The organism is Pseudomonas sp. FP1154 (genome assembly GCF_030687245.1).
GTDB classification, from domain to species: domain Bacteria; phylum Pseudomonadota; class Gammaproteobacteria; order Pseudomonadales; family Pseudomonadaceae; genus Aquipseudomonas; species Aquipseudomonas rhizophila.
Genome location: NZ_CP117465.1, coordinates 3,903,488 through 3,960,559, shown reverse-complemented (window position 1 = coordinate 3,960,559; position 57,072 = coordinate 3,903,488). Strand labels below are relative to the sequence as shown.

Here is a 57,072-nt window from a genome sequence, read left to right as displayed (position 1 = left end):
ATTGTCAACCAGCAATCTGTTCAGTTGTTCAGTCAGGTTGTTCATTTTCGTTCATCAACGAACGTTCTTTTCTGAAGGATAAGAGAAAAAATCAACAGGATCATGAGCTTGTGATTTCTGGCACGGCTTTCGCTTTTAGACTCGGGTCGCTTGACTCCAAATAATAAAAAGGCCGAGCCATGTCATTAACGCTTGAGCACATTTGTCGCACCGTCGAAGGCCAGACCTGGATCGACGATGCCAACCTGAGTTTCGAACCCGGATCGTTCAACGTTCTGCTGGGCCGCACGCTGTCCGGCAAGACCAGCCTCATGCGCCTGATGGCCGGTCTGGACAAGCCCGACAGCGGTCGCATCCTGATGAACGGCGTCGATGTCACCCAGCGCCCGGTGCGCCTGCGCAACGTGTCGATGGTCTATCAACAGTTCATCAACTACCCGACCATGACGGTGTTCGAAAACATCGCCTCGCCGCTGCGCCAGGCCGGTGTGTCCAACGAGGTGATCCAGAGCAAGGTGCTGGAAACCGCGAAGATGCTGCGCATTGAGAAGTTCCTGCAGCGTCACCCGCTGGAGCTGTCCGGTGGCCAACAGCAGCGCACCGCCATGGCCCGGGCGCTGGTCAAGGACGCCGAACTGATCCTGTTCGACGAGCCTCTGGTGAACCTGGACTACAAGCTGCGTGAGGAACTTCGCCAGGAAATGCGCGAACTGTTCCAGGCCCGCCACACCATCGCCGTCTACGCCACCACCGAACCCAACGAAGCCCTGGCTTTGGGCGGCACCACGACGATTCTGCATGAGGGCCGGGTGATCCAGAGCGGCAAGTCGGCCTCGGTGTATCACCAGCCGCAAACCGTACTGGCCGCCGAGCTGTTCTCCGAGCCACCGATCAATCTCATGCCGGGCCGCATCGCCGGCAATGAAGTAAGTTTCGCCAATTTCGTGCACTTTCCGCTGAACGTCGATCTGCGGCCGGTGGGCGAGGGTGAGTTCCGCTTCGGTGTGCGGCCCAGTCATATTTCCCTGGTGCCGAGCAACGACGACGACCTGGAACTGGCGGTGACCGTCGAGGTGGCCGAGATCAGCGGTTCGGAGACATTCCTGCACGTGCGCAACGAGCATTTCCTGCTGGTGCTGCACTTGTCCGGCGTCCATGAATACGACGTGGATGAGCCGATCCGCATCTACATTCCGACCCACAAACTGTTTGTCTTCGATGCCCAGGGCAAGCTGGTCCAAGCCCCAGGCCAGCGTATTGCGAGGGTTGCCTGATGGCTGAAATTCGTTTGCAGAACCTCGCCCACAGCTACACCAGCACCCCGGCGGGCCCAGAGGATTACGCGATCCGCGAGATGAACCACATCTGGGAGCAGGGCGGCGCCTATGCGTTGCTCGGGCCATCGGGCTGCGGCAAATCCACCTTGCTCAATATCATTTCCGGACTGCTGAGTCCCTCCGAAGGCCAGGTGATGTTCGACAGCAAAGTCGTCAACGACCTGACCCCGGAGCGTCGCAACATTGCCCAGGTGTTCCAGTTCCCGGTGGTGTACGACACCATGACGGTGTTCGACAACCTGGCCTTCCCGCTGCGTAACCAGGGCATGGCCGAGGCGAAAATCCACACCAAGGTGCAGGAAATCGCCGAGGTCCTGGACCTGCAGAACCTGCTGGACAAAAAGGCCCGTAACCTCACCGCCGACGAAAAACAGAAGGTCTCCATGGGGCGCGGGCTGGTGCGCGACGATGTGTCGGCGATCCTCTTCGATGAACCGCTGACGGTGATCGACCCGCACCTGAAATGGAAACTGCGGCGCAAGCTCAAGCAGATCCACGAGCAGTTCAATATCACCATGGTCTACGTCACTCACGACCAGTTGGAAGCTTCTACCTTCGCCGACAAGATCGCGGTGATGTATGGCGGTCAGATCGTGCAGTTCGGTACGCCTCGGGAGTTGTTCGAGCGTCCGAGCCACACCTTTGTCGGCTATTTCATCGGCAGCCCGGGGATGAACCTGATCGAGGTCACGGCACAACCCGGCGGCGTCGGTTTCGCTTCCACCCACTTTCCGCTGTCCGAAACGTTGCAACGCGGTATTGCCCAGGCCGAAGGCAAAAGCCTGAAGGTCGGTATTCGTCCTGAATTTGTCCATGTCTGGGACGGGCCTTACGACGATGCGATGCGGGCCGATGTGGTCCACGTCGAGGACCTGGGCACCTACAAGATCCTCACCCTCAACCTCGATGGCGCGCCGATCAAGGTGCGCCTGGCCGAAGACAAACCGGTGCCCGAAGGCACTGCGTACATCAGTTTTCCGGGCCAATGGCTGATGGTGTATGCCGATGAATACTTGCTGGAACCGTTGAGCGAGGTGCAGCCATGAACAAGGTGCAGAACAACAAGGCCTGGTGGCTGGTGTTGCCGGTGTTCCTGCTGGTGGCGTTCAGTGCGGTGATCCCGATGATGACCGTGGTCAACTATTCGGTGCAGGACATCTTCGACCAGTCCAGCCGCTATTTCGTCGGTGCCGATTGGTACAGGCAGGTGCTGCTCGATCCACGGCTGCACGACTCGTTACTACGCCAGTTCATCTATTCGGCGTGCGTACTGCTGATCGAGATTCCGTTGGGCATCGCCATCGCCCTGACCATGCCGACCAAGGGCAAATGGTCGTCCCTGGTGTTGATCATCCTGGCGATTCCGCTGCTGATTCCATGGAACGTGGTGGGCACCATCTGGCAGATTTTCGGCCGCGCCGACATCGGCCTGATGGGCTCCACGCTCAACGCCATGGGCATCAACTACAACTATGCGGCCAACACCATGGACGCCTGGGTCACGGTATTGGTGATGGACGTCTGGCATTGGACGTCCCTGGTGGCGCTGCTCTGCTATTCCGGGTTGCGGGCGATTCCGGACGTGTATTACCAGGCCGCGCGAATTGACCGGGCCTCCAACTGGGCGGTGTTCCGGCATATTCAGTTGCCGAAAATGAAGAGCGTGCTGCTGATCGCGGTGATGCTCCGCTTCATGGACAGCTTCATGATCTATACCGAGCCGTTCGTGCTCACCGGCGGCGGGCCGGGTAACGCCACCACGTTCCTGAGCCAGACCCTGACTCAGATGGCCATCGGTCAATTCGACCTGGGCCCGGCGGCTGCGTTTTCCCTGGTGTACTTCCTGATCATTCTGTTGGTGTCGTGGCTGTTCTATACCGCCATGACTCATTCCGACGCCAACCGTTGAGGCCCGCGCCATGAGCAAGAGAAAGCTGATTCCGTTGCTGATCTACATCCTGTTCCTGCTGGTGCCCATCTACTGGCTGCTGAACATGTCGTTCAAGAGCAACACCGAGATCCTCGGCACCCTGACGCTGTGGCCCCAGGATTTCACCTTCCAGAACTACAAGGTGATCTTCACCGACCCGAGCTGGTACACCGGTTACCTGAACTCGTTGTACTACGTCAGCCTGAACACGGTGATTTCCCTGGCTGTGGCGTTGCCGGCGGCCTATGCGTTTTCCCGCTACCGGTTCCTGGGGGACAAACACCTGTTCTTCTGGCTGCTGACCAACCGCATGGCGCCGCCAGCGGTGTTCCTGCTGCCGTTCTTCCAGCTGTACTCGTCCATCGGGCTGTTCGACACTCATATCGCTGTGGCCTTGGCCCATTGCCTGTTCAACGTGCCGCTGGCGGTGTGGATCCTCGAAGGGTTCATGTCTGGGGTGCCGAAAGAAATTGACGAGACTGCCTACATTGACGGCTACAGTTTCCCCAAGTTCTTCGCGAAGATCTTCATCCCGTTGATCGGCTCCGGCATCGGCGTCACGGCGTTTTTCTGCTTCATGTTTTCCTGGGTCGAACTGTTGCTGGCGCGCACCCTCACCTCGGTGAATGCCAAGCCGATCGCGGCGGTCATGACCCGTACGGTCTCGGCATCGGGTATCGACTGGGGCGTGCTGGCGGCGGCGGGGGTGTTGACTATCCTGCCAGGCATGCTGGTGATCTGGTTCGTACGCAACCATGTGGCCAAGGGCTTTGCCCTGGGCCGGGTCTGAGGAGACGATGATGGAATGGATGAACTGGACCGGCCCGACGGCGGCCTTCTTTGGTGTCATCGCCTTGCTGCTGGCAGGCATGACTACGTGGGAACTGCGTTCGCCGAGTATCCCTCGGCGCGGTTTCCTGCCGATTGCCACCACCCGTGGCGATCGGTTGTTTATCGGTCTTCTCGGTAGCGCCTACCTGCATCTGCTGGTGATCGGCGCCACCGACTGGAGCATCTGGATAGCGTTCGCGTTGTCTTTGGTGTGGCTGTTGGCAGTGATGCGGTGGGGCTAGTCGAAGGTTCGACGATCAGGCTCTTAAACCCAAACAGGAGGTCTCTATGTTCGATAAAAACAATAAGCTGCGACATAGCGTTTCATTGGCAGCCGTGCTGGCACTCAGCGGGTTGAGCGCTGCGGCCTGGGCCGACGCCTATGAAGACGCGGCGAAAAAATGGATTGGCAGTGAATTCAAGCCGTCTACCCTGACAGCCGAACAGCAGCTCGAAGAGCTCAAGTGGTTCATCAAAGCGTCCGAGCCATTTCGCGGCATGAAAATCAACGTGGTGTCGGAAACCATCGCCACCCACGAATATGAATCCAAGGTGCTGGCCAAGGCCTTCAGGGACATTACCGGGATCGAGCTGACCCACGACCTGTTGCAGGAAGGCGACGTGGTGGAGAAGCTGCAGACCCAGATGCAGTCGGACAAGAATATCTACGACGGTTGGGTCAATGACTCGGACCTGATCGGCACGCACTTTCGCTACGGCAAGACCGCATCAATCACCGATATGATGGCCAACGAAGGCAAGGCCTACACCTCGCCGACCCTGGATCTCAAGGACTTCATCGGCACTTCGTTCACCACCGCGCCGGACGGCAAGCTCTATCAACTGCCGGACCAGCAGTTCGCCAACCTGTACTGGTTCCGCGCCGACTGGTTCGAGCGGGCCGACCTGAAGGCCAAGTTCAAGGAAAAGTACGGCTACGAGCTGGGTGTACCGGTGAACTGGTCGGCTTATGAAGACATTGCCAAGTTCTTCACTGAAGACGTCAAGGAAATCGACGGTAAGCGCGTCTACGGTCACATGGATTACGGCAAGAAGGATCCGTCCCTGGGTTGGCGCTTTACCGATGCCTGGTTCTCCATGGCCGGTGGCGGCGACAAGGGCCTGCCCAACGGCTTGCCGGTGGACGAGTGGGGGATTCGCGTCGAGAACTGCCATCCGGTCGGCTCCAGCGTGACCCGTGGCGGCGACACCAACGGCCCCGCGGCTGTGTTCGCCACCACCAAATACGTGGACTGGATGAAGAAGTACGCGCCACCGGAAGCGGCGGGCATGACCTTCTCCGAATCCGGCCCGGTGCCGTCGCAAGGCAACATCGCCCAGCAGATCTTCTGGTACACCGCTTTTACGGCCGACATGACCAAACCGGGCCTGCCGGTGATGAACGCCGATGGCACGCCGAAATGGCGCATGGCGCCGTCGCCGCGCGGACCGTATTGGGAAGAGGGCATGAAGCTGGGCTATCAGGACGTGGGCTCCTGGACGTTCCTCAAGTCCACGCCTGAGAAGCAGAGGCTGGCCGCCTGGCTCTATGCGCAGTTCGTGACGTCCAAGACCGTATCGCTGAAGAAAACCATTGTAGGTTTGACGCCGATTCGTGAGTCGGACATCAACTCTCAGGCCTTGACCGATCTGGCGCCGAAACTCGGTGGGCTGGTTGAGTTCTATCGCAGCCCGGCCCGTGTGCAATGGACCCCGACCGGGACCAACGTGCCGGACTATCCACGCCTGGCTCAGCTGTGGTGGAGCCACATCGCCGAAGCCGCCAGCGGCGAGAAGACTCCGCAACAGGCACTCGACGGGTTGGCCAAGGATCAGGACGCAATCATGACCCGCCTGGAACGCTCCAAGGCCCAGGCCACCTGCGCCCCGAAAATGAACCCTGAGCGCGACGCGCAATACTGGTTCGACCAACCGGGCGCACCGAAGCCGAAACTGGCCAACGAGAAGCCTAAGGGTGAAACCGTGAGCTACGCCGAGCTGCTGAAATCATGGGAGGCGGCGCGTAAATAAGCTGGACCTGCAATGAATGAACGGCACCGCAAGGTGCCGTTTTTTTTTGCGGCCGGCCCCTCGACGCGCAAAACGGTGGGAGCAAGGCTTGCCCGCGATGGCGGTGGCACATCCCGCATTAATGCCAACTGACCCGCCGCCATCGCAAGCAGGCTCGCTCCCACAGGGGGATTGGGTGGCGGAGTTGAATCAGCCCGCCTTGGCCGGGCTGGTAGGAGGGTGTCCGGCCACTGGCGATGGCCCGGCTTTCATCAGGGCCTCCAATGCTTGGCGGTAGGTGCTGCCCGCCAGGTTCATACTGTTGTTGTGGGTTGCGCCTGGCACCAGCAACAGACGCTTTGGCTCCAGGGCGGCGTTGAATAATTGTTCGCTCAAGCGTGGCGGGACGTAGCGGTCGGCGGCGCCGTGCACCACCAGCAAGGGCATGTTGATCTCGCGGATCTTGTCGATGGAGTCGAACTTCTGCGACAGCAGCCAGCGCACCGGCAGGGAGGTGTTCGCCATGGCGGTGGCGACATCGCCCAGGGAGGTGAACGTGGATTCGATGACCAGACCTCGGGCGGGCACGAGGCTGCCGTCTTTCGCCGCCTTCTGGCCAAGCTCCGCGGCGAGGTCTACCGCGACGGCGCCACCCAGTGAATGGCCGTAGATCAGCCGCAGGGCCGGGTCCGGTTGCAGCACTTCAAGACGCTGCCAGGCAATGCGCGCATCTTCATAGACGCTGGCTTCCGACGGCAGATCGCCCAGGCTTTTGCCGAAACCACGGTAATCGATGGCCAGCACCGAAAAGCCCAGGGCCCTTAACTGCCGAATACGAAACAACTGACCGGTCAGGTTCCAGCGCACCCCGTGCAGGTACAGAATCGCCGGCGCGTTCTTGCGTTCGGCCGGCCACCACCAGCCGTGGATATTTTCCCCGGCCTTGAAGCTCTTGGGCTTGAGGTCGAACTCCTGCACGTCGCCCGGCAAGCCGCTGAACCAGGTTGCCGTACCTGGCTCGATCCGAAACACCAGTTCACGTTCCTTGTGCTGCAACACGCCACAGCCCACCGGCAGCCCGACCACCATCGCGCTCATGCACAGCAAAGCCAGCCAGCGTCGCCCAAGGCGGGAGAGTAAAGATGAAGGCATCGACGGGATTCGCTACTCAAGGCATGAAGGTGCTTTTTATCAGATTCGCTGGAAGGGTGGAGGGATTTCGGATGGCTTGTTGTCGCGTATCCTAAATCACTGCACATCCCCATATTGGGTCAATATCAAAGCCTTCACCGCCGCGCCGTACGCCACCCTAGGTACGCCCGCCAGGCGTTTATGCAACACTTGGGTCAGTGAGTCCCCTGGCATCAGGCTCGCGTCGCCAAAGTCTTCATCCAGGTGCAGTGGATGAACGATTACCTCAAGCGAGCCGTGGCCTGGCGGCGCGGCGTGGTGCAGGTCGGCGGGTGTGCAGACGTAGTCGGCTGTCGCGCCGCACAGGCTGCGCAGGCGACGGTTGAGCATGGTCTTGAACAGGCGCTTGGGCAGGTTGAGATTCGCCCCCAGGTTACGCGCCAACCGAATCGGCACGCCGTGTCGGGCGGCAAAGCGGGCCACCAGCTCTCCAATGGGCCAGATGTTATGTACGTGTTGATGAGAATCGAGGTGGCTGGGCCGCAGGCCGTGGTCCAGGCAGCGTTGCCATTGGGCATCAAGCTCTTCCTGTACCGCGCGGAGGTCCTTTGAACCAAGGCGCAGGCAGTAGCGCGAGAGGTTCAGGTCGAACTCGCCGTTCGTGTCGCAAAACGCCGGTCGCGAAGCAATGGTCTGGCTCAGCGGGCGGCCGAAGCTGAGATTGAAATGCAGGCCGATTCGGCCGTCGAGTAGCGGTTTGCGGGCCATTTCACAAGCGTGCTCGAAAGCCGGCATGTTGGCCATGGCCGTGGCCGAACTGATCACGCCAGCCTCGAAGGCCCGCAGAATCAGGGAGTTTTCGTTGAGATCGAGTCCGAAGTCGTCAGCGTTGACGATCACTTGGCGTGGCATTCACATTCTCCTGGCGCTTGGGGGTAGATGACGAAGTCGCTGTCGCGCTTTGGCCGGTCGGGCGCTTGCGCAGTAACGGTTTCAGGCTTTTCCATAACCGCAAGGCGAGCCCCAGTACCAGGCCATCGGGCTGCCATGAATAAAAACTCCAACGCCAGTGCTCCAGTTGTCCGGTCATGCGTTCATGCAGTTGATGGCTCGAGTTCTCCAGGCTGACCCGCGAGGCATCGATCCAGCGCCAGTTGTCATCCAGCCCCCAGCGAATCCACTCCTCGAGCAGAACCCGACCACTGCCCAGGTCGGCATGCTGTGGCAGGAACGCCAGGTTGTAGTCGTACAGTCGTCCCTGATCCAGCAGGCCGAGGCGATAACTGATGCAGCGACCGTCCAGTTCCAGTATCACCACCCGCACCATGCCCTCGGCGGCGAGCGCAGTGAAGGCGTGATTCATCCATTGCCGACGGCTGGGGTCGGCGAAAATGCCGACACCTTCTTCTCCTTTCCAACTGGCTGCCTCGACTTCGGCAAGGTCGTGCAGCAGCAGCCCCATGCTGATGGCATCGGGTGTCACCCGGCGGATTTGGGCACCGCATGCGGCGATCCGCTTGCGCGCCCGGCGTAACTTGTAGCGCGGATCACCGGATATCTCCTGGCGGTCGCTGTCGCTGATCAAATGCACCGGCACCCGGCAACTGAGTCGCCGTTCCCCGGTCGAGCTCAGGGCCATCCAGGCACTGAGGACGCTTCCTTCACCCACCGGTTCGGTCACTTCATTCAACTGTAGTAACGCATGGGGCAGATGTTGGCGGATCTGCATCAGCGCCTCTGCCATACCCTCGGCGTCCAGACGTATCAGCGGCGCGATGCGGTCAGCCAATGGATAGCCCAAGTGACGCAATACCCGGAAACGCAGCCCACAGATACGTTCGCGCCCCGAAATGAGCGGCAGACACAGGCACAGTGTCTGATCCTGCCAGCCAAGCAGTATGTTGAGCTGCTGATCTGGCAGCAGCGCAAATTCCGCCGCTTGCAGCCAGGCCAATGTGTTGAACGGTGTAGTGTCGGGCACCAGGGTTCGCAGCTGTTCATAAGCTGTTGCAGGGAACTGCGCCGCGCCCAAGGAACGGCACCATTGGAACCTGATCGCCATGGACATCAGGCCGCCGCAGTGGTGGCGGACGGCTGGGCCGGTTTGCGAAACGGGTCCAGTAGTGAGCCGCTATAGAACGTGTCGCGGAAAAAACGCCAGCGGCCAAACAGGCAATACACGTGGGTGATTTGTCCGCGCTCCTGATAGTCCATGCGCAGGTGCAGTTTTACGGCTGGAATGTTCTCCAGATCGCAGACGTCGACTACTTTGTCGCTGCCTTTGTCGGCCATGGTCTTCCAGAGATCCAATTGCACATCCACCGACAGCTGACTGCCCCAATAGGCGCGGATCATTTCACCGCCGAACTCGAAGAACTCGCCCGGCTTGACCGGGAACCAGCAACCATAGAAATGGCGGTCGAAATAGTCGCGTTGACTGCCCCAGATGAAACCGACGGTGTCGCCCTTGTCGTCCAGGTACATCAGCCCGGTGTGGCCTTCGGCAGCCAATTCGCGCATGGTCTCGACACGGTCGCCGAAGTGAGTGGCGAAAGCGTCGGCGTTGCTGGTAGTGATGACTTCCCTGCGCAAAGGTGGATAAGGCTTAAGTTTGCAAGGCCGCACAGGACTGACCAGATCCCGCTCCATCCATATCAGTTGGGAGTGAAAAAACACGTAGCGTCTGCACAGCTTTTTGAGCACGGTGCGCAGGCCTTTCTTCTGAATGCGATCACGCAATTTTTGCAGAACGTTCATAGTGCCTCCTGACGGGTGGCGGGTTGGGAAATGGCCCCCATCGCGAGCTTGCTCGCGATGGGGTTTGGCTGACGAGCGCACTCATGCTGATGTCCCCATCAGCCTCCGGCGCATCGGCAGCCAGTCGCTGGGCAGGATGATCTGTGTCTGCCACGGCGCCACACCGCTGGGACGGCAAGGAGCGACACCATTTGAGCCGGATCGCCATGGACATCAGGCCGCCGCAGTCGATGCAACCGGCTGATCCGGTTTTTGAAAAGCGCCCAGTGCCGAGCCGCGGTAAAACGTGTCGCGGAAAAACCGCCAGTGACCGAACAGGCGATACACGTGGGTGATCTTGCCGCGCTCCTGGAAGCCCATGCGCAGGTGCATCTTGATCGCCGGGATGTTTTGCAAGTCGCAGACATCGACCATCGTGTCGCAACCTTTGTCAGCCATGATCTTCCAAATTTCCAACTGCATGTCCGCCGACATCCTGGAACCCCAGTAGGCACGGATCATCTCGCCACCGAACTGAAAGTACTCGCCAGGCTGGATCGGGAAGTTGCAGCGATAGAAATGGCGGTCGAAATAGTCTCGCGTACTGCCCCAGGCGAAACCCACGGTGTCGCCTTGAGCATCCAGGTACATCAAGCCTGTGTAGCCCTCCGCCGCCAGCTCGCGCATGGTTTTGACGCGGTCGCCGAAGTGCCGGGCAAACGCGTCGGCATTGCTGACCGTGATGAACTCCAGGCGCATTGGTGGGTAGGGTTTGAGGTTATGCGGGGGAAGCGGGGTCCGCACATCGTGCTCCAGCCACACCAGTCGGGAGTGGAAATACACGTAGCGCCTGAACAGCTGTTTGAGCACAGCGCGCAGGCCTTTCTTCTGGATGCGATCACGCAATTTTTGCAGGGACTTCATGGTGCCTCCTGACGGGTGGCGTGGTGGGAGAAACGAGGTGTGTTCCAGTCCATGGCAAAACAGGGTGTCCCCGGGCAGGAGATACCCGATCTGAGGGGTTTGCATAAGCTCCGGGCCGACCCCATCGCGAGCAGGCTCGCTCCCACATTGGAGGTGTAGCGGCCGCAGCTCTTGTGTTCGGCGGCGAGCCACTGTGGGAGCGAGCCTGCTCGCGATGACGATCTGCCTGACGACGGCGTTCATGCGGATTTCCCCATCAGCATCTGCCGCATCGGCAGCAGGTCACTGGGCAGGATGATCAGCGTCTGCCATAGCGCCACGCCACTGAGGCGGCAGTACATCGTCAGTAGCGCGACGGTCACGGCCATATAGGCGATCGAAGACGCCGCGGCGGCCCCGACGATGCCGTAACGCGGAATCAGGATCAGGTTCAATGCCAGGTTCAATAACGCTCCCACACCCATCAGCAGTGAAACCGTGCCGGGCCGGTTCTTGCCCAGCAAATCCAGGCGCAGGATGCTCGCGTAGCACAATCCGAACAGCCCCGGCAGCAGCGCCAGCAAGGCGGGATACGCTGGTTGGTAGGCCGCGCCGAACAGCGTGACGATCAGCCATTCACCAATCAGTGCCATGCCCAGGCAGGCGCCGAGCATGACCGTGGCGGTCAGGCGCAGGGCCAGAGGCGTCAGGCGTTTCATGTCGGAGTCCTGCTGCAGCAAACGCTTCATCAGCGGCGTGGTGACCGCCTCAGGCACAATCAGCAGCAGTTCGGCGGCGGCGCTGGCCATGGCGTAATGGCCCAGGGCAGTGCTGCCCAGCAGGGCGCCGATGAACAGGTAGTCCGAGCGCAGTACCACTTGCTGGAACAGTAAATCGGGGTGGCTGCGGGCACCGTAGCGCAACAGCTCCTTCTGGTTGGAGCGATCCCATTGCAGGGTGAACCTGTGGTCCCGCCGCAGCCAGACCCAACCGGCCAATACCACCAGGCTCAGACCCGCCAGCCAACTGATCAGTGCGGCCTCCAGGGCGGTGTCTTTCCACATCCAGAACAGCGCCAGAAACAGCAACAGCGGCGCCAGGGATTCCATCAGCCGCAGGGCATTGAAGGCGCCAACGCCGCCGGACGCATTGTGCAGTGTCAGCAGGCCGCTCTTGAGCACGGTCAACGGCACGGCCAACAGCAGCAGCCACGCCAACAGTCCCAACTGTGTGGTGATGTCCAGTTCGCCGCCGAATTCGCGCACCAGTGCCACCACCAGCACCGTCAATAACCCGGCCAACAGGCAGCCGAAGACCAGCACCTGGCTGAGCAGCAGGCCCATCGAGCGTTGTTGAGCCGCTTGATAGCCCACGGCCGAATTCAAGCCGCCACTGGTGACGGCGCTGATCAGGTCCGGCAGGGTGCTTAGCAGGGCGAACAGCCCGCGTTCACTGGGCCCCAGGATCGCCAGCAGCACATTGCGCAGTAGGCGCAGGCCGATCATCGCCAGGCGCGTGCCCATGCTCAGCGCCAAGTGCTTGAGGTAGTGGCCGCGGCTCATGGGCGTGTCCCCCCGGCGAATGCGCCAGGCCAGCAATTCAGGGTGCTGGGCATTGCGTTGGCTGACGCCGAAGCGTGGCAGGTTCAATGGATCGCCGTCGGTGCGATACAAGCCGGTTTCGGTGCCCAGGGCAAATGGGAAACCGTGGGCTGCCACCTGTTGACGCACGCGCTCATCGTGATCGCCGTTGGGGTAGCAATACACCGGCAGCGGCTGGGCGCAACCGTTCTCCAGGGCCGCCCGACTGCGGCTCAGCTCTTCGTGCAGACGCTGATCATCCAGCGCGGTGAGAATCGCGTGGCTGGCACCATGGGGGCCGAAGCGGATGAGCCCGGAATCTTCCAGCATTCGTACCTGGAACCAGTCCAGGGCCTGGGGCTGGGCGCCCGTGGGACAGGCGTCGGTGAGGTCGTTCAAGACCTGCGGGTCAAGGCTCTTGAGGCTCTGCAGATAGTGCATCAGCGACAGGCTGCGGCGCTGCTCATCCAAGTCATCGAGCATCACCGGCAATGGCCGGCCGGCGTGCTGCAAATGCTCGATCAACGAGTGTCGCGCCACTTGGCCATGGCTGCCCCACAGGGTTTCGCCGATGCTTTCCCACCAGAAGTGCTGGCGGCTGCCGATGAAGTCGGTGGACAGGAAAATACTCGCCGGCACCTGGTATTGGCGCAGCAAAGGAAAGGCATTCATCGCGTTGTCGCGCCAGCCGTCGTCGAAGGTCAGCGCCACTCGCGGGCGATTCGGGACGCTTTCAGGATCGGCCAGCAGCAGGCTCATCAAGGGCACGCACTCGAAATAGCGTTGCAGCCAGATCAGCAAGCGCTCGAAAGCCTCAGGTCCCACGCACAATTCGTTGCGATGGGGCAGCTCGGCGGCGCGGTCATTGTTAAGGACCCGGTGCAGCATCAGAATCACGCCGGCGCCACGCAACGGACCACGGCCCAGGGACGTGTTCAGGTACAGCCAGCCGCCGGTGCGCTTGCAGACTTGTTTGATGGACATGGGCCGTCTCCTTAGCGGTTCTGCTCGGGGTTCCATTGGCTATAACGATGACCTCGCAGAAACTGCCACAGCCCGATGCTCATGCCCGCCAGCGTCACCAGCACGAACGCCGCCAGGCGAAAGGGCCTGGGCAATCGGTGGCCTACGTCCAGTAAGCCGATCATTGCAATGGCGTAGCCGAGCAGTTGCGCCACCAGGCTCAGGCGATAGAACAGATGTTCATTCCACAGCCAGGCGTTGCTCAGCAGCAGCGGCAATAGCAACACCGGCGCCAGACGGCGGATCAGTTTGTGACTGATCAGGCCGATGGCGTAGAGCCCGTGACGAAGAGGGTTGAGCAACTGCCGGCGCTGGGCCAGGCTTTGCAGGCCGCCAACGGTGACCCGCTGGCGACGGCGAAACTGTTTGTCGGCTTCGTCCACGCCTTGGTCGGTGACCCGGGCCAGTGGCGCATACACGATGGACTTGCCCGCCGCCGGCGCACAGGTGCTGAGGAAGAAGTCGTCGTTGACCTGCGCCGGTATGGGTTCAAACAGTTCGCGCCGCAGGGCCAGCAAGGCGCCGTCGGCCGAGACCATGCAACCTGTGCGGCTCTCTACCTGACGCAGCCAGCCTTCGTAGTGCCGATACAGGCTATCGCCCAGGCTCAGGCCTTTGCCCGGCACGGGGATTTCCATGTGCCCGGCACAGGCGCCGACTTGCGGATCGCCCAGCGGGGCCAACAGGTGGCCAAGGGTATCGGCGGCCCATTGGTTGTCGGCGTCGGTGAACACCAGGATCTCTCCAGTGCTGTGGGCCACGCCGGTATTCAGGGCGGCGGCCTTGCCCTGGCGCGGCAGGTCGAGCACGGTGATGCGCGGGTCGATGACCCGCCGAGCGCAGGCCACTGTGTCGTCGGTGGAGCCGTCGCTGGCCAGGATGATTTGCAGCGAGCGCGCCGGGTAGTCCTGGGCCAGCAAGGTGCGCAGTTTCTCTTCGATGTGCCGTGCCTCGTTGTGGGCGGCAATGACAATGCTGACGTCCATCGGCAACGCCGGCCCGTAGCGCCGGAGCGGAAAAAGTGGCGCCAGCAGGCTCAGCATCAACGGATAACCGAGGTAGGCGTACACCGGCAGCAACAGGCACGACCAGTAAAGAAATTCAGCCACGGGCAGGTCTCCTGACGTTCCAATGACATAGGTTGAGAAGCAATGCGGCGCCGGTCAGGTGCAAGCGCACCCCGTGCAAGGCCCACAGTTGCAGCGTCAGGCGCAGGTCACGCCCGCTTTGACGCAGACTGAGGAACAACGCGGGCAGAGAGGTCAGCAACAGCAGCATCAGCGCGATGCGCGGCTGGCCCTGGAACAGAGCGACCAACGCCAGAAAGTCCAGGCCCCAGGCACCGATGGACAGTGCCGGAAAACGCAGCAGGCGCAGACTCGGCCCATGGCTGCGCAGCAACTGCAAATGGCTGCCCTGGCGCCACAGTTCCTTGCTCATCCACTCCCGCCAACTGCCTTCGTAACCCCAATGCAGGGCCACGTTTTCATTGACCAGCAGCAACTGCGCCCCGGCGTTGCGCAGGCGCAGGGAAAAATCCTTGTCTTCGCCCGTGCGCAGGGTTTCGTCGAACCCCCCGACCTGCTCAAACCACTGGCGACGCAACAACAGGTTGGCGCTGGGCAGCCACTGCACCCGGTGCAAGGGACGCGAGCCTGGGCGTTGGCTGCGGCGTTGCCAGGCTTGAGCGAACCAAGGCGCCTGAGCGGGGGTGTCCAGGTCCAGGCCCAGCACATCGCCCTGGCCTTGGAGTTCCAGCAGCAGCTTGAGCCAGTTGGCCGGCATCTCGATGTCGGCGTCGATGAACGCCAGCCATTCCCCATGGGCGATGGCCGCACCGCGGTTGCGCAGGGCGCCGATGTGCACGCCGGGCACGATCAGCACGCGCGCCCCCAGTTCGTTGGCAATGCGCGGCCCATGATCGTCCGAGCCGTTGTCCACCACGATCAACTCACAGTCCAGTTGCGCCTGGCGAGCGGCTTCCTGCGCCGCCAGCAACGTACGGCCAATGTGTCGGGCCTCGTTGAACATCGGGATCACAATGCTGATGCGGCTCATGGACGGGCCTCCTGCGGTGTTGCCTGTTCGGCGTCGTAGCGCAACACGCTGGTGATGGCGAGCATGATCCACAGCAACTTATGGTTGGGGGCGCTGAGGAACATCAAAAACAGCGCCAGCGACAGGAAACTCATGCCCAGGTGCGTCAGCAGGTCCGCCTGCACCCAGTCCCGACGTTGCAACCAGAGCTGGCGGGCGCGCCACAGGTTGTAGAGGCCCAGGCCGATCATGCCGACGAACATCAGCCCGCCAGGGATGCCGATCTCGCTGAAGATTTCCAGGTAAGTGTTGTGGGCCCGGCGATACAGATCCCCCAGCTTGCGATTGGCCGAGAACGCCTTGGCGTAGCCCGTGGGGGCGTAGTGCAGCGGGAACGTGCCCGGGCCGCTGCCCAGCACCGGGTTCTCGCGGATCATTTTGCTGCCGACCACGATGTACGAGGCACGACGGCCCAGGGATTCGTCTTTGTGGGCACTGGCGCCGGCGCTGAGGATGCTCAGCGACTGGATGCGCGCCACGTAGCCGGCCGGCATCACCGCAATCACCAAGGGAATCAGGATCGCCAGCCCGAGCATGGCGAAGCCCAGGTGTCGCGGGCGGATGCGCGGCATTTGGGCACGATAGTGATAGAGACCAATCACCAGGCTAAGCAACAGCACCACCAGCCCCGAGCGCGATTCGGTCTTGGTCATGCCGCCCAGCAGCAGGATGAAACAGCCACCCCAGAACAATCGGTGCAGCAGGTTCGGGCTGCGCAACACCAGCAACAACGCCATCGGCACGGTAAAGGCGATCAACAGGGCAAAGGCGTTCGGGTCTTCCAGCAGGCCGGATGCGCGGCCCTGGTCCTGGTATTTGACCGAAAACATTGCCAGCACGCAGGTGGTGGTCACGCTCAGGGTCATCAGTCGGCAGAACAGGTCCAGGTTCAGCTCGCGCCCGATCAGCAGGGTAATCACGAACAGAATCAGCCCTACCATCAGTTCGCGCAGATGGGTCATGGACAGGCCCAGGTTCTGCGACAGCATCAGGCTCAGGCCATAGAGCATCATGAAGGCGATCAGCGGCCGCCAGATATTGCTGCGCAAGCGTGATGAGGGAATCTGGCGCAGGGCCAGTTGCAGCATCAGGATCAGAATCAGCGCCACGCCGAAGAATTTGCTGCCCGAAAAAGCATTCTCCTTGAACAGACCTTCGAACGGCACCAGCGCCGCAATGCCCAGCAAGCCCCAGCCGGGTTTGCGGTACAGCACGGCGACGCCCACCAAGCCGAGCACCGCTCCCGGCGCCAGGAAGGGATAGGGGCTGGCCAGCAACGCCAGGCAAACCAGGCCCAGCAGACTGACGATCGAGAGCGGGACAATCATGGACGAGCCTCCCGTGCCGTGCGGATATAGAGCTGCGACCAGCGTTCGGCCAGGGTGCGCAGGTCATAACGGTCCCGTTGGGTGCGGCGCGCGTTATCGGCCAGAATCCGCGCCAGGGGCGGTTCGCCAAACAGTGTTTCGATCTGCCGGGCCAGTTCGGCGCTGTCGGCCGGCGTCGCGAGCAGGCCGTTGTGGCGATCCTGCAGCACATCGGGAATGCCCCCCACTCCGAACGCCACCACCGGCACTCCGGCCTGCATCGCTTCGAGCAGAATCATCGGCGTGCCTTCGGTGCGCGAACTGATGACCAGCGCGTCGAGCTGACTCCACCAGGGGTTCATGTCGGTCTGATAGCCGGGCAGCTCGATGCGAGTAGCTAGGCCCGCGTCGGCAATGCGCTTGAGCAAGGCCTGACGTTCCGGGCCGTCGCCGAGCATCATCGCGTGCAGCGATGCATGCCGCTGGCACAGGGGGATCATGGCGTCGAGGAACAGGTCCGGGCCTTTCTCGTGGCTCAAGCGACCGACGTAGCCGACCCGCCAGCGCAGCCGGTCGTCACGATGAGGCAGCGGTGCTGTGATCGACGGCAGGCCGTTGGGGATCACGTCGAGTTTTTCCGCGCGCACGCTGGCCTGGCGGTGCAGCACGGCAATGCTTTCGGCCACGCAGACCACGCGCTTGACCGAGGCGGTGCGGCACAGTTGCAGGCTCAGCCACGTGTAGAACCGTTGCTTGGTGCTGCGAGGCGTAAAGCCGTGCTGAGTGATGACCAGGGGCAAGCGCAGCAGCGTGGCCGCAGCCCAGCCGAACAGCAGGCCCTTGAAGTTATGGGTGTTGATCAGCGGCTGCTCGTCCCGTCGCTGGCGCAGGTGCTGCAACAGCTCGGCCCAACTGGCGCAGTGGCGGCAATCGACCCCGGCCTGGCGAAAGCGCGTGATCAAGGTCGGCGGCGCCGCCAGGAACAGCACCTGGTGCTGCCCTGGCGTGGCCAGGCAATGATCGAGCAACATCCGCTCGGCCCCGTAGAAGCCGCCGCTGTCGAGCAAATGAATGATCGGCAGGGCGCTGCTGCGGCAGGTCGGGCCAATCGGCGCGTTCAATTGCGCACCCAATGGACAAGGCTGGGCAGGCTCCAATTGCGGTGCGGGTTGACCTGTTCGGGGTTCTGCTCGTTGATCACCAGCAACACCGGTACATCCAGTTGCTGGGTAATCTGGGCAGGGTGCTTGAAGCGATGGTCGAAGAACTCACGCACATAGACCAGGGCGATCGCCAGGAGCAAGCCGCTGAACAGACCGAACGCAATAATCAGCATCGGCTTGGGAAACGCCGGGGCGGTCGGTTCGAACGGCGGGCTGAGGACGCGAGCATTGGACAGGTCGTTGTCCAGCGCGCGGGCGGTGCTGCTCTCGGCGAACCGCTGGGCGTAGGTGGAAAATGCCGCATGCAGGGCATTGATCTCGGTGTCCATCTGCCGCAGCTTGCTCTGGGTTTGCTGCAACTGATGGATACGCTCCTTGAACTCGGCGATGCGCGCGGTTTTCTGGTCGATCACCGAGCTGACGACTGCCAGGTCGTTAGTGCGTTCCTGGATGCGGTTGCTCACCACTTTGAGAAACTGCTGGCGGGTGCGCGCGATCTGCTCCCGAGTCAACAGCATCGGCTCGCTGCCGGGCTGGAAGATCGCCAGATCATTCATGTAGCGGCTGACCTGAGTGGTCAGTTGCTCGCCCAGTTGTTTGATTTCCCGGTCTTCGAAGGCGATGTTGTCCATGGTGGTGGTGAAGGTGAACGGGAAGGTGTAGTCGTTGAACCGTGAGTTGTTCGCCGCTGCCAGGCTGGTCTTGAGGTAATCCAGCCAGCGTTGGCTTTGCAGCAGACGATCGCGGTACAGGTTCAAGGCCTGTTCTTCGGTGTTGATGGCGTTCAGGCGGAAGGTGATCTCCTCTTTGGGATCGGAGGAGCTGACGTCTTCAAGCAGCGCCAGGCGGGTGCCCTCCAGTCCGTCGAGGCGTGTCTGGTACTGGGTTTTCTTCTGCTCATAGAAGGCTTGCGGCAGCTCGATCGATTGCAGGTCCTGGCGACCGGAGAGGTAGTTCTCCAGCAGTTGCGCCACGAACCGGGTGCCCTGGGCCGGGTCGCCGAAGCTGTAGACGATGGAGATGACGTTGGAGCCTGGCAGGGTTTCGATTTTCAGGTTGGCGATGGCTTCGTCGGTCAGCATGTCGAGCGTGGTATCTCGCACCGGATCGACTTCCAGCCCCAGGCCGTCGCGCAGCGGGTTGACGACGTACTCGCGCAGCGGCGTGGTGACATAGTGCTTGAGCGGCTCGCTCACCCATTTGTTGAAGATGCCGGGGCTAGGGGTGTACTCGCCCTGATCGCGCAGGGTGCTGATGGTCTGCCGGATCAGGGCCGGCGAGCGCAGGATATTGCTCTCGGTTTCCATGTCCGCCAGGGACGGTGGAATGAAGGTGGCGTCTTCCTGGTTCAGCGACGTGGTGGCGTCGCCCTGGGAGAGTTTTTTCGACTGGACGATGACCTGGGCGGTGATGTCGAAGCTCTGTTTGAGCATCAACGGCAGCGCCAGGGCGATCACGGCGAAGATCAGGAAGACGCGCTTCACCCACTGCTTGTTGGCGAAGAAAATCCTGAAGAACTCATGCAGATAGTTTTCCTTGGGATTCATGATCAATTACCTGCTGCAGAAGTGTTGGACCTGCCGTTGTCGCCTTTGCTGTCAAGGCGGTAGCCGAAGCTGACTCCCATGCCCTGGAACAGCACCACGTCGGCCAGTTGCCGAGCCATTTCACCGGCTTTGGCCAGCCCGGTCTTGGGCACGAAAAGCATGTCTTCGGGCTGCAGGTAGGCGATCTGCGAGGCGTCACCGCTCAGGGCTTTTTCCACGTCATAGTGGCGGGCTTCGACCTGATTGCCGTTGCGGCGCATGATCACCACCGAGTCGAGTCGGGCCTTGACGTTGGTGCCACGGGCCAGGGTCAGGGCCTCGAGGACCGAGATCGGCCGGCGGATCGGGTAGGAACCGGGCTGGGCCACTTCCCCGAGGACATAGATCTCGTTGCCAGCGGTGGATTTGAGCAGCACATCGACGGACATGCGCCCCGGCAATTGGGCGTAGCGCTCGTTAAGGTAGGTTTCCAGTTGATTGACGGTCATGCCTTGCAGCGGCACGGCACCGATTTCGGGGAAGCTTGCGTAACCATCCCGGCCCACGGTGATCTCCCGACTCATGCCGGTGCCCGGGTGGGTCAGGGTGTTGCGCAGTTTTGTCTCGTTGCTCAACGGGCTGGTGACATGCACCGTCAATTGATTGCGGTTGGGCTGGAACAGCATTTTGCGGTCATAGGCACGCTGTACCTCCAGGCGTGCTTCATCCGTGGTCAGCCCGGCGATTTTTACCGAGGTGTTGGCCCCCGGCAGTTCGATACTGCCGTCGGGCATTACCTGTTGTGCGCCGTTGAGCTGGCTGGCGGCGGTGAAGTTCAAGGCCACCTGGTCACCCGGCTGGACCCGGTAGGCATCCGGCCCGCTGGTGCTGATGTGAAAGATCACATCCAGCACATCCTGGGGACGCAGGGTCTGTTCGACCCGGGGCATGTCGGTGGCCTGGGCGTTGGCCGGTGCCGCCGTAAGGATCTGCACCGGCATGGAGCGGGTTTCGGTGTGGCTGGTGCAACCGGCAAGCGGCAACAGCAGCAGGACAAGCAATCTGGCGTTCATCTCGTCATCCTTTTTGCAGGCTTACAGGTTGTTGTAGAGCCACTTGGGCATGTAGTACTTGCGGCGGTTGAACACGCTGCCCACCACCTTGGCGCCGGCCTGGGTCAGACGCAGGCGAGCGGCCTGGGCCACCTCCCAGCGGGTGTCTTCACCGCGCACCACCAGCACCACACCGTCCACCTGGGTGCTCATGACCAGGGTGTCGCAGGCCGAGTACACCGCGTCAGCGTCGATCACCACAAAGCGGTACTGCCCGGCCAGTTGCTTGAACAGCGGGCGAAGCTGCTCGGGGTTCAGGCGCTCGGCATTGCGCCCCAGACGACCGTTGGGCAGCACGTCGAAGGGCAAGCTGGAGGTCTGCACCACGCAGTCCTGCAACAAGGGCGGTGCGAGGCTGTTGAACAGCAGGTCGCTGAAGCCGCGCTCCTTGTGCAGCGACAATTGCTGGCTGAGGTTGCGCGGCGACTGGCTGGCGTCCACCAGCAGTACGCGGCCGCTGCTCATCTGCGCCAGTTGAGCGGCCAGGGCCATGGCACTGGTACTGGTTCCGGTGCCGGTGTTGGCGGCCGTCAGAAGCAGAATCCGTATGGATGGGTCAAGCACGGTTGAGGTCAGGTTGGTCTCGCTCGGGCTTGCGATGCTCAGGATATTGGTTGAACCGTCCATTTAACTCGCTCCGTGGCCGCTGAAAACTTTGAAAGGGGTGATCATCAGGATCTTCAAGTCCAGCAACAGGCTTTGTTCGGCGATGTAGCTGAGGTCCAGTTCCACGCGCTGGTCGAAGTCGATGTTGCTGCGCCCGGAGATCTGCCACAGGCCGGTCAGGCCGGGGTAGATGCTCAGGCGGACAAGATGGTTGTCCTTATAGCGGTAGGCGTTGAACGAGGTCGGCCGCGGGCCGACCAGGCGCATGTCGCCGGTCACCACATTGATCAGGTTGGGTAACTCGTCGAGGCTGCTGCGTCGCAGGAACCGGCCGACGGGGGTGATGCGCGGGTCGTTGTCGATCTTGAAGTCGATGGCATCGGCACCGTGTTTGTTGAGGTGGCGCAGTGACTCCTTGAGCGCCTCGGCATCAGCAACCATGGTGCGGAACTTGTACATGCCAAAGACCCGACCGCGGTATCCGGTGCGTTTCTGCACAAACAGCACTGGACCGGGGCTTGAGAGCTTGATCAGCAGTGCCAGGCCCAGCAGCAGCGGGCTGAGCAGTACCAGGATCGACAGCGCGCCGAGACAGGCCACCACCCGATTGGTGCGCGAGACCGTCCAGGGTCGACCGCCGTCGCGACCAGTCAGCCAGCCGCGGCCCTGACGATGGATGGCCGCGTCCAGGCGTCGGCGGTGTTCGGGATCGACACGCTTGTCGCCCCCGCGGGCGGTGATAGGGATGCATTGCTCATGTCGGGTCATAGACTCCTCCGCTGAAGGTTGGTCGCATGCGTTGGGCTGCAAGCGGTGTCGGCGATAGGCAGGGCGTAGTAATCGAGGAACCAGGCAATGAAGCGCCCCAGGCCCTCGTCCAGCTCGATGCGCGGCTGAAAACCGGTGGCCCGCGCCAGGCCGCTGGCATCGGCGCAGGTGTTCAACACGTCCCCTGGTTGCAGGGGCAGCAGTTCGATCCGGGCGGTTTGTCCCAAGTGCTTTTCCAGCAACGCCACATAGGTGCGCAGCGCTACCGGGTGCTGCCCGCCGATGTTGTAGATCCGCCAGGGCGCTGCGCTGGTGGCCGGGTCCGGTTGATCGCGATCCCACTGTGGCGTGGCATGGGGCGGGCGTTCGATCAGCCGGGCGATGCTTTCGACGATGTCGTCGATGTAGGTGAAATCGCGCTGGTGCTCGCCATGGTTGAACAACTGCAACACGCGGCCTTCGGCGATGGCGCGGGCGAACTGGATCGGCGACATGTCCGGCCGGCCCCAGGGGCCGTACACCGTGAAAAACCGCAGGCCGGTGCATGGGATGCCAAACAGATGGCTGTAACTGTGGGCCATCAACTCGTTGGCTTTCTTGCTGGCCGCATACAGCGACAGCGGATGGTCCACGCCGTCCTGTACTGAGTAAGGTGTGCGCTGGTTGGCGCCATACACGGAGCTTGAGGAGGCGTAGATCAGGTGCTTGACCGGATGGCGACGGCAGCTTTCCAGAATGTTCAGGAACCCGCTGAGGTTGCTGTCGACGTAGGCCCGTGGATTCTCCAGGGAATAACGCACGCCGGCTTGGGCGGCGAGATGAATCACCACGTCGGGGCGGTGTGACTGGAACAACTCATCGATGGCCGAGGCGTCGGTCAGGTCCACCCGGGCCAACGCAAAGTCCCCCGCCTGGTCCTTCACCCACGCCACGCGGTCGTGCTTGAGCTGCGGGTCGTAGTAGTCGTTGAAATTGTCCAGCCCCCACACCTGATGGCCGTCGCGCAGCAGCCGCAGCACGCAATGGGCGCCGATGAAACCGGCCGCGCCGGTCACCAGAATGTTCACGCCCGTGGCCCCTGGGTCAGGCTGCTGGGCACGGTGTGACGCAATCCGATGCCGCGATACAAGAGGCCGGCGGCGGCCAGGTGTTCGGGGTTGTACAGGTTGCGGCCATCGATGATGACCCGGGCGCGTAACTTGTTGGCCAACAGAGCGAAATCCACGACCCGGAAGTTCTTCCACTCGGTGCAGATCACCAGGGCGTCTGCATCCTCCAGGGTGTCGTCGCGGGTGGCGCACAGGTTCAGGTCTTTGCGGTAGCCGTAGAGGCGGCGGCATTCGGACATGGCTTCCGGGTCGTAGGCATGGACCCGAGCGCCTTCGCGCCACAGCGCTTCCATCAGGTAGCGGCTGGGGGCTTCGCGCATGTCATCGGTGTTGGGTTTGAAAGCCAGGCCCCAAATCGCAATCGACTTGCCGGCCAGGCCGCCGGAGAACTGTTGCGTCAGTTTCTCGAAGAGAATGTGTCGCTGGCTGTCGTTGACGTCGGTGACACTGCGCAGCAGGCGCAGGGGCATGCCGCTCTGTTCGGCGGTATGCAGCAGGGCGCGCAGGTCCTTGGGAAAGCATGAACCGCCGAAGCCGCACCCGGGGTAGATGAAGTGATAGCCGATACGAGGGTCCGAACCGATGCCCTTGCGTACCGCTTCGATGTCGGCGCCCAGCCTTTCGGTGAGATTGGCCAGTTCGTTCATGAAGCTGATGCGGGTGGCGAGCATGGCGTTGGCCGCGTACTTGGTCAGTTCGGCGCTGCGGTTGTCCATGAACATCAGTTTTTCGCGGTTACGGCAAAAGGGCGCGTACAGCTCGCTCATCTGATCGCGGGCCAGCGGGTCGGCGGTGCCGATGATGATCCGGTCCGGGCGCATGCAGTCGGCCAGGGCGCTGCCTTCCTTGAGAAACTCGGGGTTGGACACCACTCGCACGTTCAACTGTTGCAGGCCCCGGCGAGCCAATGCCTGATGGGCACATTCGGCGACCTTGTCGGCGGTGCCGACCGGCACCGTGGACTTGATGATCAAGGTGCGGTCGCTGTCCATGAAGTCCGCGATCTGGCGGGTGACCGCCAGTACATGGCTCAGGTCTGCCGAACCGTCTTCATCGGCTGGCGTGCCGACGGCGATGAAAATCAGTTCGCCGTGATTGACCGCATCGCTGGCCTGATCACTGAACAGCAGCCGGCCACTCTTGATGTTCTCTTCGAGCAGTTCGGACAACCCAGGCTCGCTGATCGGTGGCACCGCTTGCTGCAGCTGACGGATCTTGTTGGGGTCAATGTCGATGCACAAAACACGGTGGCCGACGTCAGCCAACGCAGCCGCTTGAATCAATCCCACATACCCCGTACCAAATACGCTCACATCCATTTTTGGCGTGCCTCGCAAGACGGTTGATGTAACTCGGATGAAACTGTTTAGAGGGGTATAGCGCAGCTTCAGAAAAGCGTGTCAGCAAAATGACAGTTGTCACTGTTGGCAAACTCGACAGAACTTGGCCTTTTGATATCAAGTCATTGACTGGTTTAGAAAAGTGCCGTTTTTAAAGGGCTGTAACGGCTTTTAACTAGGCGATGAACGGTATTTATCCATAGATTTTTACGTTTAACTGGCTTCAAGTGTGTCATTTTTGGGCTAACTTTTTTTTGACGCATTGGCCGTTCGTCCCTTTTCTTGCGCTTTGCAAAGCCGCTGCTAACGTGCAGAAAACGACCCTCTATCCAACGCCGCCCTATCGCCGAGAAACACATGCTCCGATACCTCAAGGAACTGTTGCTGGTGCTGTACCTGATCAGGGGATATGACTATTACCTTGATCGTCTGAATGCCTTGGGTTTGGGATTCGCCACGTTGCTGTTCGGCGCGATGTTCGTGTTGTTGGTGGTGGCGCTGTGGATGAGTGCGTACATCCGCCAGACCTTCGTGCGCCACTTGTTTGCCTTGGCGATGTTTGGTTCGGCGGTGTTTTTCGAGGTTTACACGAGGGTGACCGATAGCTATCTGACGTACAGCCAGTTTGTGTCGCTGGTGTATTCGGGTGGTTTTATCGGGGAGGCGGCTTCGCAGTACCGCGAAGTGATTGTCAGCGCCGCCACCGGTGGCCTGTTGCTGCTGCTGGGACTGGGTCTCAAGCCTCGGCGGTCGGTGTCATTGCCCGGTTATTTGCCAATCGCCGCACCTGTGGTGGGCGTGTTGTTGCTCAGTGGTGTTCTGTTCGTCCGGGCGGGCGAGGGCGCACGGGGGTTGCCGGTGATGTACACACCGCTGGCCTATCTGAATCTGTTCGTTTACGAAGCCCTGCACAACACCGTCGGTCCTCGGGAGCCGATCCGCCTGACGCGGCCAACATCGCCGATCGAGCATGATATTGTGCTGATTATCGATGAAAGCGTCGCTGGGAATTATCTGGATATCAATACGCCGTTCGGCGTGCACACCGGCCTCAAGACCCCGCCCGATGGGGTGCAGGTGTTCAATTTCGGTTACGCGGCTTCCATTGCCAACTGCAGCGCCGACACCAACGTCACCTTGCGTTACGGCGGCACCCGGGCCGATTACGTGCGCATCAACAGCACGTTGCCGTCGATCTGGCAGTATGCAAAAAACGCCGGGTTGCGCACGGTCTATATCGACGCCCAGCGTACCGGTGGTCACCTTCAGAACCTGATGACCGACACTGAAAAAAACGATATCGACGACTTCGTGCAGTTCGACCGCACCCCGGTGTTCGAGCGAGACATGGCGGTTGCCGCGCAACTGATCGAGCGGCTGGGCAATGACCGGGCCGAGCTGGTGGTGGTGAACAAGCTCGGTGCGCATTTTCCCGTGCACGACAAATACCCGGATGAGTTCATGAGCTATCGTCCCGCACTGCCGCGTGGGCGCTTTCTCGAAGTCGCCGATACCGGCCAGCGTGACGGTTTTGATGGCCGGACCCATGACTGGGAGCTGTACCGCAATGCCTACCAGAACACTTTGCTGTGGAATGTCGGAGAGTTCTTCAGGCGGATCTTCCAGCAGGCCGATTTAGGCAACGCCGTGCTGATCTACACCTCCGACCACGGCCAGGACCTTCACGAGCGCGGCAACCCTGGGCTCAATACCCACTGCGGCGGTGACCCGGTGGCGGAGGAAGGGCTTGTGCCGCTGGTGGTCATAGAAGGCGCGCGCTTGCAGACCCTGGATTGGCAGCGGGCATGGGCACAGAACAAGGACCGCTCCAGCCACTACAACATCTTCCCGACGCTGTTGCAGTTGATGGGGTACGACCCGGCCGGTGTTGAAGCGACCTATGGGAAATCCCTGAGCCAGCCGACCGAAGATGCCTTTACCTTCAACTACCGCTTCAATGCGCGGCTGGGGGCGATGCCTGAATGGAAACACATCGACCTCAAGCACATTGTCACACCAGGCCCGGTTCAGGCCGAGATGGCGGCGGGTCAGGCGGGATCGATGTTGAATGTGCCGCCGTCATCGCGAGCAGGCTCGCTCCCACAGTAGTCCGAGTTGTCCGCAGGCCTTGCATGCCGCCGAAAATCCCTGTGGGAGTTGTCCGCAGGCCTTGCATACCCCCGCAAATCCCCTGTGGGAGCGAGCCTGCTCGCGAAGGCGGTGTGTCGGTCGGAATCGATGTTGAATGTGCCGCCGTCATCGCGAGCAGGCTCGCTCCCACAATAGTCCGAGTTGTCCGCAGGCCTTGCATGCCGCCGCAAATCCCTGTGGGAGCGAGCCTGCTCGCGAAGGCGGTGGGTGGGCTTGCAGCATAGAATCTCCCACAGTAGTCCGAGTTGTCCGCAGGCCTTGCATGCCGCCGCAAATCCCTGTGGGAGCGAGCCTGCTCGCGAAGGCGGTGGGTGGGCTTGCAGCATAGAATCTCCCACAGTAGTCCGAGTTGTCCGCAGGCCTTGCATGCCTCCGCAAATCCCCTGTGGGAGCGAGCCTGCTCGCGAAGGCGGTGGGTGGGCTTGCAGCATAGAATCTCCCACAGTAGTCCGAGTTGTCCGCAGGCCTTGCATGCCTCCGCAAATCCCCTGTGGGAGCGAGCCTGCTCGCGAAGGCGGTGGGTGGGCTTGCAGCATAGAATCTCCCACAGTAGTCCGAGTTGTCCGCAGAACTTGCATACCCCACAAACCTGCGGGGAGGGGGCTCACTGGGTTGTGGCGATCGGGCCGAGTCGGGCCGGGTCGTGCAGTAGGGAGAATCCCAGCTCGCGCAATGTGCGGCCGATGAAGCGTGAGCCCACGTCATTCAAGTGTGCGTCATCGCGGTACAGCAACTGCCCGTCCATGATCGGGCTGCATAGCCCCGCTGGGCAGATCACTTGATTGGGGTCGATAAAGCGCACCTGGGGCAGTCTGGCGCGTATCCCCTCCCAATACGGCGCGGTGACGTCCAGCGGGGCCGAGCATGAGCGATCGGTGCCGAACATCAAGCGGCGCACGGGGCAGGTCGCTGCATTGTCGATGTTCTGGTTGCGCAGAATCACGATGACCTGGCCGGTGTTGTTCGCCACGTGCTTGATGCTCGCTTCGATAATGTGCGCGGCCGCCGCATCCTTGGGCCAGGCGCCGGCCAGCACGACGTATGGGTAGTGGTTCTGCTTGATCAGCTCGAACACCCGGTCGTTGCGCGCCATGCAACGGTCGCCATACGCCTCGGACACCTCGGTGGCATAGCCGAAAATCGGCGGGCAGGCGTCCAGTGTGTAGTCCATTAATCTGATGCCGTTGGGTTTGGCCAGGATATCGACCATGCCCGTGAAATGATTGGCGAACGAGTCACCCACCATCATTCCGTCCAGTTGCTCCTTGTGTGCACCGAGCTGGCAATCCGGATCAGGTTCGGCGCTGTACCGCGCACTGGGCATATGGCAACCGCTGCGAAGCCTGTTCGGTTTGCTCAGTGCCATGGCCTCGAGCCTCGACACTTCAGGCGCAAAACGCTGTGGGAAGCCGTTCCATTGCAGGCTCAAGGTCGCCAGGACGGCCAGCCCCAGGGCCGGGGCTATGAATCGGCGGACCAGTACGCGGGGAAACTGCAATTGCGCGCCAGTGCGCCGAAAGGGAATTTCGACATACCGCCAGGACCACCAGGACAACAGAATCGACACCAGCGCCAGGGACATGCCCACAGAAAGGGTTATCTCGATGCCCAGGTAATTCAGGTAGGCAATCAACGGCCAGTGCCATAAATACAGCGAATAGGAAATCAGGCCTATGAACACCATGGGCCGGTTGGTCAGCAGGCGGGAGCGGGCTCCACCGCTGCCGGCCAGAATCAGCAGCGCCGCGCCCAGGCAAGGTATCAACGCATTGACGCCGGGGAAGGGGGTGTCCCGGCTCAGGGCAAACAAGGAAAAACCAATCAGCCCATACCCCGCCGCTGTATAAGCCAGCACTTCTATCCTGCCGAGTGTACGTGGCTGATAAAGATAGATACCCAGTGCTCCGCCCAGCATCAGCTCGAAAAACCGTGTGGGCAGCAGGTAATAGGAAGCCGTGACGAAGACGTTCGTGGCGTATTCAGAAAGCCCCACCGCCGCCACGATACCGACGGCCAGCACCGGCAGGACATAACGCGGCGTCAGGCGATAGAGCACCAGGATCAGCAGCGGCCAGATCACGTAGAACTGCTCTTCAATCCCCAGGGACCAGGTATGCAGCAGCGGCGCTTCGCTGGCATCGGCGGCGAAATAGTTGCCGTACTTCATCCAGATATAGATATTCGAGACCCCCAGCAGGGAGAACAGCGCACTGACGTTGAGCCGCGTCAGGTCGGCGGGGGAAAGGATGAAGGCCCCTGCGATCACGCTCGCCAACAACACAGTGACCAGTGCGGGCACGATGCGATTGATGCGCCGCTGATAAAAGCGCTTGAGCGAAAAGCTGTTGCCCTTGATCTCGGAAAACACCTGGGAAGTGATGAGGAAACCCGAGATGACGAAAAAAATATCGACCCCCACGAACCCGCCTGGCAGCAGGTCGGCGTTGAGGTGATGGATGAGTACGGCCAGCACTGCAATACAGCGAAGCCCATCGATATCGAGGCGATATTTTGTTTGAGGCATGTCGGCGATCGTCCTTGAATAGGAGGCAATCCAGGTGCGTCATGTTTATGACGAATTGGCCGACTGCATGTAAACGGCACGTATTAGTCATTGATTGATAGCTGGAAATTTATGCTTTGCAAGGCGTCGGGCAAAACCAGGCGGGGCAGACGACCAGCGGTGTTTGCCCGTCGCCTGAGCGCATCCTTGGTCTGCCCGTCACCCAACTCCGCTATCCTGAGCCTCACGTTTACCCATGAGCCTTTTCATGCTTGAAGTTCGCGACGTATTTAAGAGCTATGCCACGCCGCAAGGGCCATTGCCGGTGCTGCAAGGTATCGACCTGACGTTGGCCCCTGGCGACAGCCTGGCACTGATGGGTGAGTCCGGCAGCGGGAAAAGCACCTTGCTGCATCTGGTTGCCGGTCTGGACAAGGTCGACCGTGGCAGCATTCGCTTTGGCGAGCGCAGGCTCGACGGCATGAGCGAAAGCCAACTGGCAAGCTGGCGCCGTACACAGATCGGCCTGGTGTTCCAGCAGTTCAACCTCATTAGTAGCTTGCCGGTGGAGGATAATCTGGCGTTCCAGGCGCGTCTGTGCGGTCGCTATGACCCTGCCTGGCAGACCCATCTGGTGCAACGGCTCGGCCTTTCGCAACTGCTGCACCGCTATCCCGAACAACTGTCCGGCGGCCAGCAGCAACGGGTGGCATTGGGGCGGGCACTGGCCTCCCGGCCGCCCTTGTTGCTGGCCGACGAACCCACCGGCAGCCTCGACGAAGCCACTAGCGACGAGGTGTTGCAACTGTTGCTGGAGTTGCTGGACGGCAGCCCGACGAGCCTGCTGATGGTGACCCACAGTCCCCGGGTGGCGGCCCGTCTGAGCCGTCGAGTGGTCTTGCAGGGCGGACGTCTGGCGAAGGTGGCCCTAGGGTGATGATCCTTCGCCAGACGCTCAAGGCTTTGCTCAGCCATTGGCGCCAGCACCCGGTGCAGTTTTTCAGCGTCCTGACCGGGCTCTGGCTCGCCACCAGCCTGCTCACCGGCGTGCAGGCGCTCAACAGTCAGGCCCGGGACAGCTACGCACGAGCCAGCCAGTTGATTGGTGGCGAACCCCAGGCCAGCCTCAGTGCGCCCGGCGGCGGCACCTTCACTCAACAATGGTTTGTCGATCTGCGTCGCCTGGGATGGCCGGTGTCCCCCGTGTTGCAGGCTCGGGTGACGCTGCAGGGGCACGAGGATCAGCGCCTGCAGTTAATGGGCATCGACCCGGTGTCTTTGCCCCCCGGAGCGGCAGTGGCGGGGCAGGTCCGGGAGATGGCAGACGTGGTGGAGTTTTTCACTGAGCCTGGCCGCACCTGGATCGCTGCGCAGACCTTGCAGGCCTTGGGGCTGAGCGAGGGGGACCGGCCCCGGACGGTCGATGGACAATCCCTGCCATCGTTGCTTGTCCAGGCGGACATGGCGCCCGGCGTGCTGCTGATGGACATCGGCTTCGCCCAGCAGGTGCTTGGACGGCCGGACCAGCTGTCGCGCTTGCTATTGCCTGCCACGTTCAACGCGCCCTTGCCGACGGCGTTCAACGGCCGGCTGCAGTTCAAGCGCGCCGATGAAGAAAACAATCTGTCACGCCTGACCGAAAGCTTTCACCTGAACCTCGACGCCTTGGGGGTGCTGTCCTTCGTGGTGGGGTTGTTCATCGTTCACGCCGCCATTGGCCTGGCGCTGGAACAACGCCGCAGCTTGCTGCGAACCTTGCGGGCCTGTGGCGTCAGTGCGCGGTTGCTGGTCACCAGTCTGGCCCTCGAACTGGGCGCCTTGGCCTTGCTCGGCGCAATCGCAGGAGTGCTCAGCGGCTACTGGCTGGCGAGTCTGTTGTTGCCCGATGTCGCGGCGAGCCTGCGCGGCTTGTACGGCGCCGAAGTGGCCGGCCACCTGAACCTCAGCCCGTGGTGGTGGCTCAGCGGCGTGGGCTTGGGCTTGCTCGGTGCGTTATTGGCCGGCGCCGACAGTTTGCTGCGGGCGGCGCGCCTGCCGCTGTTGGCGCTGGCCAATCCCCAGGCCTGGCATCAGGCCCATGCCCGCTGGCTGCGGCGCCAGGGGTGGGTGGCGACATTGGCGGGGTTGCTCGCGGTATCGGCGTTGATCTGGGGTGACAGCCTGGGCAGCGGTTTTGTCTTGATGACGGCGTTGTTGCTGGGCGCTGCCCTGGCTTTACCGGTGTTGCTCAGTGGCACGCTGAAGTTGCTGTTGCGCCGCAGTCGTTCGGTACTTGGGCAATGGTTTCTCGCCGACTGCCGTCAGCAATTGCCGACGCTGAGCCTGGCACTGATGGCGTTGCTACTGGCTCTGGCGGCGAATATCGGTGCCGGCAGCATGACCGCAGGTTTTCGCCAGACCTTCAGTAACTGGCTCGAGCAACGTCTGACCGCCGAGCTGTACATCAATCCGCAAACCCCGGCCCAGGCGGGCGAGCTGCACGTCTGGCTCAAGGAGCAGCCGGCGATCAGCACGATATTGCCCAACTGGCAGGTCTCGATTCCTTTGCAAGGCTGGCCGACGGACATCTACGGCATCATCGATCACAGCGCCTATCGTCAGCATTGGCCGTTGCTGGAGTCGGTTTCCGACAAGCCTTGGGAGCAACTGGCCGGGGGTGACACGTTGATGCTCAGCGAACAACTGGCCCGGCGTCTCAACGTGAATATTGGCGATCGATTGACGATCCCGACGCCCCAGGGACCCTGGACGCCGCGCCTCGTCGGGATCTATGCCGACTACGGCAACCCCAAGGGCCATGTGCTGGTCAATGCCGACCACTTGCTGCGGCATTGGCCGCAACTGACGCCGAACCGCTTCAACCTGCGCATCGAACCCTCCGCGATCCCTGCGTTGCTGACGGCGTTGCAGGCCCGGTTCAGCCTGGATGACAGCCGAATTGTCGATCAGGCGCGGCTCAAGGGCTGGTCGACGCAAGTATTCGAACGCACCTTCGCCGCCACCGCCGCCCTCAATAGCCTGACGCTGGCGGTGGCCGGGGTGGCGTTGTTCATCAGCCTGCTGACCCAGAGCCAAAGCCGCCTCGGCCAGTTGGCGCCGCTGTGGGCGCTGGGGGTAACGCGCCGGCAGTTGATGTTGCTCAATCTGGGCCAGACCTGGCTGTTGGCGCTATTGACCCTGGTACTGGCCTTGCCACTGGGCATCGCCTTGGCCTGGTGCCTGGACGCGGTAATCAATGTGCAGGCCTTCGGCTGGCGCCTGCCGTTGCGGGTATTCCCGTGGCAATTGGCGCAGTTGCTGGGCCTGGCGATGCTTGCCACGCTGCTGGCATCGGCCTGGCCGCTGTATGCGTTGTACCGCACGCAACCGGCGGATTTGCTGAGGACCTTTGCCCATGAAGATTAAACTGGGCTTGATGCTGATAGCGCTACTGCTCTGCGGTTGTGATAACCGGCAACCGCCGCCGAAGGGCTTCGCCGGCCTGGGTGAGCAGGCCGGCGCATTCACGCCCGTGGTGCCGGGGCGGGTATTCAGTTTTCCCGCCGATCATGGTGTTCATGAGGGGTTTCGCATCGAGTGGTGGTACGTCACTGCCAATCTCAAGGATGCCGAGGGCCGCGATTACGGTGTGCAATGGACGCTGTTTCGCAGCGCCCTGAACGCCGCGCCCCAGGCCAGCGGCTGGCGCAACCAGACGATCTGGCTCGGTCATGCCGCGGTCACTTCCAGCGCCGTCCACCATGCCGCCGAGCGCTATGCACGGGGCGCAGTGGGGCAAGCCGGGGTGCAGACGACTCCTTTCGACGCCTGGATCGATGACTGGCGGTTCGCTACACAAGCGTCGGGGGCCGATCCATTGGCGGACATGCAGCTCAAGGCCAGTGGCCCACACTTCAGTTATGAGTTGCGCCTCACGTCGACGCGTCCGCTGGTGCTACAGGGCGATAAGGGGTTCAGCCAGAAATCCGAACAGGGCCAGGCGTCGTACTACTACAGCCAACCGTTCTTCCAGGCCAGCGGCCATGTGGAAATCGATGGCCAGCGTTATACGGTCAGCGGCCCGGCCTGGCTCGACCGCGAATGGAGCAGCCAGCCACTGACTGCGAACCAGACGGGCTGGGACTGGTTTTCCCTGCACCTGGACAGCGGCGAGCATGTGATGCTCTACCGCATGCGCCACAAGGAGGGGGCGCCATACCTCACGGGCACCTGGATCGATGCCCAAGGCCAGGCGCAGACCCTGCATGCCGGGCAGATCAGCCTTGAACCACTGGACACCGCCGTGGTTGCCGGGCGCTCGATGCCGGTGCGCTGGACGATCAAAATCCCCGGCAAGCGACTCGACATCACCACCGATGCCTTGAACCCCAACGCCTGGATGAACCTGCGCATTCCCTATTGGGAAGGGCCGGTGCACCTGAGCGGCAGCCACAGCGGCAACGGTTACCTGGAAATGACGGGCTACTGAGAATCGCCGGAACTCCCCGGGAACGTCGACCCTCATACCTTATGAATGCCTTTGAGGAGTCCGTCATGAGTGATGACCTCACACTTCCCTCGCTGGCCGACTGGCAGCGCTTGTTCGACGACAAGACCTACTGGCAGCAGTCGCCCGACGTCCATTTCACCGAGCTGATGCGGGTGGCCGATGACCTGTTCGGCCAGGGCGCTATCGACCTGGCACAGTGGCAGGAACTCAAGGTCAAGGCCGAACAACTGCACCATCGTTCACCCGACGCCAACGTCGCTGAAGAAGTCGCCGATCCTGACGCCTGACGCGCAGGCCCGAAAAACCAAGGAGTTCGCCATGAAACCCAGTGATCAAACGTCGCACAATCCAGACGAGCCGGCGATGCCGGGTGAGGTGGAGCGTGACAACGACGCCCTGCGCCCCAACGATCCGGCTAAACGCAAACAGCAGGAAGGCGATACTGAAGCGGGGGAGACGGATGCACAAAAGACCGCGCGACGGGGCTGAGGATTGATAGACCGCGCGGTCTTGAAAACGCATTTGTTAATGCTGCTTTACTTGCCCGGTCTTGTTCGGCGTAGCGGATATGTTTTTTTATACTGCTGTTGGATTTTGTTTAGCTGTTTGTATAGCTGTTATTGATTGGGCGTTAATAATGACGACTAAAGATAAATAATTATTTAAACAAGCTCCCGGACATATTTTGCAAGTTCCACTATTATTATGCCCGTTCGCCCAGTGTCAGGCTCTTTACCAGTGCATGGAATGCCGAGGCCGTCGCACTGGGCGAACACCATCCTGAATCAATATCTATCGACGACTATCCGGCGACCGGTGAACGCCAGTCATCGGAGCCCGACGTGCCGCTGACTTCGTGGGTCCAGGTGATCTTGCGGTAGGTGAAGTGCACATCTTCCAGATGGGTGAAGTGCGCGTTCGCCGGGTCCTGGCAGTTGAGCATGTAGTCCTTGATATCGACGATGATCGCGTCCTCCAGAGTGGTGGTGTAGTAATGCTCCTGGGTGCCGGCCGCCGAGGTGCGGTACCACTGGATCTCGACTTTGGTCAGGCGTTCTCCGCAGGTCAGGGCCGCCAGCAGCAGCGGCGAGGCCTTGTCGAACACCTTGGTGATGACCAGGGGTTTATGCACGCGCTGGCCGGTTGGCTGACCCGACTGAGGATCGCGGGGGATGATGACCTGGTGCTCGAAGCCTTGCACCATGACTTGATCTTCATGACCTTCCTGGTAGGTGTTGCCCACCGAGTCGGCCGTAAAGGCGCCAGCAGTGATCAGACCTTGTTTGGTGCCTTCGATGGACATGTAAGCGGGGGTAGCCAATGGATGCTCTCCTTGCGGGATAACTAAAGGGACCTGGGAAGGGAATCGTCCCCAGGTGGCCTGACGGTTATCAAGAGCTATGCCATCTTCTATAAAAACTATGTATATCAATAAGTTAGGATCAGGCGTCGATCCATGAGCGCTCCGGCTACAGAGGAATGCGCGCGGGGAGTTGCGTAGTTGGCAAGCCGGATGCGCAACTTCTTACGCATTCGGCTTTCCGGTTTTTCCTACATTCCCAGGGCGGACATGCACTCATCCATCGAGCGCTGTTGCGTTTCGGCATACAACTGCAGCTCATCGATGGTCGGTTGTCCCAGCGCTTGCTCGAATGCCTGGCGATTGGACTGTCCGGCGTAGTGAATTTGAGCGGCATCGCCGAGGTTCGATTGGAAGATGCCGGCGGCGCTCACGGGCAGGAAGTCCTCGTACACCAGGGGTTCGGCGCGCAGGTATTGCGCTTCCAGCAAGCGTTCCAGCGAGACCGGTTGCTTGATCGTGCCTTTGGCAGCGAGGCCCTTTGGCGTCACGAAATAGCGAAAGTACGCCAGTGCCTGCCGACGCAGCTCATCGTGGTTGTCAGGGAACTGGGCAAAATGCTCGGTCATCAGTGCGTTGTAGCGTTCGGCGTTGGCTTCGTTGGGAAACGCCCCCAGCGCATCCCGAGCGGCGTTCAGCAACTGATCGTAGAGTGCGCGACCTTTCGGGGTGAGGGCGGCGCCCCGTTGCTCGATTTCGCCGAAGCGGGCGCTGTGGCTGCCTTGGGAGTGGGGCTGGTCGGTGAACGCTACAGGTTCGTCGAGCGCCTTGAAGCTGGTCTGCCGCAGCAGGATCGGGCAATGCCGACGGGGCGGGCCTTCGACGACTGCCTTGGGGGTGATGCCGTGCACGGGCATCTGGGCCTGCACGATGTCGATGTCCAGGGTGCGTGGCGTCAGGTGATTGATGTGCGGGCCCTTGAAAGCCACCACGTCGGCGATCAGCCGATGCTGGGCGCTCAGTTGCCGATATTGCTCGGCCGTGACGGTGGCGCTGTGGTGCCAGCGAAAGGTTTCCAGGGCTTGCAGGACGAAGTCATCAGCCTGTGGTTCGGTCAGACCCCCTTGGCGTTCGGCGAGGTCGATGAGCTGGAGCGCCTCGGAGGTGAAGATCTGGCGCTTGTTCAGTACCGATTCGGCAAAGGCCCGAAGCTCGGCGTTTTCGATCAGCTCCAGACGCAGCAACGAGGTAAACACCCGGAACGGGCTGACCTGCAAGGCGCTTTCATGCACGGCTCGAAATGCCGTGGAATGCACAGGCACCCCGGCGGGCGTGAGGTCGTAGTAGCCCACCGGGTGCATGCCCATGACCGCGAACAGACGCCCCAGGGTTGCCAGTTCTGCGGCGGTGCCGACACGGATCGCGCCGTGGCGCTCCAGGTCCAGACGCTGGAGTTCACCGGTACTGCGCAAGTGTTCGGCCAAGTGCGGGTCGTTGACCAGCACCTGGGCATTGGTCTGTTCCACCAGGTTCATCAGTGCCCCGTACAGCGGCACCTCGTCGCGGTACATGTCGGACATCGCCTTGGAGAAGCGTTGGCGGATCAGGTCGGGACTGACGAAGCTCATTGTGAGAATTCCTGGCGCAAGCTGTGGGAAAGTGGAAGGAAAGATCGCAGCCTTCACCAGCGTCGACAAACGAAGAATCTTCAGGACTTCATTCTGTCAGGGACTGATCCGCCTCCTTCACCGTGGCTCAGGCAAGCCTTGAAGAGCGGCATCAAGGTCACTGGCCCAGGCCCTTGAGAAAGTCGCGATACAGCGCGGCGGTTCTCCCGGGGCGCTCGACCATGGGCATATGGCCTACCCCCTCCCAGATTTCCACACGCAAGTCGGCGATGCCCTTGCTCCATACGGGCACACTGCTGACGTCAATCAGCCGGTCCTTGCGACCCCAGAGCAGCAGCGAAGGCGCGCGGATGTCGGGCAGGCGCGGCTCCATCGGCGGGCTGGCGCGAAAATCCACGAAGATCTCTTCCAGTTCATCCCGGCGCTGCTCATAACGCTCGGCCAGCGCCGCCAGCACCACACTCGGCACCCACGGCGGCGAGGCCATCGTCATCGCGTAGAACGGAGCGAAGTCGTCCCGCGAGCGCACCAGAAACGGGTTGTGGCCGGCTGCCAGGTGCCGCTCCATGTCGCTGGGTTCGGGCGCGGTGACGCCGGCCGGGTCGATCAGGGCCAGGGTGAGTATCCGGTCCGGGGAAGTCGCCGCCAGCCAGGCGGCGAGATGACCGCCCATGGAGTTGCCGATCACATGGACCTTGTCCAGGCCGCAGGCATCCAGCAGTTCGATCACCCGTCGGGCCTGGGTCGGGATGTCATAACCGCCGCCGGCCTTGAAGCCGGTTTCGCCATGACCGGCCAGGTCAGGAATCACCACCCGGTAGTCGCTGACAAAATGCCGGGCAAAACGCAGCCAGAGGTTCTTGTCGGCGCTGTAGCCGTGCAGCATCAATATGCTGCCGGACGCTTCGTAGGGCCCGCCTTGCCAGGTCGACACGGTCATCTCGCTGATGGGCACCGTGATCTTGTGCAGTCGGTACAGACGCGCTTCCAGGGCCATGCCCATGTCGTACAGCACATGGCCGATGCCTGGATACGTCAGCCAGCTCCAGGCGATAAACACGGCGAGGACTACCCACAACACCAACATGCTTTGCCCTCCAGGGTCAGGACAGAATGTGATCGGCCAACCGGAGCCGACGAGTCAGATAGTGATAAGTGAAGCTGAAACCGGGGAACATCGCGACGACGTGGCCGCTTTTGCTTTGATACCAGCTGTGACAGCCGCCGGATTTCCATACGGTGCGTTGCATTTCCCGGTGGATCATTTCGGTGTAGCGCTGTTCGGCGGCGGGCTGCACTTCGATGCTGCGCAGGTTTTGCCGGTTCAGGGTGCGGATGCAGTCCAGGATGTAGTTCATCTGCGATTCGATGATGAACAGTGCCGAGGTGTGACCGATGCCGGTGTTGGGCCCGGTCACGATGAACAGGTTGGGGAAGTCCGGCAGGCTGGTACCCAGGTAGGCGCGCGGGTATTGGGCCCAGACGTCGTACAGTCGAGTGCCGTTGCGGCCGGTAACGGGATAGGAAATCACCCCGTCGGTGGCGTCAAAGCCTGTCGACCAGATGATCAGGTCCAGTGGGATGTGCTGGCCGTCCCGGGTGATGATGCCGGTTTCATCGAGGGCGGCGATGCCGTGCTCCTGGCCATGCACGCTGACGTTGGCCCGGCACAGGGCCGGATACAACGTACTGGACAGGATGACGCGCTTGCAGCCGATCAGGTAGTCAGGGGTCAAGCGACGACGCAGAACCGGATCCGGCACTTGGCGTTCAAGCATGTTCAGGGCCTGGCGCTGGACCATGCGAACCGCCGGCCGTGAATATTTGAACGCAATCACCCGGGTTTCGAATTGCCAGTAGATCGACCAGCGCAACAGGGTGCGCATCGGCGCCAGGCTCAGCAACCAACGTTCGAGACGGTTGAACGTGCGGTCGCGGCGTGGCAGTACCCAGTGGGGCGTACGCTGAAACACGTGCAGATGGGCGACTTCTGGCGCAATGGCCGGGATGACTTGGGCGGCGCTGGCGCCACTGCCGACGATGGCAACGCGTTTGTGGCGATAGTCGTAGGTGTGGTCCCAATCATTGGTGTGAAACGTCTTGCCCTGGAAACGATCCCGGCCTTCGAAATCAGGGATCACCGGTTGGCTGAGGGGGCCTGTGGCATTGATCAGGAATTGCGCATGAAAGGTCCCTAGGCTGGCGGTGTCGACGATCCAATGTCGGGCATTGTCGTCCCATGCCACCCGCTGCACATTCGCGCTCAGTTGTACCTTGTCCTGCAGGGCGAAGCGTTCGATCACGTGCCGGGTGTAGCGGTGCAGCTCCTCCTGGCCGGCGAACATCCGGCTCCAGTCGTAAGCGGCGAATGAGAGCGAATACAAGGGCGACGGCACGTCTACCGCCGCGCCGGGGTAGGTGTTCTGGCACCAAGTGCCGCCGAAGAAATTCCGTCGCTCCAAGAGCAGGAAATCCGTTATGCCCTCTTTGAGGAGATTGATTGCCGCGCACTGGCCCCCGAACCCGCTGCCGATGATCAACACCTGATAGCTGCGCATGGGCCTCCTTTCTGGTGGTGGTTGCCGATTCCCTTTGTCATGTATAGCCAAAATCCGAGCGGAGCCGTGCATTTGATGGCGAATAAATAACCCTTCATCGATGGTGGCTATTTGATGCTGCCCTGATAGACTCCAAATAACCCTATCCCACAACCCGGGAAGCCCTCGGTACAGAGGCCTCTATGCAAAGAACGGGACGAAAGGGACTGTCATTGGCCAGGAGGCTTTACACCTCACGAATCCTGGGCCTGATGCTAGGGTTGTTGTTGGTGAGTGTCGCCGTCTATCCCCTTGACCCGGCACCTTGGGTCTGGTGGGCCATGCTGTTCAACGGCTTGTTATGGCCGCATGTGGCCTATCAGTGGGCCCGTCGCGCGGCGCAGCCGTACCAGGCTGAACGCCGAAACTTGCTGATTGACGCCTTTCTTGGCGGTTTCTGGGTCGTTGCGATGCAATTTAATCCGCTGCCCACGGCCGTTACGCTGGCAATGATGGCGATGAACAACGTCTCCATCGGGGGCTTGCGTTTTCTGTTCGCCGGGGCGGCGGTCCAAGTGACGGGCATCGCCCTGGGCTTGGCGATCTTCCCGTTGACCAGTGTGCCGATGACCAGTTCGGCGCAGCTCTATGCCAGTTTGCCTCTGTTGTGCATATATCCGCTGGCGTTGGGCTGGATCTGTTTTCGCCAGACCGCCATCCTGGGCCGGCAAAAGCGCGAGTTGTTGGCCCTGAGCCGTACCGACAGCCTGACCGGTCTGCTCAATCATGGGGCGTGGAAGGACCGGCTTAACGAGGAGTTCCAGCGCTGCCTGCGACAGCCACACGATGGGGCTGGTCACGGCGTGATTGCGCTGATGGACATCGACCACTTCAAAGCCATCAATGACACCTATGGCCATGGCGCTGGTGACATCGTGTTGCGTCAGCTGGGCAAGATGCTCAAGCAAAACCTGCGGGCCACCGACATTGTCGGACGTTATGGGGGGGACGAGTTCTGCGTGATTCTGCCGGACCTGACGTTGCACAATGCCGTGCTGGCCATGGAGGCCCTGCGTGAGCGGTTCGCCCTGCTCGGCTACGAGCAGGCCCCCGCGCTAAAGGGCAGTCTGAGCATTGGCCTGGCCGCCTTCAACCCGGCCTATGGCGACGCCACTCTCTGGCTCAACGACGCCGACCAAGCGCTTTACGAGGCCAAGACCGGCGGGCGCAACCGGGTCGTTTGCCATCGGCAGTGCCAGATGCTCGAGGAACCGGCGGTTTCTTTCTGACCCAACCGAGGAAGAGGGTTTATTTGTGCTAAACACAAACAAGTCCTGTTCCAGCCGCACTGTGTTCCGGCCTGAACTATCCCCCTAGGATTGCTTCACTCAACCACTTGTGAAGGAATCCCTCATGCAACGTTTTACCCGTCGTTTGCTCACCGCTTGTGCGTTCTCCGGTATTGTCGCCAGCACCGGCGCATTGGCTGATGCCCATCCCACCATTCGAGCCATGGCTGGCGCGGAGCCGGTCAACCAACTCCCGGCCGGTAAAACCGCGTTACTGGTAATCGATTTCCAGAACGAATATTTCACCGGCAAAATGCCCATCCCTGACGGCGCTGCTGCGTTGGCCAATACTCGCGAACTGATTGATTTCGCCGATGATCACCACATGCCGGTGTTCCATATCCAGCACATTGCGCCGGCCGGTTCGGCGGTGTTTGCCGAGGGTGGCGAAACCGTGAAATTCCATCCGGACATGCAGCCCCGGGCCCAGGATGTTGTCTTGCAAAAGACTACTGTCAGCGTCTTCGGCAGTACCGACCTGGACAAGCGTTTGAAGAGCGCTGGTATCGAAAACCTGATCATCTCCGGCCTCATGACCCACGCGTGCGTGGCTGGTGCTGCCCGTGATGCGGCGCCGCTTGGCTACAATGTGTTGGTCGCCTCCGATGCATCGGCTACCCGTGCGATCACCCGGGTCAGTGGCGAAGCGATCGACAAGGACGCCTTGCACAAGGCCGCACTGGCCGAGGTCGAGGATACTTTCGGTGATGTGATGACCACCGCCCAAATCATCAAGCTGCCGGTACGCTGAAAATGAATCAGATGCTCGCCATGCGCGTGTTTCGCTGCATCGTGGAGGCTCAGGGGTTTTCAGCCGCGGCCGAACGACTGGACACCACTCATTCGTCGGTGTCGCGCAACTTGCAGCAATTGGAGTCTGTGCTGGGCGTGCGTCTGATCAATCGCAATACCCGACGCATGAGCCTTACGGCAGCAGGCGAGCGCTACTACGCCGCTTGCGTGGATATTCTGGATCGCGTTGATGCCGCGTCCCAGGCGGTGACCCTGGAACAGGAACGGCCCTCCGGGCTGCTGCGCATCAGTTCACCGCTGGTGATCGGTACGCTGGAGCTGGCCCGTTGGTTGCCGGGGTTCCAGGAGCGCTATCCGGACATCCAGGTCGATCTGTCCTGCTCGGATCCGCTTGTCGATCTGGTAGCCGATGGGGTCGATGTGGCGTTACGGATTTGCGGGCCGCTGGCCGACAGCAGTCTTGTCGCGCGCTTGCTCAGCGTTTCGCCGCTGGTTCTGGTGGCGGCACCGGCCTATGTCTTCAAGCGCGGGCTGCCTCGCGGCGTTGCTGAACTCAACGACCATCGGCTGCTGACGTATGCCTCGGCCACGCAGTGGGTGCTGGTGGGGGAAGCAGGGGAGTCGAGCACGGTGGATTGCGCCAGCAGCTTTCATACGGACACCATCACTGCCTTGCACGCCTGCGCTCTGGCGGGCGGGGGCATTGCCGCGTTTACCCTGGCGACGGTGCAGGATGACTTGCTGACGGGAAGACTGGTGCGGATTCTGCCTGAGTACACGCTTGGGCAGCGGCACTACTATGCGCTTTACCCGCATGCGCGGAATTTGCCGGCCAAGGTTCGAGTGTTTGTGGATTACATGGCGCAGTATTACGGCGCCAGGAACTGATGGACCTTGGACTGAACAGCGCCGGGGCCTGAAAAGCCCGGACAACGTTGCGACGATTTGAACGATGTAGCTGAGCCGTGGCGAGGGAGTTCCCTCGTCACAATGGGGCAAGCCACAATGAATCAAACAGCCTTGGTGTGATCGGCTGGCCCGCGCAACGTCGCAATATCCCGCTTGGGCGGCATGCCAAACAAACGGCCGTACTCACGGCTGAACTGCGAGGGGCTTTCATAGCCCACTTTGAAGGCCGCACTCGCCACGTCCATATGTTCATTGAGCATCAAGCGCTTCGCTTCGTTCAACCGTAGCCACTTCTGGTACTGCAGCGGACTCATCGCGGTGAGCTGGCGGAAGTGATGGTGGAAGGTGGGGGGGCTCATCTGCACACGCGCCGCGAGGTCCTCTACGCGGATGTGTTCGGTGTAATTCAATTTCAGCCAGTCGATGGCTTTGGCGATCCGGTAGCCCTGGCTGTCCACGGAGGCGATCTGACGCAGCCGCGAAGCCTGGTCGCTCATCAACAACCGATAATGAATTTCCTGTTGGATCAGCGGCGCCAGTACAGGGATCGCGTCAGGCTCATCCAGCAGCGCCAACAAGCGTGCGAACGGCGCCAGAAGCTCAGGTGTTGCTGTACCAATGCCTGCGCCAATTCCGATGGGCCGGTCTCGATACGGCGTCATGCCGCTCTGGGCGACCAGATCGGCGACCATGCGCAAGTCGAGCTTGAAGACCAGGCCCAGGCAAGGTTGCTCCGGGCTTGCCACCATCACTTCAGAATTGGCGGGGATGTCCAGCGAAGTGATGAGAAATCGTGTGGTGTCGTATCCATACGCCTTGCCACCTACCCATACCTGTTTCACGCCTTGGGCCACGAGCACGATGCTCGGTTCGATCATGCAGATGACGGGACGCGCCGGGGCTTCACGTCGAAAGAAACTAAGGCCGGCCACCGGCATATCAAAGTCCCCCGTCTGTGGGGTCCGGGCGTCAATGAGGCTGGCGAGCGTCTCTTGCAGGGATTTGCGTTGGGTGATCATGGCGGGTTCGGGGGTTGTCCAGGGCTGATAGCTATAGGCAGAACATTAACTCGCCAAGCGAAGCGCTGCCTACATGAAGTGGGCGAACTCATAGGATCGGGCAAGAAAAGCAGCGCAATGCGCTACCTGAAATCCGGGTTGGGCGCTGAGAATTTGATCCGACCTGACTCAGGAGATCATTACTCAATGCATGTTCGAGCCTACGCGGGCGACACCCCTCGAATCACTCAAACAGAAGGACTATCCAGTGAAAAGAATGCTGCTTGCCCTCGGTCTGCTTATCGTCTCTTGCTCATCCATGGGGGCTGATATGTCCAACGGTGCTGACAACTTCTACAAAAGTGACAAGGTGACAGTGGAAAAGGTCGCCTTCAAGAATCAATACGGGATGGAGGTGGCAGGTAATCTGTTTGTCCCAAAGGGACTGGACCCGAAGGCGAAGAGCGCCGCCATCATCGTGGGTCATCCCATGGGCGCGGTGAAGGAGCAGAGTTCCAATCTGTACGCGACCAAAATGGCCGAGCAGGGTTTTGTTACGCTCTCCCTGGATTTGTCGTTCTGGGGGGAGAGTGAGGGTACGCCGCGCAATGCAGTGTTGCCGGACATGTACGCAGAGGATTACAGCGCTGCGGTGGATTTTCTCGGCACCCGGCCGTTCGTCAATCGCGAGCGCATCGGCATCATCGGTATCTGCGGCAGCGGCGCTTTCGTCATCAGCGCAGCCAAGATCGACCCGCGCCTGAAGGCCATCGCGACGGTCAGCATGTACAACCATGGCGACTTGTACCGCAAAGGCTTGGGTAACTCGACAACGGCGGAACAGAAAAAGCAGTTCCTGGCCACGGCAGCCGAGCAGCGCTATGTGGAGTTTATCGGTGGGAAAACCGCGTACACCTCTGGCTCACCGCTGAAATTGACGGGCGATGCCATCGCGGATGAGTTCTTTGACTTCTACCGGACCCCGCGTGGCGAAGTCACTCCCGCCGGCGCTTCGCCGCAGACCACGACCATGCCCACGCTGTCCAGCAACGTCAAGTTCATGAACTTCTACCCGTTCGATGACATTGAAAGCATCTCGCCGCGTCCTTTGCTGTTTATCACCGGCTCCGAGGCGCACTCGCGTGAGTACAGTGAAGATGCCTACAAGCGGTCTGCGCAACCCAAAGAGTTGCTCATCATCCCGGGAGCCAACCATGTGGACCTTTACGACCGGGTGAACCTGATCCCGTTCGACAAGTTGGCCGGGTTCTTTCGCAACAATCTGAAGTAACTCCCTCAATCACGCCATCACTTGGCACCTCTTGTCCTGCGGCAGCGATCTTCGGTGCCGCAGTTCGTCCCCTCGAGTCTTCAGTGGACCCGACGCTCAAGAAACACAGGATTCATATCCCATGACCGATAGCGTATTGCCCATCTCCCAAGACCGCCCCACGTGGAGCGCGGTGCTTGCCATGTCCCTCGCTGCGTTCGCCCTCGTTGCATCGGAGTTCATGCCGGTCAGCCTGCTCACGCCCATTGCGGCCGATCTTCACATTAGCGAAGGGCAGGCCGGTCAAGGCATCGCCGTGTCTGGCGCCTTCGCCCTGATCACCAGCCTGTTCATTGCATCGATTGCCGCTAGGGTGGACCGTAAAAGTTTGCTCCTGCTGCTGACACTGTTGATGATCATTTCTGGAACCGTGGTCTCATTGGCACCCAATTACGCGGTATTCATGGCCGGACGCGCACTGATCGGCGTAGCGATTGGCGGCTTTTGGTCATTGTCAGCCGCCACGGCCATGCGGCTGGTGCCGGATCACCAGATCCCACGGGCCCTGGCGATCGTCAATGGCGGCAACGCGTTGGCGACGGTGGTGGCGGCGCCGCTGGGCAGTTTTCTTGGGCAGATAATCGGTTGGCGTGGCGCGTTCTTTTGCATTGTGCCTGTCGCCGCCACCGCTTTGGTCTGGCTGCTGTTACGCCTGCCCTCCATGCCGGCACAGACGAAGCAGGGTAGCGCCAACGTGTTCAAATTGATGGCGCGAGCCCCCATAGCCTTGGGCATGCTGGCTGCCAGCGCATTCTTCATGGGTCAATTCATGTTGTTCACCTATCTACGACCGTTCCTTGAAACGGTGACGCAGATGAGCGTGTCTTTGCTTTCGTTTGCATTGCTGGTGATTGGCGTGGCCGGTTTGCTCGGTACCTTTGTGATCGGTGCGTTCTTGAAAAATGGCCTGTATCGGACGCTCATCGTCATCCCGTTGCTGATGGCAGCGATTGCACTTGCCCTGGTGGGGTTCGGGGCGTCGGCAACCATCACGATTATCCTGCTGGGGCTTTGGGGTTTAGTGGCCACCGCTGCCCCCGTCGGCTGGTGGACCTGGCTGGCGCGAACGCTGCCAGATGATGCCGAAGCAGGGGGTGGATTGATGGTCGCGATCATTCAGCTTGCGATTGCGGCGGGTGCCACGGTGGGCGGCATCCTTTTCGATCTGAGCGGCTATCAGGCGACTTTCGAAGCCAGCGCGGTTGTGCTGGGTGGTGCAGCCGTTCTCGGCATCCTGGCTGCACGGGCCGCGGTTCGGGATTGCCCAGACATCCGCGCCCGGGCGCAAGCCAAGGCCGTTTGAGCAGATGACCGTTGAGCGCCTGCGGTTGGTGGCACATTGATATATTGGTAGGCTAGGGGCTCGTTACCTATCGAGTGGGTCAGTGTGACTACCGAGCGAATTTTCCAGTTGGAGCAAGCCCTTATGGCCGTGATCGCTGCGGCGGGAAAGATGGGGGTCTGCAGTGATGAACTGTGCGCGCAGGCGGTGGGCGGGTTGATGTTTGAACACCATTGGAGCTGGGCAAACGCACAGTACGCACAAGGGGCGGCCGACGAGATCGACAACGCGTTGAGCCTTCTCGTAGGGAAACCGCCGGTGGAAAACAGGTCGCCGGCGATTGAGACCGGCGCCAATGCGTTGCTCAATCCGCCAGCTAATTCGCGGTCTGTCAGTTTTATTTGATACGAGTGGGCGCCCATTTGCGTGTGCGCCCTCATCGCGAGCAAGCTTTGCTCCCACAGGGTAAATGCTTGGAGGTTAATGCTGCGAGCGATATTCCGGCGCGGCTTCCAGCGAGGTCTTGTGAGCGTTTTCCTTGGACGTTTGCCCCTGCGTATCGGGTAGCGAGGCGACATGAACGGTACGGGCCGGGATCGCAAATCGCACACCGATTCTGGCGAATTCTTCCATCATGCCCAGGTTGATCGCCTGTTGGACATCCATGTAAACGTTGTAGCTGGGGTCCAGCACGATGTACACCGTTTCGAATTCCAGTGCGCTCTCGCCGAAACCGCGAAAGTGCGAGCGGTCGAAGCGGGTCTTTTCCTGAGCCTTGATGATGTTTTCGACGATGACCGGCACTTGCCTTAGCTGTTCTGTCGAGCAGTCATGGGGCAGGGCGAATTCAAAGACGATCCGTCGTTCCTGAAGCCGTTTGTAGTTCTGAATGGTGGTGCTGATCATTCCGGCATTGGCCATCACGATCTGCTCGCCACCCAGGCTACGGATCCGCGTGGTTTTCAAGCCGACATGTTCCACGGTGCCGGCCAGGGAACCCACGACAATGAAGTCGCCGACCTCGAACGGTTTGTCCACGGCGATGGACAGCGAGGCGAACAGATCACCGAGGATGTTCTGCACCGCCAGCGCCACGGCGATACCACCGACCCCGAGGCTGGCGATAAAGGCGGTGATGTTCACGCCCAGGTTGGAGAGCATCGCCAGGAGCACCACGGCCCAGAGAAACACCTTCGCGCCCCACAGGCTCAGGGTGGCCAACGCGCTTTTCTGGTGGATGTCGGAGTGGCTGTGGCGGGCGAAATAGTGCAGCAACGCCAGGGCAATTGCCCGGTTGGCCCAGAGCCCCACCTGCAAGGCTGCGACCACGAACCAGAGGCTGCTGACCCGGTCAAGCCAACGCTCCGGCAGGTCCAGGACGCCGACGCCAATGAGGATGGAGGCCAGTAACAACAGCGTATTGCTGGTGCTGGACAGGACCTCGACGGCGATGTGGCTGACATACGCATCGGGTTTCTGTGCCCGGGCCTGCACTTTTCTCAACAGCAAGCCGATACCGGCCCTGACGATGATAAAACTCACCACCATCACACCCAGGGCCAGGAGCCAGTTGGCGATGGAGATGCCGAGTAATTGGGTATCGGTAAGGAACTGAAGAGAGCTTGAGTCCATGTGAACGGTCACCTGTGCCATTGCTGTTCAGGTTTTGGCCCTTGCCGACTTTGGTGTGAGAACCTGGGCAGGGCATGAACCTGGTTAGTTCGCGCAAAGCACGGGCCGTTCAATTTTGTTCTGCGCCAGCAGTTGCGTAGGAGAGTGCTGGCGGCGTAGTTTCCTGGGCAGAACCTCTGTCAGAGCAATGCCATGCACATGACCGAACTGAGCAATGAGGAGTTGGAGCCGTTGCGCCAGGCGCTGATCCTGGCGGGTCTGCCTGTGGACGACCTGAACCAGCAGGGCCGACGTTTTTTCAGCTTCAGGCAAGCAGACGCTCAGACAGCGTTTGGCGGGATCGAGGGGGAGGGCGCGGACCGATTGTTACGCTCTCTGGTGGTCCCTGAGGGGCTGCGGGGGCGCGGCATAGGCGCAGCGATGCTGGTCGCTCTGGAAGACTTTGCGAAAAACCAAGGTGTGGAGCGCCTTCACCTGCTCACTGCCAGTGCTGCTAGCTTCTTTGTCGCCCAGGGGTATCAGCCGCGTGACCGTTCGCTGGCGCCGATGTCGATCAGCGAAACGGCCCAATTCAGATCATTGTGCCCGGCCTCGGCGGCCTACCTGAGCAAATGCCTCATCTAACGCAGTAGATGCACGGCCAGGCCGGTCAGTCCGCATCCCAGTAGCACCTGGATGACGCCGCGTTTGTAGCGAAACAGCGCAATGGCGGCGGCGAGCGCGATGATTGCCGACGGCCAGTCCAGCGCACCGGAAAAACCGCTGGGCCAAAGCACGTGGTAACCGAAGAAGCAGGCCAGGTTGAGGATCACCCCGACCACGGCGGCAGTAATCGCCGTCAGCGGTGCGGTGAATTTCAGCTCGTTATGCGTCGACTCCACCAATGGCCCACCCGCGAGGATGAACAGGAATGAGGGCAGGAACGTAAACCAGGTCACCAGCGTGGCGGCAACCGCGCCAGCGAGGAAGGCCTGTTCAGGGCCGAACACCTGCATCACGTAGCCACCGACGAAGCCGACGAAAGCGACCACCATGATCAACGGGCCGGGAGTGGTTTCGCCGAGGGCCAGACCATCGATCATCTGTGTCGGGGTCAGCCAGCCGAAATGTCCGACAGCGCCTTGATACACATAGGGCAGAACCGCATAGGCGCCACCAAACGTCAGCAAGGCCGCCTTGGTGAAGAACCAGGCCATTTGCGTCAGGGTGCCTTCCCAGCCGAACAACAGGGTCAACACACCCATCGGCAAGGCCCACAGCAGGGCGCCGATGATCGCCAGCCGGGCCAGTCGCAAGGCGCTGAAGCGGGCATGCTCCGGGGGCGGGGTGTCATCGTCGATCAATGCCGGGCCAAAGGATTGATGCGTGGCGTTGTGGCCGCCCAGGCTGAACTTTTCCGGTGCCCAGCGGCCGCCGAAGTACCCGATGACCGCCGCTCCCAGCACGATCAGCGGGAAGGGGAGATTGAAAGCGAATATCGCGGTGAACGAGCCGGCGGCGATGGCCCACAGCCAACTGTTCTTGAGCGCGCGCGAACCTATCCGGTGGGCGGCATGCACGACGATCGCGGTCACGGCCGGCTTGATGCCATAAAAAATCCCGGCCACCACCGGCACTTCGCCAAAGGCGACATACAGCCAGGACAATGTGATGAGAATGAACAGCGAAGGCAGCACGAACAGCGCCCCGGCAATGATCCCGCCCCAGCTGCGGTGCATCAGCCAGCCCAGGTACGTCGCCAATTGCTGCGCCTCGGGGCCTGGCAGCAGCATGCAGTAATTGAGGGCATGCAGAAAGCGTCGTTCGGAAATCCAGCGTCGGCGCTCCACCAGCTCCTGGTGCATGATCGAGATTTGTCCTGCCGGCCCACCGAAACTGATAAAGCCCAGCTTGAGCCAGAACCAGAACGCCTCGCGCAAGCTGATGGCCGAGGGGCTGGACAACGGGTCGTCGACGGTCGGGATGGGTTTATTCATGGTCGGCCGGTGCTTGAATGGCAAAGGCGACCTACGTTATGGGGCGTTACGCAATTTTGATAGCCCTGGCAAAGCGATTCATGAAAAAAACCGGCTTTCCGGGATTGTCGCCATTGGGGGGGATTTTCCGGCCAGAACGGGTGAATTTGACAGGGCCATGCGCAGGATTTTGGATCCATTGAGCCACCCATCGGCTATGCCACACCGGCAAATTGCCGCCCCCCCAGGCGGTAGGCTAAGCTCACGAATATTGGGGGCTTTGAGGGTTTCGCTCATGCTTTGCCCCCCTCAGGAATTCGCTTGCCTATCCCCCATTTTGATCCGTTCCATGTCCCCGGCGGTGCCCTCAAGCGCCTGCCGTTGCTCAAGGCAGCGGTGGCGTTTATCGCGGCGGTCTGCCTGTGCCTGTGTGGCCTGCTTTTTTTGCAACTGGAACAGTCTCGTCGCTACGATCTGGAGTCGGCGCGCACCGCCTCAGCCAACCTCACCCGGGCCATGGCCCAACAGGCTCAGGACACGTTCCAGCAGACAGACCTGGTCCTGACCAGCCTGGCGGACTGGATAGAGAGCGACGGTTTCGATCCGGCGCTGCAACCACGTCTGCAGAAAACCTTTGCCCGGCGCGTGCAAGCACTGGAGCAATTGCATGGCCTGTTCCTGTTCGACAAGCACGGTCAATGGGTCATTACGTCCTTTGAACAACTGCAGAGGGGCCCAGGGGTGGCAGATCGGGACTACTTTACGTTCCATCAGCAGAACACCGCCCTGATCGCTCATATCGGGCCGGCTATCCGCAGTCGACAAAATGGCGAGTGGATCATCCCGGTGTCGCGGCGCTTGAATGATCAGGACGGCAATTTCCAGGGCGTATTGTTGGCCGGGATCAAGATGTCGTACTTCGATCGATTCTTCGAAAGCTTCAGCCTCGCTGATCAAGACGAGATGGTCCTGGCCTTGTCCGACGGGACCTTGCTGGCCCGGCGCCCCTTCGACGAGGCGAAAATCGGTCGATCCCTGGCTGAGGAACCGGTCTTTCAGCATGAGTTGTACAGCGAAAGCGCCGGTACCGCGACCATCCGCTCCGCTGCCGATGGCGTCCTCAGGCTCTATGACCACCAGCATTTACAGGCCTATCCGCTGGTGGTTACCGCCGCGATGTCCGAACAGGCGATCCTGGCGGGGTGGCACGACAGAGCCTTCAAATCCAGTCTCATCGTAGCGTTGGTGGTGTTGGGTATCTGCCTGTTCGGCTGGGTATTCGTGCGCCAGTTGCGCAACAGCGAACGGATCGAAGCGGACCTGCGCAAGGCCCAGGAAGCGTTGGAGCTGATTGCCACCCATGACAGCCTGACTGGGCTTGCGAACCGTCGGCTGTTCGAGCGGGCCCTGGACATCGAGTTCGGCCGGGGCGCCCGCCAGCGTAGCCCCTTGAGCCTGATCATGCTCGATATCGATTTCTTCAAGCGTTACAACGACACCTACGGCCACGTGGCCGGGGATCATTGTCTGGCAGAAATGGCGAAGGTGCTCAAGGGTTGCTGTCATCGCAAGGCTGACCTTGCCGTGCGTTATGGCGGCGAGGAGTTCGCGGTGCTGCTGCCCGATACCAACCTGCAAGGGGCCTTGGCCCTGGCCGAGCAGATCCGCCGCAGCGTTATCGACCAACACATCACCCATGCCGGCTCTCCTACCGGCTACTTGACGGTGAGCCTGGGCTGCTACGCGTTTGTGCCCAGCAGTCTGGACAGCATTGAAGTGTTCCTCCAGCGGGCCGACGCGGCGCTTTATCAGGCCAAGCACAGCGGGCGCAACCGAGTGGCGGCGTTATCGATGGAAGACGGGTTTGATACGCTGGCGCGCTCGGATCGTTGAGGTCGCAGAAATCATCAAAATCGATGGCCGGGAGATCGTAAGTCGTTGCAACCACCACGGTGGCTTGTCGGTCACAGCTAGTGTCCTGGATCTGGAGCCCTGGCCCGATGAAAAACCTGCGCATAGCGACCTTCAATATCAACGGCATCCGGGCCCGACTGCCCAATCTGCTGGAGTGGCTGGAGCGGGAGAAACCCGACATTGTCTGCTTGCAGGAACTCAAGGCAGCGGACAAGGATTTCCCCACAGCGCAGCTGGAATCGGTCGGTTACGGATCGCTCTGGCACGGCCAGGCGTCCTGGAATGGCGTTGCGATCCTGGCCCGTGATGCGCAACCGCTGGAGAGCCGCCGTGGTTTGCCCGGTGGTGACGATGACCGCCACAGTCGTTACCTGGAGGCTGCGGTGCATGGCGTGCTGGTGGGTTGTCTTTATCTGCCTAACGGCAACCCGCAACCTGGGCCCAAATTCGATTACAAACTGGCCTGGTTCGAACGGCTGATCGCTTATGCCCAGGGGCTGCAGGCCAGCGATCATCCGGTGGTGCTGGCGGGTGATTACAACGTGGTGCCCACCGACCTGGACATCTACAACCCGCGTTCCTGGCTCAAGGATGCCCTGCTGCAACCCGAAAGCCGCGAGTGTTACCAAAGGTTGCTCGACCAGGGTTGGACCGATTCGTTGCGCCATCTGTACCCGGACGAGCGGGTATACACCTTCTGGGATTATTTCCGTCAGCACTGGCAAAAGAACTCCGGGCTGCGCATCGATCACCTGCTGCTCAACCCGGCGGCCAGTCCTTACCTGAGCGAGGCGGGCGTGGACGCATGGGTCAGGAATCAACCACATCCCAGCGACCATGCTCCGACCTGGATCCGGCTCGCTTCGCGAAAACGTCGGTGAGGGAGCGAGGTCTGCGGTCGGTTATTGTCTCGCAAAGGCGAATGCCTTATATCTGCACCCCAGCAGCGGACTTTTTGTAAGCCCTGCACTGGACAGGAAAGGACATCCTCATGAGCCAAACCCGACTGAATGATTCGGGCCGTTATCTGCAACGCCTGGGCTTCGACACACCGCCAGCCCCGACCCTCGACACCTTGCGCCTGCTTCAACGACGCCACACCGCCGAGTTCCCCTTTGAAACCCTTTCGACGCTGCTGGGCCAACCCGTCCCCATCGACCTCGAATCAGTGGAGCGAAAAGTCTTCGAACAAGGCCGCGGCGGCTACTGCTATGAGCTCAATCAATTGTTCCTGGCGCTGCTGTTGGAACTGGGCTTCGAAGCCCGAGGCATCACCGGACGGGTGGTGATGAATGCCCCCGAGGGTGCCTGGCCCGCCCGCACCCACCGCCTCAGCCTGGTGACGCTTGACGGCGTGCGTTACACCACCGATGTCGGCTTCGGCGGCATGGTGCCTACTGCGCCGCTGCTGCTGGACAGCCGTGACACCCAGGCCACTCCCCACGAACCCTATCGCATCGAGGCTCACCCGGACGGCTATCTGCTGCGTGCCTGCGTGGCCGACGAATGGCGGCCGATGTACCTGTTCGATCTGCAGCGCCAGGAAGACATCGACTACACCGTCGGCAATTGGTACGTCAGCAACCACCCCGAGTCGCCATTCATGGGCCGGTTGATGGTGGCTCGCACTGGCGATGGATTGCGCAAGACCCTGAACGGCAACAGCTATGCCTTGCACCGGATAGGCGAGCAAAGCGAGCGCCGGACAATCACCGACGCCGACGAACTGATCGACCTGCTGGAAAACGAGTTTGGTCTGCGCGTACCGCCACGTGAGCTTTTACGGCCCGCCGTGGTTGGGCTTCTGTAACGAAGTGGGGTAGCAGGGGAGGCGCAAGGATCCGCGGGAGAGGATGGCTGTGCGCAACAAGTTGTATACAACTCTATGGACATTTGTCCTGAGTTTTGAATACAGTGTGCGCATAACAAAAAACAGGGAACTCCCGAACCATGAAAACGCCCCATGTTTCACTCCCACGGCCCGAGGACGAAAACCTTGGCGTCGGCGCGAATATGGCTTACGGCCTGCAACATGTGTTGACCATGTACGGTGGCATCGTCGCTGTGCCACTGATCATCGGTCAGGCCGCCGGTTTGTCACCGGCGGACATCGGCCTGTTGATCGCGGCGTCATTGTTCGCGGGGGGGCTTGCAACATTGTTGCAAACCCTTGGCCTGCCGTTTTTCGGCTGTCAGTTGCCTCTCGTGCAGGGCGTTTCGTTTTCCGGGGTCGCGACCATGGTGGCGATCGTCGGCAGCGGCGGAGAAGGGGGGTTCCAGGCCATCCTCGGAGCGGTGATCGCCGCGTCCTTGATCGGCTTGCTGATTACTCCGGTGTTCTCGCGAATCACCCGGTTCTTTCCGCCGCTGGTCACTGGCATCGTCATCACCACCATTGGCCTGACCTTGATGCCGGTAGCTGCTCGCTGGGCAATGGGCGGCAATAGCCATGCCGCCGATTTCGGCAGCATGGCCAATATCGGTTTGGCCGCCGTCACCCTGGTTCTGGTGCTGCTGCTGAGCAAAATGGGCAGCGCGACGATCTCGCGGCTGTCGATTCTGCTGGCAATGGTCATTGGCACGGTCATCGCCGTATTCCTGGGTATGGCGGACTTTTCATCCGTCAGCCAAGGCCCGATGTTCGGTTTCCCCACACCTTTCCACTTTGGCATGCCGACTTTTCATGTCGCGGCCATTCTGTCGATGTGCATCGTGATCATGGTGACATTGGTGGAAACGTCCGCCGATATCCTCGCGGTGGGCGAGATCATCGATACCAAAGTCGACTCCAGGCGGCTGGGTAACGGCTTGCGGGCCGACATGCTGTCGAGCATGATCGCGCCGATCTTTGGCTCTTTCACCCAGAGCGCCTTTGCCCAGAATGTCGGACTGGTGGCGGTGACGGGGATCAAGAGCCGTTTCGTGGTGGCAACTGGCGGGGTATTTCTGGTGGTACTCGGGCTGCTGCCGTTCATGGGCCGAGTGATCGCGGCGGTGCCGACTTCGGTGTTGGGCGGTGCCGGTATTGTGCTGTTCGGCACCGTGGCTGCCAGCGGCATCCGCACGCTGTCAAAAGTCGACTACCGCAACAACGTCAACCTGATCATCGTCGCCACCTCTATCGGTTTTGGCATGATTCCCATCGCCGCGCCGAATTTCTACGATCATTTCCCGAGCTGGTTCGCGACGATCTTCCATTCGGGCATCAGCTCTTCGGCGATCATGGCAATCGTGCTGAACCTGGCCTTCAATCACTTCACCCGGGGTAACTCGGATCAACAGTCTGTATTCGCCGCCGGTACCGAGCGGGTGTTGCGTTATCAGGACCTGGCGGCGCTGCGTGAAGGCGACTACTTCAGTGACGGCAAGCTGCACGACTGCGATGGTAACGAGATTCCGGTGGTGTCGGAGGCAGCCCATGCTCCGGTAGAGCATGGCCCGGTACGATTGAAAAGCAGCGAGCACGTCTAGCCTCGTGACGACGGCGCTTGCTCGGCTTTATGTCTCTTAATAAGGAAAGGCCTGTGATCGAGGATCACAGGCCTTTCTTTTTGCCTCAGAGACTGATCACCAGCGCCCGTAATGACCGCGCGGTGGGCCGTAGTAATAGCCCCGTGGTGGCCCGTAATACACCGGCGCCGGACGATAGTAGACAGGGCGCTCGATGTAGACCGGCTGTGGCTGGTAGTAGACCGGTGGCGGCTGCTGCACATAAACCGGTTGTGGCTGGACGTACACCGGTTGCTGCACGTAGACCGGACGATCACGGTTGATGATCGCTGAGCCGACGATGGCCGAACCAACGATTGCGCCAAACACGGCGGGCCCCTCCCAACCACCTCGACCATGGGCGGATGCCTGGCCGGTGACCGCGAGTGCCCCCATGAGCAGGGCGATGATGGGGAGTTGACGGTTCATAACGATTCCTCGTTTTGGCCCCGGCGCCTGTGGTCTGCAACAGACCCGAATGAGGGTCGCGGGGATACTTGCTCTGACAGCGATTTTTTCAGAATTTGCCGTGCCGTTGGGTAAATATTGTGTAAGGTCTGTAGCGGTTTCTTTACTGCAAGGAGTCACGCATGCAGATCAACCCCAACAAAGACACTCAACTGTGCATGTCACTATCGGCGCGCCCTGGGAACTTCGGCCTGCGCTTTCACAATCACCTGTATGAGCAACTGGGGCTGAATTTCTACTACAAGGCATTCAGCAGCCAGGACTTGCCCGGTGCTGTAGGCGGCATCCGCGCCTTGGGCATCCGCGGGTGCGGGGTGTCGATGCCGTTCAAGGAAGACTGCATCGCCCTTGTCGACGAACTCGATCCTTCCGCCGCCGCGATCCAGTCCATCAATACCATCGTCAACACCGATGGCCATTTAAAGGCCTACAACACCGACTACATCGCGATCGCCCAATTGCTGCAAACCCATGCGGTGCCCAAGGATTCAACCTTTGCTCTGCGCGGGTAGCGGCGGCATGGCCAAGGCCGTGGCCAGCGCCTTGCGCGACGGTGGTTACTCAAACGGTTTGATCGTGGCCCGCAACGAAACCGCCGGGCGAGCCTTGGCCGGCTCCCTGGGTTACGAGTGGCAGGCTGAACTGGGGCAGCGACGGCCGCAGATGCTGATCAACGTCACGCCGATCGGCATGACCGGTGGCCCGGAAGCCGATCAACTGGCGTTCGAGCCCAACACCATCGCAGCGGCCGAGACGGTGTTCGATGTGGTGGCGATCCCGTCGCAAACGCCGCTGATCGTGCGCGCCCAGGCTGAGGGCAAACGGGTCATCACCGGGCTCGAAGTGATTGCGATCCAGGCCCTGGAGCAGTTTGTCCTGTACACAGGCGTGCGGCCCAGCGCGGAACAATTCAAGAAGGCCGTGGCGTTCGCTCGATCCTGATTACTCCAGTCGCGCCAGCCGTTCTTCCAACGCCGCGATCCGCGCTTCGAGTTCTTCGATGCGCTCCAGCGACACGCCGCTGCCGGCACCACGCTCCACGGGATGCTGGCGGGCGGCGAGGATCGCTTCGATATCCGCCGGGTCGCCCATGGCGTGCATGTAACGGTCTTCCCGCTGGCCGGGCTGGCGCGGCACCAACAGCGCCAAGCCACGGGCGATCAGCCGTTCAAGCTGATGCACCACCTGTTCGGTGTCTTCGAAATCGTGCATCCGCCCGCTACGGGTCAGCAGTTCATTGACTGTCTGCGGGCCGCGCAAGAACAGCAACCCCATCAGAATCACTTGGGCCGGCACCAGCTCCAGGGCCTTGTCGACCCGATGCTCCCAGCGGTCGGCGCGGCTGCCCATCACCAGTTTGGTAAAGCCGCGACCTTCCAGCGCACGCAGGCTCTGGCCGACCTGGCCCGGATTGAGGTTCATGACCGGCTCACGGCTGGTCTTCTGGTTGCAGGCCAGCACCAGGGCGTTGAGCGTCAGCGGGTAGGTCTCGGGGTTGGTGGCCTGCTTTTCGACCAGCGCGCCGAGAATGCGGATTTCCGTGCTGTTGAGCCGCGGTTCTTCGGCCGGGCTTTGTTCTTCGATACTCATCGCGCGTTCCCTATGCTGTGGAAGCCGCCTAGCCTAATCCTTGCGCAATAAAAGACAAGGTGCGCAACAAGGCGTGGCTATAATCGCACCCGTTTGATTTGTCCTTTCCTGCCACCTGCATGAGATCGCCATGACTATTTCCCTGTACGCCGCTTCCATCCCGGTTTTCAAGCAGATGCTCAACGCCCTGAGTGATGTCCTGAACAAGGCTGAAGCCCACGCCACTGCGAAAAACATCGACCCTAACGCGTTCCTGCAAGCCCGCCTGTACCCTGACATGTTCCCC

General features: G+C 61.0%; 50 protein-coding genes and 2 pseudogenes (1 of these 52 running past the window's edge). 25 read left to right on the top strand and 27 right to left on the bottom strand.

Annotated elements, in window-relative coordinates; genetic code table 11:
* The first annotated feature begins 179 nt into the window (after window positions 1–179).
* The 6 genes from PSH91_RS17715 to PSH91_RS17690 are packed head-to-tail and all read left to right on the top strand — an operon-like array spanning window position 180 to window position 6,129.
* Window positions 180–1,274 (top strand): ABC transporter ATP-binding protein, encoded by a 1,095-nt coding sequence (locus PSH91_RS17715; RefSeq protein ID WP_047228554.1) that lies wholly within the window; start codon window positions 180–182, stop codon window positions 1,272–1,274.
* Entirely contained in the window at window positions 1,274–2,383 is a 1,110-nt protein-coding gene (locus tag PSH91_RS17710) for an ABC transporter ATP-binding protein (RefSeq protein ID WP_047228553.1), read from the top strand. Before PSH91_RS17715 ends, PSH91_RS17710 begins: the two co-directional genes overlap by 1 nt.
* Window positions 2,380–3,246 carry a carbohydrate ABC transporter permease gene (locus tag PSH91_RS17705; RefSeq protein WP_047228552.1) on the top strand — a complete coding sequence of 289 codons (867 nt, stop codon included), beginning with the start codon at window positions 2,380–2,382 and terminating at the stop codon, window positions 3,244–3,246. The genes PSH91_RS17710 and PSH91_RS17705 overlap by 4 nt, the downstream gene beginning before the upstream one ends.
* Before the next feature lie 10 nt (window positions 3,247–3,256).
* Window positions 3,257–4,057: a carbohydrate ABC transporter permease gene (locus tag PSH91_RS17700; protein ID WP_047228551.1), complete on the top strand. Its 801-nt coding sequence runs from the start codon at window positions 3,257–3,259 to the stop codon at window positions 4,055–4,057.
* Between the two features lie 10 nt (window positions 4,058–4,067).
* Complete coding sequence (locus tag PSH91_RS17695; RefSeq protein WP_047228550.1) at window positions 4,068–4,340, top strand: DUF2160 domain-containing protein; 273 nt, start codon at window positions 4,068–4,070, stop codon at window positions 4,338–4,340.
* A gap of 46 nt (window positions 4,341–4,386) precedes the next feature.
* Window positions 4,387–6,129, top strand: coding sequence for an ABC transporter substrate-binding protein (locus PSH91_RS17690; protein WP_047228549.1), 1,743 nt, complete (start codon window positions 4,387–4,389; stop codon window positions 6,127–6,129).
* A 189-nt stretch (window positions 6,130–6,318) separates the two neighbouring features.
* Here the strand turns inward: PSH91_RS17690 and PSH91_RS17685 are convergent, their stop codons facing one another.
* The 17 genes and pseudogenes from PSH91_RS17685 to PSH91_RS17605 all read right to left on the bottom strand — a co-directional run bounded on the left by PSH91_RS17685 (window position 6,319) and on the right by PSH91_RS17605 (window position 24,488).
* Entirely contained in the window at window positions 6,319–7,260 is a 942-nt protein-coding gene (locus PSH91_RS17685) for an alpha/beta hydrolase (RefSeq protein WP_305466331.1), read from the bottom strand.
* A 96-nt stretch (window positions 7,261–7,356) separates the two neighbouring features.
* Window positions 7,357–8,151, bottom strand: coding sequence for a ChbG/HpnK family deacetylase (locus tag PSH91_RS17680; RefSeq protein WP_305466330.1), 795 nt, complete (start codon window positions 8,149–8,151; stop codon window positions 7,357–7,359).
* On the bottom strand, window positions 8,123–9,301 hold the full coding sequence (locus PSH91_RS17675) for a GNAT family N-acetyltransferase (protein WP_047228568.1): 1,179 nt from the start codon (window positions 9,299–9,301) through the stop codon (window positions 8,123–8,125). Before PSH91_RS17675 ends, PSH91_RS17680 begins: the two co-directional genes overlap by 29 nt.
* A 5-nt stretch (window positions 9,302–9,306) precedes the next feature.
* Window positions 9,307–9,996 (bottom strand): N-acetyltransferase, encoded by a 690-nt coding sequence (locus PSH91_RS17670; protein WP_160891301.1) that lies wholly within the window; start codon window positions 9,994–9,996, stop codon window positions 9,307–9,309.
* A 213-nt stretch (window positions 9,997–10,209) separates the two neighbouring features.
* Window positions 10,210–10,899 (bottom strand): GNAT family N-acetyltransferase, encoded by a 690-nt coding sequence (locus tag PSH91_RS17665; protein WP_305466328.1) that lies wholly within the window; start codon window positions 10,897–10,899, stop codon window positions 10,210–10,212.
* A gap of 239 nt (window positions 10,900–11,138) precedes the next feature.
* A complete protein-coding gene (locus tag PSH91_RS17660) occupies window positions 11,139–12,440 on the bottom strand; it encodes a lipopolysaccharide biosynthesis protein (RefSeq protein WP_305468558.1) in 1,302 nt (433 codons plus the stop codon).
* A pseudogene (locus tag PSH91_RS17655) lies at window positions 12,441–13,442 on the bottom strand (polysaccharide deacetylase family protein); the annotation flags it as partial. It lies immediately after the preceding gene.
* An 11-nt stretch (window positions 13,443–13,453) separates the two neighbouring features.
* Window positions 13,454–14,590 (bottom strand): glycosyltransferase family 2 protein, encoded by a 1,137-nt coding sequence (locus tag PSH91_RS17650; protein WP_047228542.1) that lies wholly within the window; start codon window positions 14,588–14,590, stop codon window positions 13,454–13,456.
* On the bottom strand, window positions 14,583–15,539 hold the full coding sequence (locus PSH91_RS17645) for a glycosyltransferase (RefSeq protein ID WP_047228541.1): 957 nt from the start codon (window positions 15,537–15,539) through the stop codon (window positions 14,583–14,585). The genes PSH91_RS17650 and PSH91_RS17645 overlap by 8 nt, the downstream gene beginning before the upstream one ends.
* Window positions 15,536–16,906 carry an O-antigen ligase gene (locus PSH91_RS17640; protein ID WP_274090739.1) on the bottom strand — a complete coding sequence of 457 codons (1,371 nt, stop codon included), beginning with the start codon at window positions 16,904–16,906 and terminating at the stop codon, window positions 15,536–15,538. Before PSH91_RS17640 ends, PSH91_RS17645 begins: the two co-directional genes overlap by 4 nt.
* Window positions 16,903–18,006 (bottom strand): glycosyltransferase family 4 protein, encoded by a 1,104-nt coding sequence (locus tag PSH91_RS17635; RefSeq protein WP_305466325.1) that lies wholly within the window; start codon window positions 18,004–18,006, stop codon window positions 16,903–16,905. Before PSH91_RS17635 ends, PSH91_RS17640 begins: the two co-directional genes overlap by 4 nt.
* Window positions 18,003–19,595, bottom strand: a complete 1,593-nt coding sequence (locus tag PSH91_RS17630; RefSeq protein ID WP_047228538.1) for a Wzz/FepE/Etk N-terminal domain-containing protein — start codon at window positions 19,593–19,595, stop codon at window positions 18,003–18,005. The genes PSH91_RS17635 and PSH91_RS17630 overlap by 4 nt, the downstream gene beginning before the upstream one ends.
* 2 nt (window positions 19,596–19,597) lie before the next feature.
* Window positions 19,598–20,647 (bottom strand): polysaccharide biosynthesis/export family protein, encoded by a 1,050-nt coding sequence (locus PSH91_RS17625; protein ID WP_047228537.1) that lies wholly within the window; start codon window positions 20,645–20,647, stop codon window positions 19,598–19,600.
* Window positions 20,648–20,668: 21 nt separating this feature from the next.
* On the bottom strand, window positions 20,669–21,313 hold the full coding sequence (locus PSH91_RS17620) for a CpsD/CapB family tyrosine-protein kinase (RefSeq protein ID WP_047228536.1): 645 nt from the start codon (window positions 21,311–21,313) through the stop codon (window positions 20,669–20,671).
* On the bottom strand, window positions 21,314–22,060 hold the full coding sequence (locus PSH91_RS17615; RefSeq protein ID WP_188251346.1) for a sugar transferase: 747 nt from the start codon (window positions 22,058–22,060) through the stop codon (window positions 21,314–21,316). It lies immediately after the preceding gene.
* Window positions 22,057–23,127: an NAD-dependent epimerase gene (locus PSH91_RS17610; RefSeq protein WP_107322257.1), complete on the bottom strand. Its 1,071-nt coding sequence runs from the start codon at window positions 23,125–23,127 to the stop codon at window positions 22,057–22,059. The genes PSH91_RS17615 and PSH91_RS17610 overlap by 4 nt, the downstream gene beginning before the upstream one ends.
* Window positions 23,124–24,488 (bottom strand): UDP-glucose/GDP-mannose dehydrogenase family protein, encoded by a 1,365-nt coding sequence (locus PSH91_RS17605; RefSeq protein WP_047228533.1) that lies wholly within the window; start codon window positions 24,486–24,488, stop codon window positions 23,124–23,126. Before PSH91_RS17605 ends, PSH91_RS17610 begins: the two co-directional genes overlap by 4 nt.
* A 378-nt stretch (window positions 24,489–24,866) precedes the next feature.
* On the opposite strand from PSH91_RS17605, the gene PSH91_RS17600 reads away from it, so the two are divergent.
* A complete protein-coding gene (locus tag PSH91_RS17600) occupies window positions 24,867–26,618 on the top strand; it encodes a sulfatase-like hydrolase/transferase (protein ID WP_305466320.1) in 1,752 nt (583 codons plus the stop codon).
* A gap of 646 nt (window positions 26,619–27,264) precedes the next feature.
* Here the strand turns inward: PSH91_RS17600 and PSH91_RS17595 are convergent.
* Window positions 27,265–29,184, bottom strand: coding sequence for an acyltransferase family protein (locus PSH91_RS17595; RefSeq protein WP_305466318.1), 1,920 nt, complete (start codon window positions 29,182–29,184; stop codon window positions 27,265–27,267).
* Window positions 29,185–29,431: 247 nt separating this feature from the next.
* Here PSH91_RS17595 and PSH91_RS17590 point away from each other — a divergent pair, with 247 nt between their 5' ends.
* From PSH91_RS17590 to PSH91_RS17570, 5 genes are all read left to right on the top strand, one after another.
* On the top strand, window positions 29,432–30,100 hold the full coding sequence (locus PSH91_RS17590) for an ABC transporter ATP-binding protein (protein WP_305466316.1): 669 nt from the start codon (window positions 29,432–29,434) through the stop codon (window positions 30,098–30,100).
* The gene (locus PSH91_RS17585) at window positions 30,100–32,568 is read left to right on the top strand and encodes an ABC transporter permease (protein WP_305466315.1); all 2,469 of its coding nucleotides are present in this window, start codon (window positions 30,100–30,102) and stop codon (window positions 32,566–32,568) included. The genes PSH91_RS17590 and PSH91_RS17585 overlap by 1 nt, the downstream gene beginning before the upstream one ends.
* Entirely contained in the window at window positions 32,558–33,631 is a 1,074-nt protein-coding gene (locus PSH91_RS17580) for a lipocalin-like domain-containing protein (protein WP_274090736.1), read from the top strand. Before PSH91_RS17585 ends, PSH91_RS17580 begins: the two co-directional genes overlap by 11 nt.
* Before the next feature lie 65 nt (window positions 33,632–33,696).
* On the top strand, window positions 33,697–33,939 hold the full coding sequence (locus PSH91_RS17575; protein WP_305466314.1) for a hypothetical protein: 243 nt from the start codon (window positions 33,697–33,699) through the stop codon (window positions 33,937–33,939).
* A gap of 31 nt (window positions 33,940–33,970) precedes the next feature.
* Window positions 33,971–34,141, top strand: a complete 171-nt coding sequence (locus PSH91_RS17570) for a hypothetical protein (RefSeq protein ID WP_177218183.1) — start codon at window positions 33,971–33,973, stop codon at window positions 34,139–34,141.
* A gap of 313 nt (window positions 34,142–34,454) precedes the next feature.
* Here PSH91_RS17570 and PSH91_RS17565 read toward each other — a convergent pair whose 3' ends face one another.
* From PSH91_RS17565 to PSH91_RS17550, 4 genes are all read right to left on the bottom strand, one after another.
* A complete protein-coding gene (locus PSH91_RS17565; RefSeq protein ID WP_047228526.1) occupies window positions 34,455–34,973 on the bottom strand; it encodes an Hcp family type VI secretion system effector in 519 nt (172 codons plus the stop codon).
* A gap of 230 nt (window positions 34,974–35,203) precedes the next feature.
* Window positions 35,204–36,580: a VOC family protein gene (locus PSH91_RS17560; RefSeq protein ID WP_288912811.1), complete on the bottom strand. Its 1,377-nt coding sequence runs from the start codon at window positions 36,578–36,580 to the stop codon at window positions 35,204–35,206.
* Between the two features lie 157 nt (window positions 36,581–36,737).
* Window positions 36,738–37,667: an alpha/beta fold hydrolase gene (locus PSH91_RS17555; protein WP_274090734.1), complete on the bottom strand. Its 930-nt coding sequence runs from the start codon at window positions 37,665–37,667 to the stop codon at window positions 36,738–36,740.
* Window positions 37,668–37,683: 16 nt separating this feature from the next.
* Complete coding sequence (locus PSH91_RS17550) at window positions 37,684–39,138, bottom strand: NAD(P)/FAD-dependent oxidoreductase (RefSeq protein WP_305466312.1); 1,455 nt, start codon at window positions 39,136–39,138, stop codon at window positions 37,684–37,686.
* 182 nt (window positions 39,139–39,320) lie between these two features.
* Between PSH91_RS17550 and PSH91_RS17545 the strand changes: the two genes are divergently transcribed.
* From PSH91_RS17545 to PSH91_RS17535, 3 genes are all read left to right on the top strand, one after another.
* The gene (locus tag PSH91_RS17545) at window positions 39,321–40,406 is read left to right on the top strand and encodes a diguanylate cyclase (RefSeq protein WP_047228522.1); all 1,086 of its coding nucleotides are present in this window, start codon (window positions 39,321–39,323) and stop codon (window positions 40,404–40,406) included.
* 124 nt (window positions 40,407–40,530) lie between these two features.
* Window positions 40,531–41,217 (top strand): cysteine hydrolase family protein, encoded by a 687-nt coding sequence (locus PSH91_RS17540; protein WP_305466310.1) that lies wholly within the window; start codon window positions 40,531–40,533, stop codon window positions 41,215–41,217.
* A gap of 2 nt (window positions 41,218–41,219) precedes the next feature.
* Window positions 41,220–42,107 (top strand): LysR family transcriptional regulator, encoded by an 888-nt coding sequence (locus PSH91_RS17535; protein ID WP_305466309.1) that lies wholly within the window; start codon window positions 41,220–41,222, stop codon window positions 42,105–42,107.
* A 122-nt stretch (window positions 42,108–42,229) separates the two neighbouring features.
* Here the strand turns inward: PSH91_RS17535 and PSH91_RS17530 are convergent, their stop codons facing one another.
* Window positions 42,230–43,147: an AraC family transcriptional regulator gene (locus PSH91_RS17530; RefSeq protein WP_305466307.1), complete on the bottom strand. Its 918-nt coding sequence runs from the start codon at window positions 43,145–43,147 to the stop codon at window positions 42,230–42,232.
* 247 nt (window positions 43,148–43,394) lie between these two features.
* Between PSH91_RS17530 and PSH91_RS17525 the strand changes: the two genes are divergently transcribed.
* The 3 genes from PSH91_RS17525 to PSH91_RS17515 all read left to right on the top strand — a co-directional run bounded on the left by PSH91_RS17525 (window position 43,395) and on the right by PSH91_RS17515 (window position 46,143).
* Entirely contained in the window at window positions 43,395–44,417 is a 1,023-nt protein-coding gene (locus tag PSH91_RS17525) for an alpha/beta hydrolase (RefSeq protein WP_076386596.1), read from the top strand.
* Between the two features lie 121 nt (window positions 44,418–44,538).
* Window positions 44,539–45,759 carry an MFS transporter gene (locus tag PSH91_RS17520; RefSeq protein WP_173406759.1) on the top strand — a complete coding sequence of 407 codons (1,221 nt, stop codon included), beginning with the start codon at window positions 44,539–44,541 and terminating at the stop codon, window positions 45,757–45,759.
* A gap of 123 nt (window positions 45,760–45,882) precedes the next feature.
* A complete protein-coding gene (locus PSH91_RS17515) occupies window positions 45,883–46,143 on the top strand; it encodes a hypothetical protein (RefSeq protein ID WP_173406760.1) in 261 nt (86 codons plus the stop codon).
* Window positions 46,144–46,218: 75 nt separating this feature from the next.
* Here PSH91_RS17515 and PSH91_RS17510 read toward each other — a convergent pair whose 3' ends face one another.
* Window positions 46,219–47,370, bottom strand: coding sequence for a mechanosensitive ion channel family protein (locus tag PSH91_RS17510; RefSeq protein WP_047228517.1), 1,152 nt, complete (start codon window positions 47,368–47,370; stop codon window positions 46,219–46,221).
* Window positions 47,371–47,562: 192 nt separating this feature from the next.
* Here PSH91_RS17510 and arsN2 point away from each other — a divergent pair, with 192 nt between their 5' ends.
* Entirely contained in the window at window positions 47,563–47,994 is a 432-nt protein-coding gene (gene arsN2, locus PSH91_RS17505; protein ID WP_188251337.1) for an arsenic resistance N-acetyltransferase ArsN2, read from the top strand.
* On the opposite strand, the gene chrA is transcribed toward arsN2, so the two are convergent.
* Window positions 47,991–49,346 carry a chromate efflux transporter gene (chrA, locus tag PSH91_RS17500; protein WP_160891330.1) on the bottom strand — a complete coding sequence of 452 codons (1,356 nt, stop codon included), beginning with the start codon at window positions 49,344–49,346 and terminating at the stop codon, window positions 47,991–47,993. The genes arsN2 and chrA overlap by 4 nt on opposite strands.
* 300 nt (window positions 49,347–49,646) lie before the next feature.
* Between chrA and PSH91_RS17495 the strand changes: the two genes are divergently transcribed.
* From PSH91_RS17495 to PSH91_RS17480, 4 genes are all read left to right on the top strand, one after another.
* Entirely contained in the window at window positions 49,647–51,218 is a 1,572-nt protein-coding gene (locus PSH91_RS17495; protein ID WP_305466304.1) for a GGDEF domain-containing protein, read from the top strand.
* A 107-nt stretch (window positions 51,219–51,325) separates the two neighbouring features.
* The gene (gene xth, locus PSH91_RS17490) at window positions 51,326–52,120 is read left to right on the top strand and encodes an exodeoxyribonuclease III (protein WP_047228513.1); all 795 of its coding nucleotides are present in this window, start codon (window positions 51,326–51,328) and stop codon (window positions 52,118–52,120) included.
* Window positions 52,121–52,230: 110 nt separating this feature from the next.
* Window positions 52,231–53,049 (top strand): arylamine N-acetyltransferase, encoded by an 819-nt coding sequence (locus PSH91_RS17485; RefSeq protein WP_047228512.1) that lies wholly within the window; start codon window positions 52,231–52,233, stop codon window positions 53,047–53,049.
* A 140-nt stretch (window positions 53,050–53,189) separates the two neighbouring features.
* Entirely contained in the window at window positions 53,190–54,710 is a 1,521-nt protein-coding gene (locus PSH91_RS17480) for a nucleobase:cation symporter-2 family protein (RefSeq protein ID WP_047228511.1), read from the top strand.
* A gap of 96 nt (window positions 54,711–54,806) precedes the next feature.
* On the opposite strand, the gene PSH91_RS17475 is transcribed toward PSH91_RS17480, so the two are convergent.
* Complete coding sequence (locus PSH91_RS17475; RefSeq protein WP_047228510.1) at window positions 54,807–55,157, bottom strand: hypothetical protein; 351 nt, start codon at window positions 55,155–55,157, stop codon at window positions 54,807–54,809.
* Window positions 55,158–55,318: 161 nt separating this feature from the next.
* Here PSH91_RS17475 and PSH91_RS17470 point away from each other — a divergent pair.
* Window positions 55,319–56,138: pseudogene (locus PSH91_RS17470) on the top strand (shikimate 5-dehydrogenase).
* On the opposite strand, the gene PSH91_RS17465 reads toward PSH91_RS17470, so the two are convergent.
* The gene (locus PSH91_RS17465; protein WP_047228508.1) at window positions 56,139–56,786 is read right to left on the bottom strand and encodes a YceH family protein; all 648 of its coding nucleotides are present in this window, start codon (window positions 56,784–56,786) and stop codon (window positions 56,139–56,141) included.
* Window positions 56,787–56,916: 130 nt separating this feature from the next.
* Between PSH91_RS17465 and PSH91_RS17460 the strand changes: the two genes are divergently transcribed.
* Window positions 56,917–57,072 carry the 5' portion of a DUF1993 family protein gene (locus PSH91_RS17460; RefSeq protein ID WP_047228507.1) on the top strand. 354 nt of this gene lie beyond the right edge of the window, so 156 of the gene's 510 nt are visible here — the first part of the coding sequence; its start codon is at window positions 56,917–56,919; the stop codon falls past the right edge of the window.

Excerpts from the sequence above, each read along its gene's own strand:
- PSH91_RS17715 (WP_047228554.1), top strand. The coding sequence starts at position 180 with ATGTCATTAACGCTTGAGCACATTTGTCGCACCGTCGAAGGCCAGACC.
- PSH91_RS17710 (WP_047228553.1), top strand. The coding sequence starts at position 1,274 with ATGGCTGAAATTCGTTTGCAGAACCTCGCCCACAGCTACACCAGCACC.
- PSH91_RS17705 (WP_047228552.1), top strand. The coding sequence starts at position 2,380 with ATGAACAAGGTGCAGAACAACAAGGCCTGGTGGCTGGTGTTGCCGGTG.
- PSH91_RS17700 (WP_047228551.1), top strand. The coding sequence starts at position 3,257 with ATGAGCAAGAGAAAGCTGATTCCGTTGCTGATCTACATCCTGTTCCTG.
- PSH91_RS17695 (WP_047228550.1), top strand. The coding sequence starts at position 4,068 with ATGGAATGGATGAACTGGACCGGCCCGACGGCGGCCTTCTTTGGTGTC.
- PSH91_RS17690 (WP_047228549.1), top strand. The coding sequence starts at position 4,387 with ATGTTCGATAAAAACAATAAGCTGCGACATAGCGTTTCATTGGCAGCC.
- PSH91_RS17685 (WP_305466331.1), bottom strand. The coding sequence starts at position 7,260 with ATGCCTTCATCTTTACTCTCCCGCCTTGGGCGACGCTGGCTGGCTTTG.
- PSH91_RS17680 (WP_305466330.1), bottom strand. The coding sequence starts at position 8,151 with ATGCCACGCCAAGTGATCGTCAACGCTGACGACTTCGGACTCGATCTC.
- PSH91_RS17675 (WP_047228568.1), bottom strand. The coding sequence starts at position 9,301 with ATGGCGATCAGGTTCCAATGGTGCCGTTCCTTGGGCGCGGCGCAGTTC.
- PSH91_RS17670 (WP_160891301.1), bottom strand. The coding sequence starts at position 9,996 with ATGAACGTTCTGCAAAAATTGCGTGATCGCATTCAGAAGAAAGGCCTG.
- PSH91_RS17665 (WP_305466328.1), bottom strand. The coding sequence starts at position 10,899 with ATGAAGTCCCTGCAAAAATTGCGTGATCGCATCCAGAAGAAAGGCCTG.
- PSH91_RS17660 (WP_305468558.1), bottom strand. The coding sequence starts at position 12,440 with ATGAGCCGCGGCCACTACCTCAAGCACTTGGCGCTGAGCATGGGCACG.
- PSH91_RS17645 (WP_047228541.1), bottom strand. The coding sequence starts at position 15,539 with ATGAGCCGCATCAGCATTGTGATCCCGATGTTCAACGAGGCCCGACAC.
- PSH91_RS17640 (WP_274090739.1), bottom strand. The coding sequence starts at position 16,906 with ATGATTGTCCCGCTCTCGATCGTCAGTCTGCTGGGCCTGGTTTGCCTG.
- PSH91_RS17630 (WP_047228538.1), bottom strand. The coding sequence starts at position 19,595 with ATGAATCCCAAGGAAAACTATCTGCATGAGTTCTTCAGGATTTTCTTC.
- PSH91_RS17625 (WP_047228537.1), bottom strand. The coding sequence starts at position 20,647 with ATGAACGCCAGATTGCTTGTCCTGCTGCTGTTGCCGCTTGCCGGTTGC.
- PSH91_RS17620 (WP_047228536.1), bottom strand. The coding sequence starts at position 21,313 with ATGGACGGTTCAACCAATATCCTGAGCATCGCAAGCCCGAGCGAGACC.
- PSH91_RS17615 (WP_188251346.1), bottom strand. The coding sequence starts at position 22,060 with ATGACCCGACATGAGCAATGCATCCCTATCACCGCCCGCGGGGGCGAC.
- PSH91_RS17605 (WP_047228533.1), bottom strand. The coding sequence starts at position 24,488 with ATGGATGTGAGCGTATTTGGTACGGGGTATGTGGGATTGATTCAAGCG.
- PSH91_RS17600 (WP_305466320.1), top strand. The coding sequence starts at position 24,867 with ATGCTCCGATACCTCAAGGAACTGTTGCTGGTGCTGTACCTGATCAGG.
- PSH91_RS17595 (WP_305466318.1), bottom strand. The coding sequence starts at position 29,184 with ATGCCTCAAACAAAATATCGCCTCGATATCGATGGGCTTCGCTGTATT.
- PSH91_RS17590 (WP_305466316.1), top strand. The coding sequence starts at position 29,432 with ATGCTTGAAGTTCGCGACGTATTTAAGAGCTATGCCACGCCGCAAGGG.
- PSH91_RS17585 (WP_305466315.1), top strand. The coding sequence starts at position 30,100 with ATGATCCTTCGCCAGACGCTCAAGGCTTTGCTCAGCCATTGGCGCCAG.
- PSH91_RS17580 (WP_274090736.1), top strand. The coding sequence starts at position 32,558 with ATGAAGATTAAACTGGGCTTGATGCTGATAGCGCTACTGCTCTGCGGT.
- PSH91_RS17575 (WP_305466314.1), top strand. The coding sequence starts at position 33,697 with ATGAGTGATGACCTCACACTTCCCTCGCTGGCCGACTGGCAGCGCTTG.
- PSH91_RS17570 (WP_177218183.1), top strand. The coding sequence starts at position 33,971 with ATGAAACCCAGTGATCAAACGTCGCACAATCCAGACGAGCCGGCGATG.
- PSH91_RS17560 (WP_288912811.1), bottom strand. The coding sequence starts at position 36,580 with ATGAGCTTCGTCAGTCCCGACCTGATCCGCCAACGCTTCTCCAAGGCG.
- PSH91_RS17555 (WP_274090734.1), bottom strand. The coding sequence starts at position 37,667 with ATGTTGGTGTTGTGGGTAGTCCTCGCCGTGTTTATCGCCTGGAGCTGG.
- PSH91_RS17550 (WP_305466312.1), bottom strand. The coding sequence starts at position 39,138 with ATGCGCAGCTATCAGGTGTTGATCATCGGCAGCGGGTTCGGGGGCCAG.
- PSH91_RS17545 (WP_047228522.1), top strand. The coding sequence starts at position 39,321 with ATGCAAAGAACGGGACGAAAGGGACTGTCATTGGCCAGGAGGCTTTAC.
- PSH91_RS17540 (WP_305466310.1), top strand. The coding sequence starts at position 40,531 with ATGCAACGTTTTACCCGTCGTTTGCTCACCGCTTGTGCGTTCTCCGGT.
- PSH91_RS17535 (WP_305466309.1), top strand. The coding sequence starts at position 41,220 with ATGAATCAGATGCTCGCCATGCGCGTGTTTCGCTGCATCGTGGAGGCT.
- PSH91_RS17530 (WP_305466307.1), bottom strand. The coding sequence starts at position 43,147 with ATGATCACCCAACGCAAATCCCTGCAAGAGACGCTCGCCAGCCTCATT.
- PSH91_RS17520 (WP_173406759.1), top strand. The coding sequence starts at position 44,539 with ATGACCGATAGCGTATTGCCCATCTCCCAAGACCGCCCCACGTGGAGC.
- PSH91_RS17515 (WP_173406760.1), top strand. The coding sequence starts at position 45,883 with ATGGCCGTGATCGCTGCGGCGGGAAAGATGGGGGTCTGCAGTGATGAA.
- PSH91_RS17510 (WP_047228517.1), bottom strand. The coding sequence starts at position 47,370 with ATGGACTCAAGCTCTCTTCAGTTCCTTACCGATACCCAATTACTCGGC.
- arsN2 (WP_188251337.1), top strand. The coding sequence starts at position 47,563 with ATGCACATGACCGAACTGAGCAATGAGGAGTTGGAGCCGTTGCGCCAG.
- chrA (WP_160891330.1), bottom strand. The coding sequence starts at position 49,346 with ATGAATAAACCCATCCCGACCGTCGACGACCCGTTGTCCAGCCCCTCG.
- xth (WP_047228513.1), top strand. The coding sequence starts at position 51,326 with ATGAAAAACCTGCGCATAGCGACCTTCAATATCAACGGCATCCGGGCC.
- PSH91_RS17485 (WP_047228512.1), top strand. The coding sequence starts at position 52,231 with ATGAGCCAAACCCGACTGAATGATTCGGGCCGTTATCTGCAACGCCTG.
- PSH91_RS17480 (WP_047228511.1), top strand. The coding sequence starts at position 53,190 with ATGAAAACGCCCCATGTTTCACTCCCACGGCCCGAGGACGAAAACCTT.
- PSH91_RS17475 (WP_047228510.1), bottom strand. The coding sequence starts at position 55,157 with ATGAACCGTCAACTCCCCATCATCGCCCTGCTCATGGGGGCACTCGCG.
- PSH91_RS17465 (WP_047228508.1), bottom strand. The coding sequence starts at position 56,786 with ATGAGTATCGAAGAACAAAGCCCGGCCGAAGAACCGCGGCTCAACAGC.